Source organism: Paraburkholderia unamae (assembly GCF_003268775.1).
GTDB lineage: Bacteria > Pseudomonadota > Gammaproteobacteria > Burkholderiales > Burkholderiaceae > Paraburkholderia > Paraburkholderia unamae.
In genome coordinates, this window is the sequence record NZ_QLSU01000003.1 from 229665 (window position 1) to 287335 (window position 57671).

Genomic DNA, 57671 nt, shown 5'->3' on the forward strand with positions numbered 1-57671 from the left:
TCGTGCACAAGAGCGGCGACCCGCGCGCCATGCCGCTCGACGCCTTCATCGCCGAAACCATGACCGCGCTCGAAACCGCGAGCACCGAAGTGCTCGTGGACGCGGCGCGGCCATTGCGCGACAACGCGGGTCCGAACGAGCATGCCTTCGTGGCGCAATTCAACCAGATGCTCGAAGCCGCGCCCATTCCGGTGGCGTGAGCGGACGCAATGCAGGGTTCCTCCTGGTGGGCGGCGTTCGTGTGACCGCTAACATGCAACGCGGGATAATCCACGGCTTCGTGCGCGGCGCTCATGCGCCCGCCCGCAGCCGTTCAAGAACAACCCGGCGCCCCGCGCCGCGCCCTACCGGAGACTGCCATGCGTTCCCATCGAGTTACGTCCCACACTTTGCGCTGTACGCCGCGCGCCCTGTTGACGGCAAGCGCGGCCGCCGCGCTCGCCGTGGCCGCCACGGCGGCCCCCGCCGCGCAGGTCGAGGTGCTCCACTACTGGACCTCGGGCGGCGAAGCGAAGTCGGCGCAGGTGCTCAAGCAGATGCTGGAGAAAAAGGGCGATACGTGGGTCGATTTCGCGGTAGCGGGCGGCGGCGGCGGCAATGCCATGACGGCGCTGAAAACGCGCGTGGTGGCGGGCAACCCGCCCGCGGCCGCGCAGATCAAGGGCCCGGCGATTCAGCAATGGGGCGACGAAGGCGTGCTGCTGCCGATCGACGACGTCGCGAAGCAGGACAACTGGGATCACGTGCTGCCGCCCGAAATCGCGACGATCATGAAGTACAAAGGCGCGTTCGTGGGCGCACCGGTGAACGTGCACCGCGTGAACTGGCTGTGGATCAATGCGGACGCGCTCAAGAAGGTCAACGCGCAGCCACCCGCCACGTGGGACGACTTCTTCAAGGTCGCCGACGCGCTGAAGAAAGCCGGCATCACGCCGGTGGCGATCGGCGGCCAGCCGTGGCAGGAGGCCGAAACGTTCGAGACCGTCGCGCTCGGCGTGGGCGGCCCCGACTTCTACAAGAAGGCCTTCGTGCAACTCGACCCGGCCACGCTCAAGGGCCCGACGATGGTGAAGGCGCTCGAAACCTTCCGCCGCATCAAGCCCTATACCGACGACGCCCAGACCGGCCGCGACTGGAACCTCGCCACGGCGATGGTCATCAACGGCAAAGCCGCGATGCAATTCATGGGCGACTGGGCCAAGGGCGAGTTCACGGTGGCGGGCAAAGCGCCGGGCAAGGACTATCTGTGCGTGGCGGCGCCGGGCTCGGGCAAGGCGTACACGTTCAACGTGGACAGCTTTGTGTTCTTCAAGGTGAAGACGCCGGGCGTGGAGAAGGGGCAAAAAGACATGGCGAGCCTCCTGATGAGCCCGCAGTTCCAGGAGACCTTCAACCTCAACAAGGGCTCCATCCCCGTGCGCCAGGACCTCGATCTCTCGAAGTTCGACGCCTGCGCGAAGAAGTCGTCGGCTGACTTCAAGGCGGCGGGCGCGGAGGGCGCGCTCGTGCCTTCATGGGCGCATGACATGCTCGTCACGCCCGCCGTGGAAGGCGCGTTCTACGACGTGATCGGCAAGTTCTGGAGCGACCCTGCCATGTCGGCGCAGGAGGCCGCGAACAAGCTCGCCGCCGCGGCGAAAACCGACTGAGTGGACTGAGGCGCGCGCGTGATCGGCTGCGCGCGCCTCACGGACTGCCTCACGTACTTCAAGTAGTTCAGGCGGCCGCCGGCATGGCGTGCGCAGACAGCATGCCCTCATTGCGCGCCGCTTCCACACTCTGCTGCGCCACCGCTTGAGCCGCCAGCGCTTCGCTCACGCGGAACGTCGCGACGGCCTCGGCCATCTGGCTCGCCTGCTGCTCCAGCGACTCGGCCGCCGCCGCCGCCTCTTCCACGAGCGCCGCGTTCTGCTGCGTCACCTGATCCATCTGACTCACGGCGGTCTCGACCTGCTCGATGCCCGCGCTCTGCTCCTCGGTTGCCGAGGCGATCTCCTTCATGAGCGCCGACACCTTGTCCACGGAGGAAACGATCTCGGCCATCGTCGCGCCCGCATCGCCCACGAGCGCGCGGCCGTTGCGCACGTCGTGCACCGAGGCGTCGATGAGCGACTTGATCTCGCGTGCGGCCGCCGCGCTGCGTTGCGCGAGCATGCGCACCTCGCCCGCCACCACGGCGAAGCCGCGCCCCTGCTCGCCCGCGCGCGCGGCCTCGACCGAGGCGTTGAGCGCGAGAATGTTGGTCTGAAACGCGATGCCGTCGATGATGCCCGTGATGTCCGCGATCTTGCCCGAGCTGCGGCTGATCACCTCCATCGTTTCGATCACCTGCTCCACCACGCGGCCGCCGCGCTGGGCGACTTCGGCCGCGCCCGTCGCGAGCGCGCTTGCGTCGTTGGCGTGCTGCGCGTTCTGGCGCACGCTCGACGTGAGCTGCTCCATGCTCGACGCCGTCTGCTCAAGCGACGCCGACTGCTGCTCGGTGCGGCTCGACAGATCGAGATTGCCGGCCGCGATTTCTCGCGCACCCGTGTTGATCGCGTCGCAACTCGTGCGCACGCTGTGCACCGTGTGGCTCAGGCCGCCCTGCATGCGCCGCATCGCGCCGAGCAACTGGCCAATTTCGTTGCGCCCGCCACCTTCTATCGGTACCGAGAGGTCATTCGCCGCGATCTGGTTCAGCACGTTCACGGCCTGGGCAAGCGGCGCGCTCACGAGGCGGCGCAGCGCCAGATGCGTGGCGACGACGAGCGCCAGCGCGCCGAACAGCCCCACGGCCACCATCGCCATCACCCAGTCGTGCTCGCGTGCGCCCTGGTCGAGCGCGGCGCGCGTGGCCGCGTCGGCATTGGCGCGCAACGTAGACACGGCCGCCGAGAAGCGCGTGTTCGCCTGCGTCACGTCGCCGGCCGCGAGTGCGGCGTAGGCCGCCGTGTCGCCGCCCTGGAGCGCCGCGGCCGAGCGTTGCAGCGAGTCCGTGAGCGCGGCCCACGCGCCGAGCAACGCGTCGCGTTGCACGGCCGCCTGCGCATCGAACGGCGCGCTCTCGCGCAGCGCGGCGCCGTGCTTCGCGCCCTGCTCGAAGAGATCGTGCGCGTCCTGCTGCGCCGCCTCGCGCGCGCTCGCATCGCTGTTTTCCTTCGCGGCCTGATAGCCGCGCGCGAGCGCCGCTTGCGCGAGCGCCGCGTCTTCGCGCAACGCGAGCGCGAGCGCGTCCTGGCGCGCGACTTCATGAATGAAGCGCGCGGAGTCGTCGGCGCGGCCGATCATCAGCACGCCCACGGCGGCGCCCACCACCAGCATCGCCGCGAACGTGCACAGCACGAGCAGCAGCCCTTTTCGAATCGTCAGATTGCTCATCATCGCGTGTTCGCGCCTCGGCGCCTCAGTGTGATCCGGCGGGCTCGCCGCCAAGCCTCGCCAGCAGCACGTTCGCCTGTTCGATCAGCGTGGTGCGGTACTCGCCGGGCAGCCGCACATCGTCGGCCACGGCCATCGCCTCGCCCAGTTGCGCGCGAAACGCCTGGATCGTGCGCTCGATCTGCGGCGTGGACAGTTGCGGCAGCACCGCTTCGACGAACTTCGTCATCACGACCACGCTCGCGCCGAAGCGCGAGATGGCCTTGCCATGGGCGCTCACTAGCGCGGTCATCGAATGCAGCAGCATCTCGTCGTTGGTCGTCACGGGATTCTCCAGATACTTCGGCTAAAGGGGAAAAGTCAGGACGGCCTTCAGCCGGCCTCGCACAGATCGAACGCACGCGGCATCAACTCGGCCGGCGCGGGACGCGCGAGCAGGAAGCCTTGCGCGCGGTCGCAGCCGATCTCGCGCAGGAACGCCAGTTGCCGTGGCGTCTCGACACCCTCGGCCACGACGGTCACGCCGAGCGAGCGCGCCATCGCCACGATCGCGCGCACGATCGAGCGGTCGCGCGCCGCGCTTCGCTCGACGCTCGGCTGCGGCATGCCCGCCTGCGGCGCGGCCATCTCCGCGAGGAACGAGCGGTCCACCTTGAGCGTGTCGACCGGCAGGGACTGCAAATACTTGAACGACGAATAGCCGGTGCCGAAGTCGTCGATCGCGAGGCTGATGCCGCGCGTCGCCAGTTCGTGCAGCAGCGCTTCGATGCCGCCGCGACCGGTCATCATCGCCATGCTCTCCACGAGTTCGAGTTGCAAACGCGTGGCCGGCAGGCCCGTTTCGCTGAGGATGGTCGTGAGTTGATGCAGGAAGCCGTCGTGCAGGCACTGCCGCGCGGAAAGATTCACGCTCATGCGGCCGAAGTCGAAACCCTCGTCCAGCCACTCGCGCGCCTGGCGGCAGGCCTCGCGCAGCACCCACGCGCCCATCGGCACGATCAGTGAGGATTCCTCGGCAATCGGAATGAACTGGTCGGGCGGCACGAGGCCGCGGCGCGGATGCTGCCAGCGCACCAGCGCCTCGATATTGACGAGCGCCCCGCTCGACACGTCGAACTCGGGCTGGTAATGCAGCACGAGCTCGTCCGCTTCCAGCGCATGATGCAACTCGCTTTCGAGCACGATGCGCTCCATCGCCGATGACGTCATCGGCGCGGCGAAGAAGCGGAAATTGTTCTTGCCCGCGTCCTTGGCTTCGTACATCGCGCGGTCGGCCTGCATGAGCAACTGGCGCGGGTCGCGCGCGTCGTCCGGATACATGCTGATGCCGATGCTTGGCGTAACGAACAGCAACTGCTCGCCGATATGCATCGCCGCGCCCACGCGCACGAGCAACCCTTGCGCGATCTGGCCGACGTGGCGAATGTCCTCGATATCCTCGATGAGCAGCGTGAACTCGTCGCCGCCCAGACGCGCGACCGTATCGGTTTCGCGCACCGCCTCGCGCAAGCGCGTGGCGATCACGGTGAGCGCTTCGTCACCCACGCCGTGGCCCATCGTGTCGTTGATGAGCTTGAAGCGGTCGAGGTCGAGGAACATCACCGCCACGCGCTTGCCCGAGCGGCGCGCACGCGCGAGCGAGAGCGAGAGCCGTTCGGTGAAGAGCGTGCGGTTGGGCAGACCCGTCAAGGCGTCGTGGGTCGCGAGATAGCTCAGGCGCTCCTCGGTCTCGCGGCGCTGCGTGATGTCGGCGAAGATCGCCGCATAGTGCGTGCAGCGCCCGCCCGGGTCGCAGATGCTGGAAATCGTCAGGAATTCCAGGTAAAGCGTGCCGTCCTTGCGGCGATTCCAGATTTCGCCCTTCCAGTGGCCGTTTTGCTGGAGGCTGCGCCACAGCGCGCCATAGAAGCCGGGGCCCTGGCGGCCCGAACTGAGCAGGCGCGCGTTGCGCCCGACCGCCTCTTGCTGCGTATAGCCGGTCAAACGCGTGAAGGCGGGATTCACGCGCTCGATGGTGCCGTCGAGGTCGGTGATCATCACGCCGTCGAGCGTCGACTCCACCACCTGATCGGCAAGACGCAGATTCGCGCGCGAGGCAAGCAGCGCGTCGTCGCGCTCGCGCAGCGCGACCTGCAACTCGCGCACGAATTCGTCTTCGATGTCGTGCAGGATATGCGAGAGGTCGAGCAGGCCCGCAAGACGCCCGTCTTCGCCGATCACGCCCACATGGCGCATGCGGTGCTCGACGAGATACTGACGCGCGGCATAGAGGCTTTGCGAATGCGCGAGCGAGCGCAGCGGCCGGCTCGCGCGTGCGCCCACCGCGCCGTCGAGCGCGCCCGCGGCGGCGAAGCGCACCACGTCGCGCTCGGTCACGATGCCGTAGTCGCCTTCCGGATAGCTCACGACGAGCGCGCTCAACCGGCGCGCGCGCATGCGTTGCATGGCGTCGTGCATCGGCGTGCGTGCATCGACCACGAGCGGCATCGCCGCGTTCACGGAACCGACCGTCTTGAGCCGCAGGAAGCACTCGAGCCCCTGGTTCATCACGAGGTCGGTTTGCGTGACGATGCCGAGCGAGCGGCCCGCCGCATCCACGACGAGGCAATGACGGATGCCCTCGCGCTTGAAGCGCAGCGCGGCGTCGCGCAGACGCGTGCTGGCCGGCAGCGCACGCACGGGATGGCTCATCGCGAGACGGATGGGCCGCGCGAGCGCGGCGGCGTCGTCGCCCAGCGCGAGCGCGTCGTGCTCGGTCCAGATGCCGATCGGCCGGCCCATTTCAGTAATCACTATGGCGCTGTAGCGCCGCTCGGCCATCATGCGTGCCGCTTCGCGAATTGGCACGTCGGGTCCGCACGCGAGCGGCGGTCCCGAAAGAAGCTGACCGATTTCCAGGTCTAGCGTGTGGTGTTGCATGTTGCGCCCCGAACCGCACTGCTTGTCTTTATGAGATAGGCAGACGCTAACAGCCGGTGCAGGGCAATCACATGATTTAAATCAAGTTACTTGTAGGACATGGTTGTGCAAACGTTTGCAACACGGATAGCACGATCGGTCAAAAATGCACTACGCATGAAACGTCGCGTGGAACCGACAAAACTTTGTGCGCATAAAACTTGACAAAGATTTTGTCGAAATCTAGTTTACTGGATAATCAGATCCACTAAACTGGATAATATGGATATCCACACAAACATCGCCCGCCGCTTGCGCGAACTGCGCGACACGAAAGGCTGGTCGCTGGAGGCCCTCGCCGAGCGCAGCGCGGTGAGCCGCTCGAACATCTCGCTTATCGAGCGCGGCGAAAGCAGCCCCACGGCTGTCGTGCTCGACAAACTGGCCACGGCGCTGGGCGTTTCGCTGGCCTCGTTGTTCGAGGCGCCCGGCAACGAGGCGCAGCAGGCGCCCTCGCCTCACGTCGCCGAGCGCGATCAGACCGTCTGGACCGACCCGGAATCGGGCTATGTGCGGCGCAATCTCTCGCCGCCCGCGTGGTCGCCCATCCAGCTCGTGGAGGTGCGCTTTCCGCCGGGCCAGCGGGTGGCGTACGACACGAGCCTGCGCGACGCGGAAATTCATCAGCAGGTTTGGGTCATCGAAGGCGTCATGGAGATGCGCGTGGGCGAGCGGCTATGGCGGCTCGAAACCGGCGACTGTCTCGCCATGCGTCTTGATTGCCCTATTGTCTATCGCAATCCCACGAGCGAGCCCGCGCGTTATCTCGTCTCACTGTGCAGGATCACTAACTAAATGACCGATTCCAGATGACCGACGATATCAGGGTGCGCCGGCTGACCGGCGACGAAGCACAGGCTGGCACACAGGCCTTGGCCGACGTGCTGATCGATTGCGTGGAAGGCGGCGCCTCGGTGAGCTTCATGCTGCCCCTCTCGCTCGACACGGCGCTCGCGTTCTGGCGCGAGGTCGCGCAAGGCGTGGCGCGCGGGGAGCGCGTGCTGCTCGTGGCCGAGGACGCGCAGCGGCGCGTGGTGGGCACCGCGCAACTCGTGACAGCGCAGCCCGAGAACCAGCCGCATCGCGCCGATGTCGCGAAGGTGCTGGTGCACCGCGCCGCGCGTGGTCGCGGCGTGGGTCTGCGCTTGATGCAAGCCATTGACGGCGCGGCGCGCGCCAATGGCAAGTCCGTGCTCGTGCTCGACACGGTGACGGGCGGCGCGGCCGAGCGCCTCTACGTGCGCGCCGGTTGGCAGCGCGTGGGCGCCGTGCCCAATTACGCGCTGATGCCCGATGGCGCGTTTTGCGGCACGACGTTCTATCACAAGCAACTCGATTAATTCGTGCGCAGCGCTTCCGAAGGGCGCATGCCGAACATGCGCCGATAGTCGGCGGAAAACTGGCTCAAATGCCAGAAGCCCCATGCGGCGGCCACGTCCTGCACCGAACCGGCCGCCCGCCCGCACAGGTCGCGCCGCGCGCCGTTCAGGCGCAGCGCACGCAAATAGGTTGCGGGCGCCATGCCGAGCACGTCCTGAAAGCAGTATTGCAACGTGCGGCGGCTCACGTGCAGTTGCTCGCAAAGCTCGGGCACGCCAACGGGCCGCGCACGATGCGCGAGCACGTAGTCGCGCGCCTGCCCGACGATCCAGCGCCGCCGCGAAGCGGGCTCGGCAACGTCGCCGCCGTCGCCCGCGCACACGTCGAACAACGCGGCGAGCACCTCGGCCTGAACTTCATCGCGCTCGAAACCGGATAGCGGCACATTGGGCACGCCCGCTTGCGCGGAGCCATCTCCGCTGTCCAGATGCTTCGCGAGCAGTGCGCACAACCGCTCGACGCGTGCCGCGCCGGCCTGCACGATCGGCGTGCGCGGCAGGCGTTCGTCGAGCGACGTGTGCTCGACCGTAGCCGCATGGTGGCGCAGCACGTCGCCGCGCACGACCACACCGTAGATGGAGAATTGCGCCGGAGTGAGCAGTTCGAACTCGATGTTGCCGGGCCGCAGCGCGAAGGCGTCCGCCCCGATGGGCTGCGCGTCGATGCGCGCATGGCCTTCGCGCGCAACCGGAATGCCGAACCAGTATGCGTCGCCCCGCACCTCGCACGCCTGACGCAGCGTGTGGCTCGTGGTTTCGCGAAATACCTTCATCGTGTCGAGCGGCAATTCGGTCAGGCTGCCGACGAAGCGGCCCGCCGCCAACTGGTCGTAAGTCTGACGCCAGCCCACGAGGTTGCGCGCCTGTTCGTCGGCGTCGTGCGCGACGCTCACCACGGGGCGCCCGGCCGGAAACGCCGCGCCCTGCGCGTTGCGCTGCGTGTCCTCGGCCGTGGCTTCGGTACGCTCAACCGTTTCGTTCATGGGTGACTCCTTGCACGCGCCTGCATCAATCCAGTCACTCCATCATGCAAGAGTCGCGCCAACGCGAATACCTGGCCGAATGGCCAGATCGTGCGCGCGGCTGCTCCATCGCGGCGCAGCGTTCTGTCACGCGGGTGCTCACCAGTGGCGCAAACGCTGCGTAACGAGCGGCGCGCACCGGCACGGTGCATCCCGCTAAATGCACAGAGCGAACGCAGCGAGGCACACAACACGGGACACGACACGGTCCGCGATGAGACTCATTCGGATGTGATGCGCACAGCCTCGACGCCGCCAGGCAACGCGGCGTCACTATCGTCCTTCAGTCCAACGCCCGTCAGGCCAAGCCGCCGCGCATGGGTGAGGAGGTAATGCAGCTTGTGCGCGGCAGCCTCATACGGCAGCCCTTCGGGCCGCACGTTCGAAATGCAGTTGCGTTGCGCGTCGTGGCACCCTACCTTCGGCGCGTACGTGAGATAAACGCCCAGGCTGTCAGGCGAACTGAGTCCTGGCCGCTCGCCAATCAACATCGCAACGAGCGTTGCGCCAAGCAACTCGCCGATCTCGTCGCCAAGGGCCACGCGCGCCTGGCGCGCGACGACCACGGGCCCGATGCGCCAGCCCGCCAAACGCTCGCGCACGGCGAGCAGCAACGGCACGGCTTGCTTCGCGGCGGCAAACGCCGAGAGCCCGTCGCCAATCACGAACACCACCTCGGGCGCTTCGCCGCCTGGCGCAGCCGCGCCGGAGCCAGCGACCTCAGCCAGAGCGACCCGGCTCGCCTCCGACAAGCGCCGCCCGAGATCCGGCCTGCGCAAGTAATGCTGCCGGTCGGGCGCGGCGCTTTCCGCACCGAGCGTGGCAAAGCCCTCGGTTTCGAGCGTGCGGCGCAACGCATCGGCGTCGAGCGGCTGATGCACAGCGTCGCGCGCCTGTGCATGCGAAAGATTGAACGCCAGCAGCGGCGCGGTAGGCAGCCCGTTGCCCGCGCGCCCGAGCGCGATGCGCGCGTTCGTGAACGCCTTGAGCCCGCCCCAGGGGTTCTTTTCGACGGGGTCGCTCATGCGTCGATCCCCATCCACTCGTGTGCGCCCGCGAGCAGCGGCACGCGCGCGGAGCCGGGCAGGAGCGCGCCTTTCGCGTCGATGATCTCCATCGTCTCCAGCCACTCCTCGAACTCGGGCGCGCGGCGCAGGCCGAGCAGATCGCGCACGTAGAGCGCGTCGTGAAACGAGGTGCTCTGGTAGTTGAGCATCACGTCGTCGGCGCCCGGTATGCCCATGATGAAGTTGATGCCCGCCGCGCCCAGCAGCGTGAGCAGGGTGTCCATGTCGTCCTGGTCGGCTTCCGCGTGATTCGTGTAGCAGATGTCGCAACCCATCGGCACGCCGAGCAGCTTGCCGCAAAAGTGGTCTTCGAGGCCCGCGCGGATAATCTGCTTTCCGTCGTACAAATATTCGGGGCCGATAAAGCCCACCACCGTGTTGACGAGAAACGGTTCGAACTTGCGCGCGACGGCGTAGGCGCGCACCTCGCAGGTTTGCTGGTCCACGCCGTAGTGCGCATTGGCCGACAGCGCGCTGCCCTGCCCCGTCTCGAAGTACATGAGGTTATTGCCGACCGTGCCGCGCTTGAGCGAAAGCGCCGCCTCGCGCGCTTCCTGCAAGAGCGCGAGCGATATGCCGAAGCTCGCGTTGGCCTTCTCGGTGCCGGCAATCGACTGGAACACGAGATCGACGGGCGCGCCCTTTTCGATCGCCGCGATCGTGTTGGTCACGTGGGTGAGCACGCACGCTTGCGTGGGCACGCGGTAGCGCTCGCGAAAGCCGTCGATCATGGCGAGCAGCTTCACGATGGCCGCGAGGCTGTCCGTGGCGGGGTTGATGCCGATCATCGCGTCGCCGCAGCCGTACATGAGGCCGTCGAGCATCGAGGCGGCAATGCCCTTCACGTCGTCGGTGGGATGGTTGGGCTGAAGGCGCACCGACATGCGCCCCGGCAGCCCCACGGTATTGCGAAAGCGCGTGACCACGGGACGCTTCTTCGCCACGGCGATGAGGTCCTGATTGCGCATGAGCTTGGACACCGCCGCGACCATCTCCGGCGTGAGACCGGGCGCGAGGCGTTCGAGCGCTTCGGTGCTCGCCTCGCCCGAGAGCAGCCAGTCGCGGAAGTCGCCCACCGTGAGGTGCGAGACCGCGGCGAAGGCGCCCTGGTCGTGATCGTCGACGATCAGACGCGTGACCTCGTCGTCTTCGTAGGGCACGAGCGCCTCGGAAAGAAACGCCTTGAGCGGCACCGCCGCCAGCGCCATTTTGGCGGCCACGCGCTCCTCCTCGCTCGCCGCCGCCACGCCCGCTAGCTGGTCGCCCGAGCGCAGCGGACTCGCTTTCGCGAGCAGCGTCTTGAGGTCGGCGAAACGGTAGGTGCGCGCGCCGATCGTCTCCGTATGGTTCATGCGATGGACTCCTGCAAATCTTGCGGCTCACTCCTCGAGCAGCGCCTCGCCCGGCATGGCGTCGCGCTGTGTGCGCGTGGCGAGGAAATAACCGTACCCCAGCGCGAGAAACACGACGAACACTCCCGCCACGAGCGCGTTGAAATACACCATCGTGCCAAGGCAAACGAGCGCGGCCACGAGCGCGAACGCCGGGAAATACGGGTACAGCGGCGCGCGGAACGGCCGGTCCATCGCCGGCTGCGCGCGGCGCAGCTTGAAGAGCGCCGCCATGCTCACAATGTACATCACGATCGCGCCGAACACCGACATCGTGACGATGTTGGCCGTGAGCGTCTGGCCGCCGAACTGGATCAGCTCGTCGCTGTAGATCGCAGCGATGCCCACCACGCCGCCCGCGAGAATCGCGCGATAAGGCGTCTTGAAACGCGGGTGGATCTTCGCGAGCCACGCGGGCAGGTAGCCTTCCCGGGCAAGCGCGAAAATTTGCCGCGAGTAGCCGAGGATGATGCCGTGAAACGACGCCACGAGACCGAAGAGGCCGAGCCACACGAGCATATGCATCCAGCCGCTATGCTCGCCCACGATGAACTTCATGGCTTGCGGCAGCGGGTCGTTGATATTGGAGAGCTTGGTCCAGTCGCCCGCGCCGCCCGCGAACACCATCACGCCCACGGCGAGCGCCACGAGCGTGAGAATGCCGGCCACGTAGGCGATGGGGATCGAGCGGCGCGGGTTCTTCGCTTCTTCGGCGGCCATGGCCACGCCTTCGATCGCGAGGAAGAACCAGATGGCGAACGGGATCGCCGCGAACATGCCGTGAAACGAGCCGAGCGAGAAGTGATCGTTGCCCGACCAGCCGCCCTTGAGGAAATTGGACCAGGCAAAGCCCGGCGACACCACACCCATGAACACGAGCAATTCGAAAATGGCGAATAGCGTGACGATCAGTTCGAAGGTCGCGGCAATCTGCACGCCCACGATATTGAGCGCCATGAACACGAGATACGCGCCCATGGCCGCGTGCTTCGGTTCGAGGCCGGGGAACTGCACGTGCAGATAAGCGCCGATCGCCAGCGCGATGGCGGGCGGCGCGAACACGAACTCAACCAGCGTGGCCGCGCCCGCGAGATAGCCGCCCAGCGGGCCGAATGCCCGGCGCGCGTAGGCGAACGGGCCACCAGCGTGCGGGATGGAGGTGGTGAGTTCGGTGAAGCTGAAAATGAACGTGGTGTACATCGCCGCGACGAACAGCGCGGTGACGACGAAGCCGAGCGTGCCGGCCGTGGCCCAGCCGTAGCTCCAGCCGAAATATTCGCCTGAAATCACGAGGCCGACCGCGATGCCCCACAACTGCCACGTGCCGAGCGTTTGCTTGAGCGCGGGCTCGCCTGCCTTGCCGCCTGCCTTCCCCACTGCGGCGGGACTTGCGTTCGACTCGCTTTGCATGGTTTTTCCCCTCTGGATAGCCCGGGCCGCCGTCCCTGGCCGCCTCGGGTGAGTGGAACCATGCTATTGGGTCATTAATCGACGCGTTATCGAAAATCGGCAAACTTTGCACGCAGCGCAGCATGCGGCTGCGGCGAGCCTACAGCAGCGCGTCCATGCGCTCGACCTGCTGCGCGAAACGCTGCTTGTCCTCGCCCTGGAGCGGGTCGCGATGCGGCAGGTCCACGGTAAGCGGATCCTGCGCGACCTGGTCCACGTGCACCTCGTAGTGCAGGTGCGGACCGGTCGCCCAGCCCGTCGCGCCCACATAGCCGATCACCTCGCCTTTCTGCACCGACTGGCCGGGCCTCAGGTGCTTCGCGAAGCGCGAGAGGTGCGCGAAGGTCGTCGAGTAAGGACCGAAGTTATCGAGCTTCACGACCTTGCCGTAGCCCGTTTGCCAGCCCACGAAACTCACAGTGCCGCGCGCGGTGGCGTGAACCGGCGTGCCCGCCGGCGCGGCGAGATCGACGCCTTCGTGCGGCTGGATGCGGTGCGTGACCGGATCGAGGCGGCGCATGGAGAAGTGCGAGGAAATGCGCGTGAACTTCACCGGGTAGCGCAGGAACGACGGCATGGCCGCGTGGCCGTCCGCCGAATAGTAGAAGGCCTTGCCCGCCAGATTGCGGTAGAGGAAGAGATCGTGCGAGGCGTTGCCGGTGGAAATGCGGATCGCGACGGGCGTGTCGTCGGACGCGGGCGCGTCACCGGCGACGACCGGAACGCTTGCACCACTTGCAGCGCTTGCACCATTTGCAGCACTCGCGCCGTTCGCTTCGCTCGCATCATCTGCGTCCTTGCGGAACACGAAGCGGATTTCGCTGCCTCGTTGCAGATCGCGACGAAAATCGAGCCGTCCCGAGAACGCGCGCGCGAGCCGCGCGGTCGTCGCCGCATCGACGCCCAGCCGTTGCGCCGCCTCCGAAAAACTGTGCTGAACCACGGCGGACTCCACGCGAAACACCGGTTCGGGTTCGCTCGCCGCAGCGGCGCTGGCCGCGACGGGCTGCGAGGCCGACGGCGTGGCCGGGGCCGCGCTCACCGCTGCGGAGAGCGGATCATCGGGCGTTTCGGTGAGAGGCCGTTTGACGAGCACCACGGCGCTCGTCAAACCGATTGCGGACACAACGATAATTTTTCCCGCGAAGCCGGGAGACGCCGCGATTGCACGAAAAGCCATGAATGGAATGCCGGATTGCAGAGCAGGAAAGGCACGCGCAAATACGGCGCCTTTCGAGGTGACAGCGAAGATGACATCGACACGCGGTTCGTCCAGCACGCGAAAGCCGATGCGCGGAACGCCTGAAAGTAAATGGCCTTTCTTAAACGAAACTTAAGACAGGTCAAGAAGCGGAATAATTTTCCTCAAGCGATCGCGCAACACCGGGAACGTGAATTGCTACAGCGGCCACATGAGAAAAACGCGTACCTGTATGGCACTTTTTATCGTTTTCCAGAAACGGGAAATGCTACCGCCTTATTTTCATCTGCATACCTGATTAATTTCCCGAAATGACATACTCCATTGCATTCGACCCGTCATACGTCAAAGCGCGATCGTTCCCCAAGGTAGACGCACCTAATCGAATGATCTATACTGATCTCGTTTCGATCACAACGAAGACGTTCTCGTGCGCATTGAGATGCAAGGCCCGTATGCATGGCCACCGCATCGCAATCGCCATTCAAGCGGGCCTCCGGCCCCCGCGTAGCGGCTCTGGCCCTTGCGCATCCATGCCGTCGTGAGACGGTGCACTGCTTCAGCGCGTATCGATTTGCTCGGTACCGTTGGGCTGAACATGACAACCCGAAGAACGCCCACGCGCGTTCATGCGACTGCTGCCACGCACTGATCGTGCGCTGGCGGCCCAGTGTTTCCGTCAGTTCAAATCGCGGCCACGCCGGGATCACGAACTCCCTTCGCGGCGCCCTGTGCATGCGCACAGGCGTCCCCGCTGCGCGGCCCTGCGCCCGCGGCACCGAAACCAGGAGGCGCATCTTCATGACTCGACGCTCTGCCCTGCTCGCGGGCAGCCTTATCGCCCTTGCCGTGCTTGCGTGGGCGCTCTCACGCGCCATCGGCGCCGACACGTGGCACAACCACGCAGGCGATCTCGCGTACTACACCGGGCGGCACCTGCTGCTCGTCGGCTATTCGATGGTGCTCGCCATCGTGGTCGGCGTGCCTGCGGGCGTGCTGCTCAGCCGGCCGCGCTTCACGCGCCAGGCCGAACGCTTCATGCAGATTTTCAACATCGGCAACACGATTCCCTCGCTCGCGGTGCTCGCCATTGCGCTTGGCGTGTTCGGCATCGGGGACATTCCCGCCATCGTCGCGCTCTTTCTCGCCTCGCTTCTGCCGATCACGCGCAACACCTATGAAGGCGTGAAAAACGTGCCCGCGGCGCTGCGCGAAGCGGCGCGCGGCATCGGCATGACGGGGTGGCAGTCGCTCACGCGCGTGGAGTTGCCCAATGCCTTGCCCATTATCGTGGGCGGCGTGCGCACCGCGCTCGCCATCAACGTGGGCACGGCGCCGCTCGCTTATCTGATTGGCGCGGACAGTCTCGGCTCCCTCATTTTCCCCGGCATCTATCTGAACGATCAGCCCTTGCTGCTGCTCGGCGCCGCGTTTACGGCCGCGCTTGCGCTGGTGCTCGACGGCGTGGTCGCCACTGGCAGCCGCCATTGGCTCGCGCGCAACGGGGGACTCGCATGATGCTCACATCGCCATTCAAACGGCTGCGCCGCTTCGTGCAGGCGTGCGTGCTCGGCACCGCGCTCGTGGCCGCCGCTGCGCCCGCCACCGCGCTGGCGCAGCAAAAGCTCGTGCTCGGCGCGAAGAACTTCACCGAGCAATACGTGCTTGCCGAAGTCACGGCGCAATACCTGCGCTCGCGCGGCTACACGGTGGAAGTGCGCTCGGGGCTTGGCAGCACGCTCATGCGCAGCGCGCTCGAAAACGGCCAGTTCGACCTCGTGTGGGATTACACGGGCACCGCGGCGCTGGTCTATGACAAGCTCACGGAGAAGCTCTCGCCCGAGGCCATGTACGAACGCGTGAAGGCGCTCGACGCGCCGCGCGGCCTCGTCTGGCTCGACGCGTCTCCGCTCAACGACACCTATGCGTTAGGTCTGCCAAGCAAGTTCGCGCAGGAAACGGGCATCACCACGATCTCGCAACTGGCCGAGAGGCTGAAGACCGACCCCGACGCGAAACGCTACGTGTTCGGCATGGACGCCGAGTTCGCCAATCGCCCGGACGGCCTGAAGCCACTGCTCGCCACCTACGGCATGAGCTTTCGTCGCTCGCAGATGAAGCAGATGGACCCCGGCCTCGTCTACACGGCGCTGCACAACAACCAGCTCAAGATCGGCCTCGTCTACACGACGGACGGCCGCGTGAAGGGCTTCGGCATTGTGCCGCTCGAAGACGACAAGCACTTCTTCCCGCCGTACAACGCCACGCCCGTGGTGCGCAAGGAAGCGCTCGAACACAATCCGAAGCTGGCCGCGCAGCTCAATGCGCTTTCCGCCGCCCTCAACAACGACGTGATGCAGGACATGAACAAGGCCGTGGATCTCGACGGCAAGTCCGCCGAGGCAGTCGCCGCCGACTTCCTGCGCACGCATCCGCTGCCTTGAAGGAGGACGCATGAACGTATTCGACTACCTCGCGGCGAACTGGCCCGAACTGTTGCAGCTCACGCTGCAACACATCTACCTCGTGGGCATCGCGGTGGGCTGCGCGATCATCGCGGGCGTGCCGCTCGGCGTGCTCATCAGCCGCCATAACTGGCTCGCCGCGCCCCTGCTCGGCCTCGCCACCGTGGTCCTCACGCTGCCCTCCATCGCGCTTTTCGGCCTCATGATTCCGGTGTTCTCGCGCTTTGGCCAGGGCATCGGCGCCGTGCCCGCCATCACGGCCGTGTTCCTCTACTCGCTGCTGCCGATCATGCGCAACACCTATCTCGCGTTGAGCAACGTCGACGCGGGGATCAAGGAAGCGGGCACCGGCATCGGCATGACGTCGTGGCAACGGCTGCGGCTCGTGGATTTGCCGCTCGCCGTGCCCGTGATTCTCGCGGGCGTGCGCACCGCGGTCGTGATGAACATTGGCGTGATGACGATTGCCGCCGTGATCGGCGCAGGCGGCCTCGGCACCCTCATCATTCGCGCCATCGGCCAGAGCAGCTTGATGAAGCTGCTGGTGGGCGCCGTGCTCGTGAGCGTGCTCGCCATCGTCGCCGACCTCTTGTTGCAGATGTTGCAGCGTGCCTTGACACCGAAAGGAGTGCAGAAGACATGATCGAACTCGACCAACTCACGAAGACCTTCACGCAGAAAGACGGCCAGCCCGTGCGCGCCGTCGATTCGGTGAGCCTTTCGGTGGCCGAAGGCGAGATCTGCGTGTTCCTCGGCCCCTCGGGCTGCGGCAAGACCACCACGCTCAAGATGATCAACCGGTTGATCGAGCCCACCTCGGGCCGCGTGCTCATCAACGGCGAGGACACCACGGGCCTGAACGAAGTGGATCTGCGCCGCCATATCGGCTACGTGATCCAGCAGATCGGCCTCTTTCCGAACATGACGATCGCGGAGAACATCACGGTCGTGCCGCGCCTGCTCGGCTGGGACAAGAAGCGTTGCGCCGAGCGCGCGGCGGAACTCATGTCGATGGTCGCACTCGACCCGAAGCTGTATTTGAAGCGCTATCCGCGCGAGCTTTCGGGCGGGCAGCAGCAACGCATCGGCGTGATTCGCGCGCTGGCCGCCGACCCGCCCGTGCTGCTCATGGACGAGCCGTTCGGCGCGGTCGATCCGATCAATCGCGAAACCATCCAGAACGAGTTCTTCCAGATGCAGCGGCAACTGAAGAAGACCGTCATCATGGTGAGCCACGACATCGACGAGGCGATCAAGCTCGGCGACCGCATTGCCGTGTTCCGGCGCGGCAAGCTCGTGCAATACGACCATCCCGACACGCTGCTCGCGCGCCCGCACGACGACTTCGTCGCGCAGTTCGTGGGCCAGGACAGCACGCTCAAGCGCCTGTTGCTCGTGAAGGCCGGCGACGCCGCCACGCAGCCCGAAACCGCGCGCGTGGAAACCCCGCTCGCTCAAGCGTTCGCCGTGATGGACGAAGGCGACTCGCGCTACCTCACCGTGCTCGACGACGCGCGCCATGCGCTCGGCTTCGTCGGACGGCGCGCCGCGCGCGGGGCCGAGGGCGCGTGCGGCGAGCGCATCACACCGTTCCCGGCTACGGTTTCGGTGGACGACAACCTGCGCATCGTGCTCTCGAAGATGTACCAGTTCCGCGCTTCGTGGATGCCGGTGCTCGACGCCGACGGCGGCTATGTGGGCGAGATCACGCAGGACTCGATCGCCGACTATCTGAGCTCGGGCCGCTCGCGGCAGCAGACCGGCCAGCCGCCGAGCGCGGCGGCGCGGCCTGCAACCGCGACGGCGTGAGCCGGGAGCCGCGCTAGAACGTCGTGCGCAAGCCCACCATCACGCTGCGCCCGCCTTCGGGCGCAATATCGCGCACCACGGAGCTTGCATAGCGCACGTCCTGGTTGGTGAGATTGTCGCCCCGCAGGTACGCGAGCCAGTTCGTTGCGCCCACATGGAATTTGTAGGTGAGCGCAATTGCCAAGGTCGTATAGCCGGCGGTCGGAAAATCGTCCTCGGGCACGCGGTGTTGCGCCCAGGCATGCACGAGTTCGGCGTTCGCGCCGAACGGGCCATAGCCGTAGTCGGCGTCGAGCGTCACGCGCAACGGCGCGATGCGCGGCAGCGGCGCGCCCGTGTCGGCATTGCGCGCGTGCGTGTAATCGCCGGTCAAACCCAGGTCGAGCCGGTGCGCGCCCTTCTCCAGCACGCGCCAGCGCCCTTCCAGTTCCACGCCGTAAAACTCCGCGGGCACGCCGCGGTAGACGGCTTCGTTGAGCGCGTCCGCGGTGCCGGCGGGTACGGGCGTGTCGTCGTCATCCACGAGACGGCCCGTGTTGTACTCCGTGAGGTAGTTGCGAAAGCGGCTGTAGAACACGCCCGCGCTCGCCTTGTTCGGGCCGCTCGCGTAGCGCAACGAAAGATCGGTCGAGATGGCCTTTTCCTTCTGCGCGTCGGGGTTGCCGATCAGATACTGGCCGGTCGCGTCGTGCGGGCCGTTCGCATACAGCTCGTAGAAAGTGGGCGCGCGCTCCGTGTACGCCACGTTGCCGACCACCGACCACACCGGCGTGAGCTTGTAGAGCGCGCCCGCCGAAAGGCTGCCCGCGTTGAAGTCGCGCGAGGCCGCGCCCGCGAACTTCGTGCCCTCTTCCCCCGCCACCGGGTCGAGCTTCACATGCTCGATACGCCCGCCCACGCTCAGCTTGAGCGCCGGGGTCACGTTCCACTCTTCCAGCCCGAACAGCGCGACATTGGTCGTTTGCGTGGTGGGCACGAGCGCCTCGTCGCCCAGCGCTGAAAACGTGTTCTGGCTCACCTGCACGCCGAACGCGCCCTCCAGCGGCCCGATCTTCGCGTGGCGCGCCTCGATCCGCGCTTCATAACCGTGATTGCGGAACGTGGTGCTGGTTTCGCCGTTGTCGATCTCGCGATGTTCGTAGTCCGTATAACCGAAATCGAACTTGAGCTGGCTGATCGGCCCCTGCAAGTTGCGCACTTCCGATGCCACGGCCACGTGATCCTGATGCATGCGCAGGCGCACGTCGTCCTCGGCCACCGAGCCGTAGTTCGCGTCGAAGCCGTTGTACGAGATGCCCGCGTAGCCGTCCGCCCACGTGTACGAGGTGCCGACCGAGCCGCCGTGCCAGCGGCCGTCGCTGTTCGGGATGCTGCCGTAGGGCTGCTCGGCGTCCGGGCCGTCGAGCGCGCGTTGCTGCGCGGAATGCGCGTAGCCGGGAATGCGCTCGTTGCTCGTGTCGCGCGCGAAGGCGTCCACGTGAAACGCGAAACCACCGTTGCCGCCTTCCACCTGCGCCGCGCCCGCGCGCGCGTCGTTTGCGCCGCCGTAGCTTGCGTCAACGGTGCCCGTGACGCCCGAGATCGGCTCGCGGGGAATCCGGTTGTCGATGGTGTTCACGACGCCGCCTATGGCGTTGCCGCCATACAGCAGCGCGGCCGGCCCGCGCACGATCTCGACGCGCTCGATCGAAAGCGGGTCCTGCGGCACGGCGTGATCGTACGAGAGCGACGAAGCGTCGAACGCGGCCACGCCATTTTGCAGCAGGCGGATACGGTCGCCGTCCATGCCGCGAATGATGGGCCGCCCGACCATCGGGCCGTAAGTCGTCGTGGAAACGCCCGGCAGGCCGTTGAGCGTCTCGCCGAGCGAATTGGCGCTGCGCAGAACGAGTGCGTCGCCGGAGAGCGCCGTGGAAGGCGCGGTGAGATCGGTATTACCGAGCGGGTTCGCGGTGACGAAAACGGGCGCGAGCGTCGCGACGCTCTGCCGGGTTTCGCCGCTCGCCGCATCGCCAACGTTCGTTCCTGTCGATTGGGCATGCGCGAGAGCGCCGCAAAGCGCCAGCGGCAATGGGGCGAGCGGCAGGACGCGCGCGAAGCGCAGGCGTGCCAGCAGCGCGGGCAAAGACGTAAAAGGGATGGTCGCCACGATGGATTCTTGTTTGCGTCGTTGGAGTAATCGGCGGCGAACGTCCGGGGCCCAGGGTGGACGCCCGCCGCGCAGGTCGGTGCGGCTATAGCTCGACGCAAATGTTACGTTATAACATTACCAAATGTGAAGAAGATTTCAGGGAGGGTTTCGTGCACATCTGCGTGGCGCGCCGAAGAACGTCGCCAAAAATCGGCCAATAAACACTGAAATTACGCGAACTTGCGCGCTAATCGCAAATCACTTGCATGCGGAACGGCAGGCACGCTTATTCCCCATCCTGTCAGACGGACACAACGGGATGCGCCATCGACGATTCCATCCGGCTCAAGCGCCTCCCGATTGCCCTCAACCACTAACAAGAGACGCGAATTCTGTAGTCTCTTAAAAATATTCAGGGTTTCCCCTAAATCCCGGCCGCCAGCTGTCGATATGTAAGGTGACGCCCGACGGCGGCAGTCCGATGGCGGGCCAGCCCCGCTCGCGTCGCCCTTGGTCAAAACGGTACAGACGCATGACACTCACCATTCGAGCGCGCATCGCACTTACGTTCGCGCTTCTCGCCCTCCTGCTCGCGGTTTCCGGCGTGCTTGGCTTCATCAGCACGCAGAAGGCCAACAGCGCCAACCGCGATACCTATCGCAACAAACTCGCCGCCTCCACGGCCATCGACAACGCCGAGATCTACATCGCGCGCACGCGCCTCGTGCTCGACCGCGTGGCGCTGCACCCCGACGCGCCCACGGTGCCCGACCAGTTGCAGCGCGCCGCCGGCTTCTTCAAGGAGTCCGATGCCTGGTGGACGAAGTTCACGCAGATGCCGCACGAAAGCGACGAGCTGCCGCTCATCGCGGCGACCACCGAGCGCCGCACGGCCATGCGCAACGGGGTGGCGGACTTCACGAAAGCGCTTGAGTCGGGCGACCGGGCCAGCGCCGACAACATCGCGATGACGCAGCTCTCCGACCTCTACAGCGCCATGAGCGCCGCGAACAACGAGGTCAAGAAGCATCTCTACGACAACGCGAAAGTGCGTTATGAGGAGGCCGAAGCCAATTTCCACCTGTTCTCGGGCGTGAGCGCGGCGATGGTCGTGCTCGGCCTGCTGGGCGCGGGCATCGGCTGGGTGGTGCTGCGCCGCGCGATCATGGTGCCGCTCAATTACGCGCTCACGAGCCTCAATGACATCTCCTCGGGCAACCTGAGCCGCAGCGTGCGCGCGCAGCGCCGCGACGAGATGGGCCTGCTGCTGGAAAGCATCGAAAAAACCCGCATGGAGCTGGGCTCGGTGACGGGCGCGGTGCGCTCGGGCAGCGAATCGGTCTCGGTCGCCACGCGCCAGATCGCGGCAGGCATGATCGACCTCTCGGCGCGCACCGAGGAACAGGCCGCCTCGCTCCAGGAAACGGCCGCGAGCATGAACGAGCTCACCTCGGCCGTGAAGCAGAACACCGACAACGCGCGCCAGGGCAGCACGCTCGCCCAGACGGCGGCGAGCGTCGCCACGCGCGGCAGCGAGGTCGTGGAGAACGTCGTGAGCACGATGGGCGAGATCGAAGGCAGTTCGCACAAGATCTCCGAGATCACGGCGATCATCGAAGGCATTGCATTCCAGACCAATATCCTCGCGCTCAATGCCGCGGTGGAAGCGGCGCGCGCGGGCGAGCAAGGCCGCGGCTTCGCCGTGGTCGCGAGCGAGGTGCGCTCGCTCGCGCAACGCTCGGCGGCGGCGGCCAAGGAGATCAAGGATCTCATCGCGAGTTCGGTGGAAACCGTCGCGCACGGCACCGAGCTCGTTTCCACGGCGGGCTCGACGATGTCCGAATTGCACTCGGCCGTGCAGCGCGTGACAGCGATCATGAACGAGATCGCTTCCGCTTCGGAGCAGCAGCAAAGCGGCATCGAACAGGTCGACACGGCCGTCACACAGATGGACGAAGTCACGCAGCAAAACGCCGCGCTCGTGGAGCAGGTGACGGCAGCCGCCCAGGCGCTCGACACGCAGTCCACCAAACTTGCGGGCACCGTGCAGGTATTCCGCGTCGCCTGATCGCCCGCCTCGCGCAGACCCCGGCGCATGGTGGCGGGCGGCCTCTTATAATCGGGAACCGAAGCGGCGGCGCGCAGGATGACACGCCGCGCGCCGCCGCGCTTTTGAGGTTTTCGTCAGCGAAGAGGAACGCCGCATGTATATCGCCATGAACCGCTTCAAGGTCGCACCGGGCTCCGAGGCCGCATTCGAGGAAGTCTGGGCCACCCGCGACACGCACTTGAAGGAAGTGCCGGGCTTCATCGAATTTCATCTGCTCAAAGGGCCGCAGCGCGAAGATCATGTGCTCTATGCGAGCCACACGATCTGGGCGAGCCACGCACACTTCGAAGACTGGACGCGCTCCGACGCATTTCGCGCCGCGCATCGTAACGCGGGTAATGCGGGTAACGCCGGCGGCGCGAACCGTCCCGTCTACTTGAGCCATCCCGAGTTCGAAGGCTTCGAAGTCGTGCAGACGGTGAAGTAAGCACCGCACCGGGCCACCGTCGCCCAAAGCCCATCGGTAAAACTGCACACGCGCCGCGCCAAAGCTACACAGGCGCGGCGCGCTTCCTTGCCGCGCGCCGCGTCACACGGCGCCATCCACGCGCCGCTCAGGGCGACGTAAAACATGCCACCAGGCCCCGCGCATCGGGCCGCGCTCTTTCCCCGCCCCTTCCGCTCAGCCGCCACCACGCCCGGTTTCACGACATAGGCTCGAAGCTTGCTTCAATGTCACTCACGCCTTCGCGAGCAATCGAGCCCATGAAGAAGAAAACCACAACCCGCATCGTTGAAGGACAGCCGTATCCGCTTGGCGCCACCTGGAACGGGCGCGGCGTGAATTTCGCGCTCTTTTCGGCCAACGCCACGAAAGTCGAGTTGTGCCTCTTCGACAAGAACGGCGTGCGCGAGGTCGAACGCATCGACCTGCCCGAGTACACCGACGAGGTCTGGCACGTCTACCTGCCCGAACTCGAACCAGGCGCGATCTACGGCTATCGCGTGCATGGCCCCTACGATCCACAGGCCGGCCAGCGCTTCAACGCGAACAAGCTGCTGCTCGACCCCTATGCCAAAGCGCACGTAGGCGCGATGCGCTGGCATCCCGCCGTATTCGGCTACACGATCGGCAGCCCCGATGGCGACCTCTCTTTCGACACGCGTGACAGCGCACGCTACGTGCCGCGCTGCCGCGTGGTCGATCAGACCTTCGCCTGGCACCACCCGCTGCGCGAGCGCGTGGCGCGCGAGCGCACGATCGTCTACGAGACGCACGTGCGCGGCTACACGATCCGCCATCCGGACGTGCCGCCCGAAGAACGCGGCACTTTCGCGGGCCTCGCGCAGACGCCCGTGCTCGAACATATTCGCGGCTTGGGCGTGACGTCCGTCGAGTTGCTGCCCGTGCATACCTTCGTGAACGACTCGCACCTGCTCGAACGCGGCCTGTCGAACTACTGGGGCTACAACACGATCGGCTTCTTCGCGCCCGATCCGCGTTACTCGGTGGGCGCGCACGGTTCGATCGACGAATTCAAGAACATGGTGGACCGTTTCCACCAGGCCGGGCTCGAAGTGATTCTCGACGTGGTCTACAACCACACGGCCGAAGGCAGCGAACTGGGCCCCACGCTCTCGTTTCGCGGCATCGACAACGCGTCCTACTACCGGCTGCCCGACGACCGGCGCTACTACATCAACGACACCGGCACGGGCAACACGCTCAATCTCTCCCACCCGCGCGTGCTCCAGATGGTCACCGACAGCCTGCGCTACTGGGTGCTGGAAATGGGCGTGGACGGCTTTCGCTTCGACCTCGCGACGATCCTCGGGCGCGAGCCCTATGGCTTCGACGAAGGCGGTGGCTTTCTCGACAGTTGCCGCCAGGACCCGATTCTGTCGAGCGTGAAGCTGATTGCCGAGCCGTGGGATTGCGGGCCGGGCGGCTACCAGGTGGGCGGCTTCCCGCCCGGCTGGATGGAATGGAACGACCGCTTTCGCGACACCGTGCGCGCCTGGTGGAAAGGCGACGAAGGCAAGGCGCCCGATCTCGCCACGCGGCTGTGCGCCTCGGGCGACAGCTTCAACCGGCGCGGGCGGCGGCCGTGGTCGAGCGTGAATTTCGTGACCGCCCACGACGGCTTCACGCTGCACGATCTCGTTTCGTACAACGAGCGCCACAATGAAGCCAACGGCGAAGACAACCGCGACGGCCACGGCGACAACCTCTCATGGAACTGCGGCGTGGAAGGCCCCACGGACGACCCCGAAATCCACGCGCTGCGCGAGCGCCAGAAACGCAACTTCCTCGCCACGCTCCTGCTTTCGCAGGGCACGCCGATGCTGCTGGCCGGCGACGAATTCGGCCGCACGCAGCGTGGCAACAATAACGCGTATTGCCAGGACAACGAGGTGAGCTGGGTGGACTGGGAGGGCATCGACGATTCGGGCCGCGCCCTCGCCGAGTTCGTGCGCAAGCTGACCACGCTGCGCCATGCGCTGCCGGTGCTGCGGCGCAATCGTTTTCTGATCGGCGAGCACAATGCCACGCTCGACGTGACCGATGTCGAATGGCTCTCGCCCGCGGGCGTGCCGCTCGAAAGCGGGCAATGGGACGACACGGCCATGCGTTGCTTCGGCATGCTGATCGATGGCCGGTCACAGACGAGCGGCATCATGCGTCTCGCCTCCGACGCGACCATGCTCATCGTGCTCAACGCCTATCACGACGTGGTGGATTTCACGCTGCCCTCGGTGCCGGGCAACGATCAGTGGAGTTGCCTGATCGACACGAACATGCCCGTGCGCGACGAGTTGCCGGAGTTCGAAGCCGGCGACATCTATCAGGTGACGGGCCGCTCGTTGCTGCTGTTCGCGCTGCATGCGCGCGGCGCGACGCAGCGCGTGTTCCAGCGGCTGGAGGAAAATCTCACGGGCTGAAAGCGACGTGCCTTACGCGCCGCAGGGGCGGCTTTGACGCCACTGCGCTTGGCAGCGTTTGGCGGGACAGGCGGTTAGTTGCACTTACAGCGCAACGCTCGCGCCCCTCACCTCAACACGGCCGACATCGCCGACAAACTGTTGAGCGTGCGCACGAGGTGCTCGGCAGTCGGCGCGACGAAGCGGATCGCGCAACCCGCCACGCGCTCCACGCCCGGCCATTGGGCAAACAGATCGGCCAGCGCGCTAGTCTGCGTATGCAACTCGCACACGCGCTCTCGCGGCGGCGCGCACGCGCGGTCGCGCCACGCACCGTCGCGCGCGGCCTGCGCCACGGCCTCGCGCGCCGCCTCACGGATGCGCTCGCGGCTCGCCGCCGGCGTCAGCATGTCGCCGCTCGCCTGTCCGCCGGCGCGCTTCACGACCACGAACTTCGCCTCGGGAAAGGCGGGCTGCGTTTCGCGCTCGAACACGTCGTCGCCGCTCAGCAGCGCCACACTCGCTCCGTACTCCTGTGCAAGTGCGCCACACAGCCCGGCCTCGCCGGTCTCCACGCCGTCCACGAGCACGCGCGCAAACGCGAAGCTGTTGATCGTGTGCGCGAGCATGCCGCGGCTTTTCGCCATGGCGTGATAGCCGATCATGAACACGAGCGCGGGCGCCTGCTCCAGCCCCGCCATCATGCCCAGCGTGCGCGGCTTGCCGAGAATCACGCGGGTGCGCGCATCGAGTTCGTCGATCAGCAGATTGTTGTAGCCGCCATGCGAGTCGTTGACCCACACCTCGCTCGCGCCGCCATCGAATGCGCCCTCCACGGCCGCGTTCGCTTCCAGCGTCATCCAGCGGCGGGCCCGTTCGTACTCGGGATTGCCCGCGCGCGTTTGCTGCACGCTGAACACGCCGCCTATGCCTTCGATATCCACGGAGATCAGGACTTTCACGGCCGCGCGCCTCCCGCCAGCAGGTCGGCGAGGTCGGGCGCCGCTTCGCGCAGCGCGAGCCGCGCATGGCCGTCGCGCCCCGTCACGCTGCTCGCGCTCCACAAGGCGTCGAGGATCGCCTGTTCGACGCAATCCGCGGCCGCCTGAAACAGCGAGTCGAGTTGCGAGTCCGCGAGCAAGGGCGGCAATGCATGAACCGGTGCGTCGTGAGCCAGCGTGTAGGCGGTGCTGAAGGCCAGGGCGATATCGCCGCTGCCATGTCCGTACACCGAGCCCGTACGCGCCAGGCCCGCCGCCGCGCGCGTCGCCACGCGGCGCAACTGCCGCGCGTCGAGCGGCGCATCGACGGCAATCAGCATGATGATCGACCCCTTCTCGGGCTCCTGCGCCGCACGGCTGGACGCCGCGCGCGCCGCGAGCGTGCGGCCGACCGGCGCGCCGTCGATCGTGAGCATCGGCAAGCGGCCGAAGTTGGCCAGCACGAGCGCGCCCACCGTGTACGGCGCGAGCGCTGCCTGCACCACGCGCGAAGCCGTGCCGATGCCGCCCTTCAGATCGAAGCTCGACATGCCGCGCCCCGCGCCCACGCTGCCGCTCGCGAAATCCACGCTCGCGGCTTCGCATGCCGCGCGATAATGCGCCTCGGTGATCGAGAACGCCTGGATATCGTTCAGATAGCCGTCATTGCATTCGAACACGAGCGGGTTGACCGTGGGCAGCGCGCGCCCGATTGGCGGATTCGCCGCCACCGCCGCGCGAATCTGCGCCTGCGCGAGCACGCCCACGCCGAAGGTGCTGGTGAGCGCAATCGGCGTTTCAAGCACGCCGAGTTCTTCGAGCTGCATGAGCCCGATGCTCTTGCCGAAGCCGTTGATCACCACTGCGGCGGCCGGCACTTTCTCGCGAAAGAGATCGCCCGCATGCGGCACCAACACCGACACGCCCGTTTGCACGCTGCCCGCGTCGAGCGTGCAATGCCCCACGCGCACGCCGCCGACATCGGCAATCGTTCCTGTTGCGCCGCGCGGCAAGGTGCCGATGTGCGGCGCGCCATGTCCATGATTCACGTTCATGCGCGATCCAGTTTCGGGTCGAGTGCGTCGCGCAGGCCGTCGCCGAGCAGATTGAACGCGAGCACCGTGAGGAAGATGGCAAGGCTCGGGAACAGCGCGATATGCGGCGCGGTGACCATGTCCGCGCGCGCCTCGTTGAGCATGGCGCCCCACTCGGGCGTGGGCGGCTGCGCACCGAGGCCGATGAACGAGAGGCTCGCCGCCGTGATGATCGAGGTGCCGATACGCATGGTCAGATACACGATCACGGACGACACCGTGCCCGGCAGGATATGCCGCATGATGATGGTCCAGTCCGACGCGCCGATGCTGCGCGCCGCCTCCACATAGGTGAGATGCTTGAGCATGAGCGTGTTGCCGCGCACGAGGCGCGCGAAGGCCGGGATGCTGAACACCGCCACCGCGCAAATCACGTTGATCATGCCGTTGCCGAGTATCGCCACCACGCCGATGGCGAGCAGAATGCCTGGGAATGCGAACAGTACGTCGGCCACACGCATGGTGACGCGATCCCACCAGCCTTCGTAGTAGCCCGCGAGCAACCCGAAGAACGTGCCGACCACGGCGCCCAGCGCCACCGAAAGAAAGCCCGCCGCGAGCGAAATGCGCGTGCCCGCCAGAATGCGGCTGAAGATGTCGCGGCCGAGCGCGTCCACGCCGAACCAGTGCGCTGCCGATGGCCCCGCATTGAGGGCGTCGTAGTCGAAGTAATTTTCCGGATCGTAGGGCGTGAGGTGCGGGGCGAACACCGCGATCACCACGAGCAGCAGCACGAATGCGCCCGCGCCGAGCGCGACGTGCTGCTTGCGGAACTTGCGCCAGAATTCGCGCCACGGCGTGCGGATCGCCTCGTCCTGGGCGCGGGCGTCAACGTTTAGGGTCGTGCTCATGACGGGCTCACCTGAATCGAATGGTCGGATTGATGACCGCGTACAGCACGTCCACGATCAGATTGATGACGATGAACTCGAACGAGAACAGCAGCACTTCGGCCTGGATCACGGGGTAGTCGCGCATCGCCACCGAATCGACGAGCAGGCGTCCGAGCCCCGGCCAGTTGAACACGACTTCCACGACGATCGAGCCGCCCAGCAGAAAACCGAATTGCAGGCCCATCATCGTGACGACGGGAATCATCGCGTTGCGCAGGCAGTGCTTGATGACCACCCATTGCTCGGCCACGCCCTTGGCGCGCGCCGTGCGCACGAAGTCCTCGTGCAGCACTTCGACGAACGAAGCCCGCGTGAAGCGCGCCATCACCGCGGCCACCGCCGCGCCGAGCGTGATGGACGGCAGCACGTAACTGCGCCACGTGCCGTCGCTCACCACGGGCAGCCAGCCCAGGTACACCGAGAACAGTTCCATGAGCGCCATGCCGAGCGCGAAGGCCGGAAACGAAATACCCGACACGGCGAGCGCCATGCCGATGCGGTCGGGCCAGCGGTTGCGCCACACGGCCGAGACAATGCCGATCGCCATGCCGAACACCACGGCCCAGGCCATGCTGGTGAGGGTGAGCAGCAGCGTGGGCATGAAGCGCTCGCCGATTTCGGTGATCACGGGGCGCTTGCTGCGCATCGAGACGCCGAAGTCGCCGTGGGCGATGCGCACGAAGAAGTGGACGAACTGCTGCGGCAGCGACTGGTCGAGTCCCAGGTCGGCGCGCACGAGCGCGACCGTGGCGTCGTCCGCTTCGGGGCCGGCCGCGAGGCGCGCCGGGTCGCCCGGCAGCAGATGCACGAACAGGAACACCAGGATCGCGACGATGAAAAGCGTCGGCAGGAGACCCAGCGAGCGTTTGACAAGGAAATTCAGCATGAGCGCGTGACTGCATCGGGGCGTGCGTACCGCGCCGCGCCGCGTATAAACGGCGCGGCGCGGTACGTTACGCATTAGCGGATCGAGATGTCCTCGAAGTTGAACGAGCCGTCGGGCGCGACATACGCGCCGGCAAGGCGCTTGCTGCGTGCGTAGACGATCTTCTCCTTGACGAGGAAAACCCACGGCGCGTCGGCCCAGATGCGTTTTTGCGCGTCGGTGTAGAGCGCCGTCTTTTGCGCGCGGTCCGTGGTTTCGAGCGCCTTCGAGAGGTCCTCGTCCACGGCCGGGTTCTTGTAGTACGCCGTGTTCATCAGCTTGGGCGGCCACGAGGCGGTGGCGAGCAGCGGCGAGATGCCCCAATCCGCTTCGCCCGTCGACGACGACCAGCCGATGTAGTACATGCGCACGCCCGCCTTTTCCGGGTCCTGCGCGCTTTCCACGCGCGCCACGGCCTGGCCCGTTTCCAGCGCTTCGACGTTGGCCTTCACGCCCACCTGCGCGAGTTGCTGCTGCACGAACTGAATGGCCTTTTGCGCGGTCGAGTTGTTATACGCGGACCACAGCGTCGTTTCGAAGCCGTTCGGGTAGCCGGCCTGCTTGAGCAGGTCGCGCGCCTTGGCGGGATCGTAGGGCCACGGGCCGAGCTTGACCGAGTAGTCCACGCCCTGGGGCAGCACGCCGTCCGAAGGCAGCGCATAGCCCGAGAACGCCACCTTCGCGAGCGCCTCCTTGTTGATCGCGTAGTTGAGCGCCTGGCGCACCAGCGGATTGTCGAACGGCTTCTTCGTGGTGTTCAGGCTGATGTAGCGCTGAATGATCGAGGGTGTGGCAACCAGGTCGACCTTCGGGTTCGACTGGAAGGCGCTCGCCTGCTCGAACGGAATGCGGAACGCAAAGTCCGCTTCGCCGGTGCGCATGAGCGCGGCGCGCGTGTTGTTGTCGGCCACGGGCTTCCAGTCGATCTCGTCGATCTTCGGGTAGCCCTTCTTCCAGTAGCCGTCGAACTTGTGCACGACGAGGTCGCCCGCCGGGTCCCACTTCACGAACGCGAACGGGCCCGTGCCCACCGGATGGAAGCCGATATCCTTGCCCCACTTCTTCATGGCCGTGGGCGAGATCATCACGGCCGAAGGATGCGCGAGCACGTTCACGAAGGCCGAGAACGGCGCATTGAGCGTGACCTTCACCGTGTACGGATCGACCACATCCGTCTTCGCGATGCGGCGGAACATGTTGTAGCGCTTCAGGTGATTCGCCGGGTCCGTCACGCGGTCAAAGTTGGCCTTCACGGCCGCCGCGTTGAAGTCGGTGCCGTCCTGGAACTTCACGCCCTGCCGCAGCTTGAACGTGTAGACGAGGCCGTCCGCGCTCACGTCGTAGCTCGTGGCCAGCACGTTGATGAGCTTCAGGTCCTTGTCGAAGCCGAACAGGCCCTGGTAGAACGATTTCGACACGGCCTGCGAAAGCGTGTCGTTGGCGTCGTACGGGTCGAGCGTCGAGAAGGTCGAGTCGACCGCCATCACGGCGCGCTGCGGCGCCGCCTGCGCGACGGTCGCCCCACTCGCGGCGGCCAGCATGGCAAGCGCGAGCGCACTGCCTTTCATCCACGTTTTGACTTCTTTCATCAATCAGGTCTCCAAAGCAATGAATCTGCCGATTCGGCGAAATGGTTCAGCCAGTTAACAAGCGGTTGCGCGGCGTAGCCCGCCGCAAAGCGGTTTCAGTACGCGCCGCCCACCCGATGCTTCGCGACGAAGTGATCGGGGCCCACTGCCACCAACGGCAATACCTGGGGCTCGTCGCCGGGCGCGCGAATGGGGCTGGGCAGTTCGTCGGCGGCGAGCACGCGTTTTGCATGGCGGCGCGCCGGGTCGGCAATCGGCACCGCGCCCATGAGCTTTTTCGTGTACGCGTGCTGCGGGTTCTCGAACACGGCGCGGCGCGGCCCGATCTCGACGATCTGTCCCAGGTACATCACCGCGACGCGATGGCTCACGCGCTCCACCACGGCCATGTCGTGCGAGATGAAGAGGTAGGCCACGCCCAGCTCGCGTTGCAGGTCGAGCATGAGGTTGACGATCTGCGCCTGCACTGAAACGTCCAGCGCCGAAACCGATTCGTCGGCGATCACGACCTTCGGGTTCATCGACAGCGCGCGTGCAATGGCAATGCGCTGCCGCTGGCCACCCGAGAACTCGTGCGGATAGCGGCGCGCCGCCGACTTCGGCAGCCCCACGCGATCGAGCAGCCATTCCACTCGTGCCTGTGCCTCGGCCCCTTTGGCGATGCCGTGCACGAGCAGCGGCTCCATGATGGAAAAGCCCACCGTGAGGCGCGGATTGAGCGAGGCGAACGGGTCCTGGAAGATGAACTGGATATCGCGGCGCAGCGCCTGCAACGCGGGGCCCGTAAGCGCGCTGATGTTCGTGCCGCCGAACTCGATCGTGCCGCTCTGGCTTTCCACGAGGCGCAGCAGCGAGCGGCCCGTGGTGGATTTACCGCAGCCGGACTCGCCCACGAGCGCGAGCGTTTCCCCAGCGCGCAGGTCGAAGCTCACCTTTTCGACCGCATGCACGCGGCCCGTGAGTTTGCCGAACATTCCGCTGCGCACGGGAAAACGCGTGACGAGATCGCGCACGCTCAGGATGGGCGGCGCACTCGCGTCAGGCGCGTTGGTGGGTACCTTCGCTGCTAAATTCGCTGGTGCGCTGCGCACGGCGCTATCGTTCGCGTTCGCCCCTTCGCGCACCGACAACAGCGGGAACTTCTCGGGCAGATCGGTGCCCCGCATCGCACCGAGCTTCGGCACGGCCGCCAGCAACGCCTGCGTATAGCGATGCGAAGGCGCGGCGAACAGCGTGTCGGCTGCGCCCTCCTCGACCTTTTCGCCGTGGTACATCACGAGAATGCGGTCCGCCACTTCGGCCACCACACCCATGTCGTGCGTGATGAACACCACGCCCATGTCCATCTCTTCCTGGAGGCCGCGAATCAGTTGCAGGATCTGCGCCTGGATCGTCACGTCGAGCGCCGTGGTCGGTTCGTCGGCGATCAGCAGCGCGGGCTTGCACGACAGCGCCATGGCGATCATCACGCGCTGGCGCATGCCGCCCGACAGCTGATGCGGGAAGCGGTCCATCACGCGGCGCGCCTCGGGAATGCGCACGAGATCGAGCAGACGCAGCGTTTGCGCGCGCGCCTCGCTGCCGCCCATCTGCTGGTGCAGCGCAATCGCCTCGCTGATCTGGTTGCCCACGGTGAACACGGGGTTCAGCGAGGTCATCGGCTCCTGGAAGATCATGGCGATGTCCGCGCCACGCACCGAGCGCATGGCCGATGCGCTCGCCCGCGTGAGGTCGAGCACATTGCCGTTGCGGCGGCGCAGTTCGATGCTGCCGCCCGCGATACGCCCGCCGCCATGTTCGACGAGGCGCATGAGCGCAAGCGACGTCACCGATTTGCCCGAGCCCGACTCGCCGACGATGGCGAGCGTTTCGCCGCGATCGACATGGAACGACAGATTGCGCACGGCTTCGAACGTGCCCGAGCCGCGCTTGAACGACACGCACAGATCGCGTACGTCGATCACGCGGTTCGACGGCAATGCGACGGCCGCCTTGTGTGCCGACGTCGCGGCATGCGCGGTATCAAGAGAGTTCGACGACATCTGCACGATGAGGATTCCTTCGTTTAGAGCGCAAAATGAATGCGCCGCTCAGCGATAGATCGACGCAACGGGGGCTTCGCCCACGCGCGCGTAGCCGCGATACATGCCTTCGGTATTGAACGGCAGGACGACATTGCCTTGCGCATCCACGGCAACCAGGCCGCCACGGCCGTCGATGCGGGGCAATTGCTCCATCACGACATTCGTAGCCGCTTCGGAGAGCGAAACACCGCGATATTTCATTTGCGCGGCCACGTCGTAGGCCGCGACCATGCGCATGAACATCTCGCCCGAGCCGGTGGTGGACACAGCGCACGTCGCGTCGTCGGCATAGCAGCCCGCGCCGATCAGCGGCGCGTCGCCCACGCGGCCCACCTGCTTGTTCGTGATGCCGCCCGTGGAGGTCGCCGCCGCGAGATGCCCGTGAGCGTCGAGCGCCACCGCGCCCACCGTGCCGTACTTGCGGTTCGGATCGATCGGCTCGTGCGGCAGGCTGTCTTGCCCGGCGGCCTCGGGCGACTGTGCGGCCATGTTCGCTTCGAGCGTCGCGCCGTCGTGGTCGAGCATTGCGCGTGCTTCAGTGCGTGCGAGCTGCCACTGGCGGTAGCGTGCGTCGGTATGGAAATAGCCGGGTTCGACGAATTCGAGCCCCTGCGCCGCCGCGAAGGCTTCCGCGCCTTCGCCCGTGAACAGCACGTGTTCGCTCTTTTCAAGCACGCGGCGCGCCGCCACCACGGGATTGCGCACGCGCTTCACGCAGCACACCGCGCCCGCTTCGAGCGTGCGGCCGTCCATGATCGAGGCGTCCAGTTCGTGCGTGCCCGCGGCCGTGAAAACGGCACCGTGGCCCGCGTTGAAGAACGCGCAGTCTTCGAGCAGGCGCACGGCCTCCTCCACGGCGTCGAGCGCGCTGCCGCCTTGCGCCAGCACGCGCTGACCCGCCGCGAGGATGTCGTTCAGCGCTTCGAGATAGCGCGCTTCGATTTCGGGCGCCATCGAAGCGCGCACGATCGTGCCCGCGCCGCCGTGAATGGCAATGACTGCGTTGGATTTCATGACTTCTTTTTCGTTGAGGAAGACGGAGTCGAAGGCGTAACGCCCGCTTGCGCCGAAGTGGAGCTGAGCCAGGGCAGCACCGCTTCGGTAATGGCCGCCGCGGCCTCGACGGAATGCTTCGCGCGCAACGCCACGGCGTCGCAGAGCGCTTCGATTACGGCCAGCACGGCGGCCTCGGAGTTCGCGGCAAGACGGCGTTCGGCGCGAATCAGCAGCGTGAGGTCCGCAAAGCGCGCGAGCGGCGAGTCGATGCTGTCGGTCAGCGCGAGCACGCGCGCGCCCTGGTTCGCGGCGTGGCGCGAGAGCTTGATGGTGTCGTCCACGTAGCGCGGAAACGCAATGCCGATCACGAGGTCGTCCTGGTTCGCGCCAAAGAGCCGCCGCGCCGAGTGCGTCGCGCCGCCCATCGAGGGCAGCGCCTGGACGTTGTCCAGATACGGCAGCAGCGCGTTTTCCATCAGCCCGGCGAGAAACGCGCTCGTGCCGGAGCCGATCACGAACACGCGGCGCGCCGAGAGAATCGCGTCCACGGCCGCCGCGGCCGCAGTGCTGTCGATCGACTGGCGCGACAGGCGCAGATTCAGCTCGGCCTGCTCGAGCGACGCGCCGAACAGGTCCGCGCCGCTCGTGGGCGACTCCTGCGCCGTGCGCAAGCGCTCCACCGGTGCAAGCGTGGCCTCGAAGCCACGCACGAGCGCCTCGCGAAACTGCGGATAGCCGTCGAAGCCGAGCGCGCGCGCAAAGCGGTTGGCCGTGGCCACCGAAGCGCCCACCGCGTTGGCCAGTTCGTCGATACGCATGGTCGCCGCATGGAACAGGTTGGCGAGCACGTATTCGGCCATGCGCCGGTGGCCCGGCGTGAGTTCGGGCAGCGCGGCGTTGATGCGCGCGACGATCTCCGCTTCGGGAGTGTCGGGGGTTGACGGACGGGTTGTCATGCGGTGGGTTGCAGTGAGGTGAATGCGTAAATGAACTTACATGAACGGATCTTAGTGAAAATTAATTTTCATCGCGCCGGGGGTTTACCCTATTCGAGCGAAATTCGGACTTGGATTAGCCAGAACGCGCACAGGCACGCACGCGACGACGCATGATGCGCCGTCCCGCAGCTTTTACGTGATCCTGGAAGGAGAAGGCGGCAGAAGCCGCTGGAGAAGCATCGCCTCGGAGCGAGGCCATGCAACATGGATTCCCGGCAAGACAGAGCGAGCCGGGATTGCCGCCAGCATTGCGCTAGCGGTCTTTCGCGCGAACCATCAGGCCCCGGCCGACGCCACCGGCGCCAGTTCGTCCGCCCCCGGCGCCACGCGCCACGTGTTGCGACCGGCGCGCTTGGCCTCGTACATCGCGGCGTCGGCGAGACACAGCGGGTCGTCGGCGAGCGCCCGGCCCTCCGCCTCGAGCGAGAGCCCCGCGCTCGATGCGCTCGTTGCGCCCGCAACGCCCGCCGCTCCGGTCGCCCCGGCAAGCACGACGCCCACGCTCGCGCTCGTCTCCACCACGCGCCCCGCCACCTCGAACGGCTTCGACACCTCTCGGCAAATGGCCGCCGCAATACGCTCGCCGGTGCGCGCGTCGCTCACGCCCTGGCTCGCCACGACGAACTCGTCGCCGCCCAGCCGGCTCACCACGTCGCCCGCACGCACCGTGGCCGTGAGCCGGCTCGCGACCTCCTTGAGCAAGGCGTCGCCGGTGTCGTGGCCATAGCGGTCGTTGATGTCCTTGAAGCCGTCCATGTCGATGAAGAAAAGCGCGAACGGGTCCTCGCCCGAGCGCAGGTCCGTGAGCGCGTCCTGCAATGCGCGCCGGTTCGCAAGCCCGGTGAGCGGGTCGACGAGCGCGCTCTCGCGCAGGCGCTGCTCGGTGCGGCGCTGCTCGGTCACGTCGTGCGACATCACGTAGAAGCCGGTTACCTGGCCGTCGCGCTCGACCGGAATATAAGTGGCCTGCCACACGCGCTCGGCGTCCACCGCATAGCGCACGTCATCGCAGGTCACGCGCTCGCCGGCGAGCGCGCGCGCGAAGAGCGGCTGCAACTGCTCGAACACGTCCGGGCGCAGCGTTTCGCGCAGGCTGCGCCCGCGCAGCGTGGCGGGCGCGGCGGCGAACACGCGCTGGAACGCCTGGTTATTGAACTGGTAGCACAGGTTGCGATCGACCACGGCGATCAGCGCGGGCAAATTGTCGGTAATGGTCTGCAAGGCGTCGCGGCTGCGGCGCAGTTCCGCCGTGCGCTCGCGCACGCGCTCTTCGAGCTCCACGTGATAGTTGCGCAGCGCCTCCTCGCTCTTTTTGCGGCTGCTGATGTCCTGCACGGCCGCGATGAAATGCAGCGGCGCGCCCGACACATCGCGCACGAGCGAGACGGCGAGATTGACCCACACGGACGTGCCGTCCGGGCGCAGATAACGCTTTTCCATGGCGTACGACGCCTGGCGGCCCGCCAGCAGTTCCGCCACGTGGGTCAGGTCGGCCGCGACATCGGCCGGGTGCGTGACCGAGGCGAACGTGAGCTTGCGCAGCTCGCTTTCCTCGTAGCCGATGATCTGCGTGAACTTCTGGTTCACGTCGAGAAACCGGCCGTCGAGATCGACCACGGCCTTGCCGATCGGCGTTTGCTGGAACACGGTGCGAAAGCGCGCCTCGCTGATGGCGAGCGAGCGGCGGTCGCGCTCGTGCTCCGTGCGCGAGCGGATCAGTTGCCGGCGCAATTCCAGCTCGCGCTCCACGAGCAACGCGAACTCGGCCAGCATGGCCGCCTGGGCGTCGTCGAAGGCGCGCGGTTTCGCGTCGATCAGACAGAGCGTGCCGACCACCTGGCCGTCGGCGAGGCACAGCGGCGAGCCTGCATAAAAGCGGATATTCGGCGCGCCCGTCACGAGCGGATTGTCGAGAAAGCGCTCGTCGTCGAGCGCGTCTTCCACCACGAGCAAGCGCTTGCTGAGCACGGCGTGCGCGCAGAACGACACGCTGCGCGGCGTTTCGCAGGCCGCGAGCCCGTGGTGCGACTTGAACCACTGGCGCTCTTCGTCGACGAGCGAGACCAGCACGATCGGCATGGCGAATGCGAAGGCGGCGAGCCGCGCGATGCGGTCGAACGCCTCCTCGGGATCGGTGTCGAGTATGTCGAGTTGCCGCAACGCCCGAAGGCGGGCGTCCTCATCCAGAGGAAGCGGAGCAGTGATCATCGCGTGGGTCTCGCCAGAACGGAAAACGATTGCGCGGCGCTTCCCGCACCCGGCGCGCCTTGGCTGGTTAACGGCAGCGCACGGTGAAAACTGAAAGGCACGAACGTTCGGTGTGGATGCCGCGGCCACGCTCATTGGCCGCCGGCCTGCCCCCTGTGCGGGCAGCGCGCATCATACCCTGAATTACTTCGAATTCCCTTTCGTTCTTCTATTCTTTCGGTATCCGAAATATAGACTGTTTTTACCCGGCTGATTCACGCGCTTCCCAAGCCGTCGCGCACTCCGTGGCGCAATCGATCAAACCCTCAAAAAAAAGATGCCTGACGACTTCAGCAACACTTTTTCGCCGCCGTAAAGAGGGCAAAGCTCCACCCGTTCCAAGCCATCATGAGAACCCCTTCGCAAACCCTGGCACTGAAGCCGTCCACTCGTATCGCCACGGCGGCGCGCATTGCCGCGGGACGCGGCACCTGCGAACGCACGAGCGCCGCGCCGCGCGCCCGGCGCGCACCGGCACACCACACGCCCGCTGTCACGGCACGCCATTACGCGGTGCGCCGCCTTGCGGCGCAGTCGCGCACGCGCCGGCTTTGACGCCACACGGAACCTGCACCATGACTCCGGAAACCGCAGCGGCGCTCCCCTGGTATGGCCGCGTGCCCGCCGCATTGCGCGCCTCGATCCGTGCGCGCACGAAGCTTTACATCGGCCTGTTCTTCGCGCTGTTCGCCATGCAAACCACGCTGCTCGCGGGGCAGTTGATCGCGTTCGATCACGCCTTCGAGCGCGTGGAAGCCACGTTGGGCAAGACGTCTGACACCTTCGTCAACGAAGCGCCGCGCGCCCGTGCCACGCCGCCCGAACTCGCCGCCGGGCCATTGCATGCACGAGCCGGGCGCGCACGCCTGCGCATTCGCCACACGATCGAAGCCGCCTTCGCCATCGCCTTCGCGACGCTCGCCTTCGGGCTTGCGTTGCTGCGCCACCTGGAGCGCACGCTGCTGCGCCCGCTGCAAACGCTGACCGATTCGCTCGTGCGGCTCGCGCATGGCGAGGACATGCGCGCGTTGCCGAACATGCGGCGTACCGACGAGATCGGCGCGATGGCGCACGCTTTCGCTACGTTATGCGAAACGTCGCATGAACTGAAGATCGCCCACGAGGCCACGCGCGCCGCCGAGGCCCATGCGCAAGCGCTGGCGCGCCACGACCCGCTCACCGGCCTGCCCAACCGGCGCCTGCTCGCGGCCGAGATGAGCGCGGCGCTGGAGCGCACGCAGTTGCGCTCGCCCGACTACCTCGTGTTCGTGATCGACCTCGACCGCTTCAAGCCCGTGAACGACCTGCATGGCCACGCCGCGGGCGACACCGTGCTCTGCGAGATCGCGGTGCGTCTGCGCCGCGTGGTGCGCGACGGCGACACGGTAGCGCGCCTGGGCGGCGACGAGTTCGCCGTGCTCGCGCGCGTGCATCGCGACGACCACGTGGAAGCCGCGAGCGAGCTGGCGCAGCGCCTGCTGGCCGCCACCCGCGCGCCCATCGACATCGGCAAGGTGCGCATCAACGTGGACGCGAGCATTGGCATTGCATGCTGCCCGCGCGACGGCGGCGACCCCGACGCGCTGCTGCGCGCCGCCGACATCGCCATGTATCGCGCCAAGTGCGAGGGCAAGGGCACTTACCGCTTTTTCGAGCAGAAGATGGACGACGAGCTGCGCCTGCAAGCCACGCTCGAAACCGACCTGCGACGCGCGCTCGCGGGCGGCGAGATCCGGCCGTTCTACCAGCCGCTCGTGCGCCTCGCCGACGGTCAGACCACGGGCTTCGAGATTCTCGCGCGCTGGCACCACGACCAGCGCGGCTGGATCCCGCCCGACGTGTTCGTGCCGCTCATCGAGCAGATGGGCATCTCGCCCGCATTCACGGCGTCGATCCTGCGGCGCGCCTGTCGCGACGCACTGTGCTGGCCCGCGCGCTATCACCTGGCGCTCAATCTCTCGCCCGCGCAGTTCAAGGACACGCAACTCGCGGCGCTGCTCCTCACGATCCTCGCCGACGAAGGCATGCCGCCCGAGCGCCTGGAGATCGAGATCACGGAGTCGGCGCTCATGGGCGATTTCGACATCGCACGCGCGGTGCTGGAGGATTTCCGCAGCGCGGGCCTGCGCATGTCGCTGGACGACTTCGGCACCGGCTATTCGAGCTTGCAGCACCTGCGCGAGCTGAAAGTCGACAAGCTGAAGATCGACCGCTCGTTCGTGCTCTCCATGACATCGTGCAACGAAAGCGCCAAGATCGTCGACGCGATCATCGCGCTCTCCTCCAGCCTCGGCATGACCACGGTCGCCGAAGGCGTCGAAACGGCGGAACTCGCGCGCACGCTCGCCGCCAAGGGCTGCGACTACGCGCAGGGCTACTTCTTCGGCAAGGCGATGGCGGCGCGCGAAATCGACGCCTTGCTCGACGTCGACCGCGCCGCGAACGAGGCGCGCCTGCAATGCCTCGTGCGGCCGCGCTGAACCGATTGACCCGCAGGACTTTGAGAAAGAGAAGGTAGACATCATGTTTGTTGCAATTGGCTGGATCGTGGTACTCGGCTCGGTGATCGGGAGCTTCGTGGGCGTGGGCGGACATCTGCCCGCACTCGTTCAACCGTTCGAACTCCTGTGCATATTCGGAGCGGCGCTCGGTGCGTTCGTGGTGAGCAACCCCACGGCCACGCTCGGCAAGACGCTCAAGGCGCTGCCCACCTGCTTCAAGGGCGGGGGCTACACGAAGGCGCAGTACCTGGAGCTGATCGCGCTGCTCTACGAGCTGCTGCAAAAGGCCCGCAAGGAAGGCATGATGGCGCTCGAAGCCGACGTCGAAGCGCCGGAGAACAGCCCGATCTTCCAGAAGTACGCGCGCGTGCTCGGCGACCATCATCTGCTCGACTTTATCGTCGACTATCTGCGCATGATGTCGAGCGGCAACGTGAATCCCATGGAAATGCAGGACCTCATGGACGAGGAGCTCGACACGCACCACTCCGAAGTCTCGATCGCGCCCAACGCGATCCAGAAGATGGCCGACGGCCTGCCCGCCTTCGGCATCGTGGCCGCCGTGATGGGCGTGGTGCACACGATGGGTTCGGTCGGCAAGCCGCCCGCCGTGCTCGGCGAGATGATCGCGGGCGCGCTGGTCGGCACCTTCCTCGGCATTCTGCTCGCCTATGGCTTTGTCGGCCCGATCGCCGACCTGCTCAACGCCAAGGGCCGTGCGGCCGGCAAGCCGTTCCAGTGCGTGAAGGCGGTGCTGCTCGCCTCGCTCGCCGGCTACGCGCCGCCCGTGGCCGTGGAGTTCGGCCGCAAGGTGCTGTTCACCGCCGACCGGCCGAGCTTCCAGGAGCTCGACGAGGCCGTGCGCGCCACCAAAACGCCGAAAGCCGCTTAGGAGTCCCGACATGGCCGAGCGCATACCCGGCGGGCGCGCCGCGAGAGACAGCGAGAGCAGCAAGACCACGCTCGTGGTGCGCCGCGTGAAGAAAGGCGCCCACGACGCCCATCATGGCGGCGCGTGGAAGATCGCCTATGCCGACTTCGTCACGGCGATGATGGCGTTTTTTCTCCTGATGTGGCTGCTCGGCTCGACCTCGCAGTACGACCGCGACGGCATCGAGAAGTACTTCAACACGCCGCTTTCGAGCATGTTGGGCGGCCAGCCCGATTCAGCGAACCCGAGCCCGAGCGTGGTGCAAGGCGGCGGCCACGATCTTTCGAGCAAGACGCCCGCCGTGGGCGGATCGAACGTGCGGCCCACGCTCTCGCACGCGGTGCCGGTGGAGGCCGCCGACAAAACCCGCCTTTCGCAGCTCAAGGAAAGGCTCTCCACGCTCATCGAGCAAAAACCGCAGCTGCGCGCCTACAAGGACCAGATCCGCCTGTCGATCACGGACGAGGGCCTGCGCATCGAGCTCGTCGACTCGCTCAAGCGGCCGATGTTCGCCACCGGCAGCGCGAAGCTCGAAGACTACGCGTACGAGATCCTGGTGCAGATCGGCAGCGCGCTCAACGACGTGGACCGCGGCGTGTCGATCGCGGGGCACACCGACTCGGTGCCCTATTCGGGCGGTCTTGCGGGCTACTCGAACTGGGAGCTTTCGAGCGAGCGGGCCAACGCCGCGCGCCGCGCGCTCGTGGCGGGGCACCTGCGCGAAGACAAGCTGCTCCAGGTGCGCGGCCTCGCCGACGTGCTGCCGCTCGACCGCGACAGCACGGACAGCCCGCTCAACCGCCGCATCAGCATTCTGGTGATGAACGAGGCCACGGAGCGCGCATTCTTCGAGCAGGCGAAGCGTTATAACGTCGCGAGTCCGCAGAAGGGCACGGCGAGCGGGTCGTGAGCGGGTCGTGAGCGCCTGGTGAGCATGGTGTGAGCGGTTCGTGAACGTCAGGCGGCGCGCGGTACGCCGCTTGCTGTATGCCGGGCATGGCGGCCGGAACCGCCGCGGCATCGCCTGCCGCCTGACACGGGAATCGTCGGGAGTCCGGCCGACTCAACCTGGTTCGCAACGTAGTTCGCTCCATGAAGGAGACCATCATGCCCACCTTCCCTCCTCCCCCCATGCCAACGGGCCACGGCGCGCGCATCGTCGGCAAGGGCCGCGTGAGCGCCGCGGGGCCAGGCCCCGACGTCATGGCGGCCAGCACGCTCGACAGTGACCGCGTACTCAGCTCCGACGGCGCGGAAGTCGGCAAGATCAAGGAGATCATGCTCGACGTGCAAAGCGGGCGCGTGGCCTATGCGGTGATGTCGAGCGGCGGGTTTCTCGGCATCGGCGACAAGCTGCTCGCCATTCCCTGGAGCGCGCTCATGCTCGACACGAGCCGCAAGTGCTTTCTGCTCAATGTGTCGTCGGAGCGCGTGAAGGAAGCGCCGGGCTTCGACAAGGACAGCTGGCCCGCCATGGCCGACGCCACGTGGGGCAGCACGCTGCACGCGTACTACGGCGCCGAGCCGTACTGGGCCACGGTCGAGCCGGTTACGCCGCCGCGTGACGAGCGGGGTTGAGGGGCTTTGTCCGTGCCCGAGTGCACCCGATTCGGCCCGATTGCGCCACCGCCGCCGAAGCCGCGAACTGGACGCTTAATCGCGCCCTGCTCGCGGCATTGGCGGCGCTCCCCGCGCCGTAGACTGGTCTCGCAGTCGAACGAACAAGCGGGGATGGCAATGCGAGTCACGAACTGGATTCTGGTGCTGGAATGCGCGTATATGGAGTTTTCCAGCTGGCGCGGCAAAAACGTTTATCGACGCACGGTCGCGTACGACAACGTGGTGTGGTGCTGAGCCTCGCGCGCTGACGCTCGGGCCGGGACACCGCAGAAACAACGCGCAAACAACGCACAAACCGCGCGCGGGCATCGACGCCGAAGCGTTCCTCCACTACAGTCGAAGACTCTGGAGGATTTGAGGACTCGAACATGCTGTATCCCGCCGTCGCCACCGTCGCCCTGCTGATCGTGGTTTATGTGCACGCGAATATTCCGCGCTTCACCGTCCCCGGCCCGAAGCGCCTCCTCGCCCACACCATCCTGTTGCTGGCCGGTCTTTGCTTCGGCGTGATCGGCGCGATGCTCTCGGGGACGATCGCGCCACCCTGGGTGGTGATCGCGGGCGGCATGGGCGTCGTTCATCTGCCGACGCTGTGCGTGCTCATGATCAAGCGCTTCGGCCATTCGGGCCGAAGCTGAAGGCCGCCGTCAAACCCGCAGCCGTCAAACCCGGTTCAGCGCGGGCCGGCCATCGAGCACCGCCGCAACGTTATCCAGCGCCGTAAAGCCCATCTGGTCGCGGGTTTCCACCGTGGCGCTCGCCATGTGCGGCGTGAGGAAGACGTTGTCGAGGCCCGCGAAACGCGGGTCGACATTGGGCTCGTTGCGGTACACGTCGAGCCCGGCGCCGAACAGATGCCCCGAGGTCAAGGATTCGTATAGCGCGTCTTCGTCCACGAGACCGCCGCGCGCGGCGTTCACGAACACGGCGCCCTTCGGCAGGAGTCCAAACTCCTTTTTCGTCATCAGCGGCACGCCGCCGCCCGGCACGTGCAACGTGAGCACCTGGCAATGCGGCAGCATGTCCTCGAAGCTCGCGTAAAACGTCGCGCCGTTCTCCACCTCGGGCGCGGCGCGCTGAATGTCGGTGTAGATCACGCGCATGCCGAAGCCCTGCGCACGCCTCGCCACCGCGCGGCCGATGCGCCCAAACCCGACAATGCCGAGCGTCTTGCCGTTCACGCGCATGCCGAGCATTTCGGTCATGCCGAACGATTTACCCCAGCCCTGGCGCATGATCCGCTCGTACTCCGACGCACGGCGGCAAGCGGCCAGCACAAGCAGCATGGAAAAGTCGGCGGTGCATTCGGTCAGCGCGTCGGGCGCGTTCGTGACGACGATGCCACGCGCCTTCGCGAAGGCCACGTCCATGTGATCGACGCCCGCGCTCGCATTCGCGATGATCTTGACCGACGCAGGCAGCGCCGCGATGTGCTCCGCCTGCAAGCCCGACTTCTTGCCGATGAGCACCGCGGGCACGTCGTGCCGCTTGCAGAACTCGACCACGGACTGCGAGTCCATGTCGGCGTCGGTCACGAACGCGTGGAATTCGGTCTCGGCGCGCTTCGCCACGGCAGCGGGCACCTTCCGCGCGATCAGGAGCCTGGTGCGATTGTTTTCCGGCATGGTTTTTTCCTTTGGGTATCGACAGACGTCGAGAGACTACGAAAGCGCCCGCCGGCCGGTCAATATTGATTCGCCGAATCAACCTCTGGCGAATGGTGTGTCCCCGTAATGCATTTCGCGTGCGCGCGAGAGCGGGTGCGTTGCGCGCGAGCGCCGTCGCGAGCCTTTACCCGCCTTGACCCGCCTCGCTGCGCGCGACGGCCGGATCAGGAAAACCCTGATGCGACGCCCGGCCATCAAGGCCTCGGATATTGATTCAACGAATCAAGATTGCTGCCCGCCTTACACGAATGCAATTCTTTTTCCCGTGTTCAATGCCATTGCGAAAAGAACGGGAGAACGGGATATGCCTGCAACGAAAAAAATCGCCGCTGTGACGGGCGCCGGCTCCGGCATCGGCCGCGCCGCCGCCGTCGCGCTCGCCCAAGCCGGGTTCGCGCTCGCGCTCATCGGGCGCAGGATCGAACCGCTGCTCGAAACGCAGGAGATTATCCGCAGCGCCGGTGGCGAAGCTCAGGCGTTCCCCGCGGACGTGGGCGACGCCGCGTCGGTCGACCACGCGTTCTCGCAGATCGCGCACACCTTCGGCCGGCTCGACGTGCTGTTCAACAACGCGGGCCGCAACGCCGGGGCCGTGCCGCTGGAGGACTACGAAGTGGACTTCTGGAACGACGTGGTCGCGACCAACCTGACCGGCGTGTTTCTGTGCGCGCGCGCCGCGTATCGTCTGATGAAGGCGCAGTCGCCGCAAGGCGGGCGCATCATCAACAACGGCTCGATCTCGGCACACTCGCCGCGCCCGCACACGATCGCCTATTCGGCGACCAAGCACGCCGTCACGGGCATCACGAAATCGATCGCGCTAGACGGCCGCGCACACAACATCGCATGCAGCCAGATCGACATCGGCAACGCGGCCACGTCGATTACCGAACGCATGAACCAGGGCGTGTTGCAGGCCGACGGACGCATGGCGCCCGAGCCGCGCATGGACGTCTCGCACGTGGCCAATGCGGTCGCGCACATCGCGGGCCTGCCGCTCGACGCCAACGTGCTCAACATGACGATCATGGCGAGCGCCATGCCGTTCGTTGGGCGCGGGTAGCGTACGCAAGCACAACGCAGCCCCGCAGAACGCCGCCAATAAAAAAACAGGCAACAGACATGGAGACACCGATGAAAGCCGTAGAGGAACAAGCTTTGCCTGCGCAAGCCCCGGCCTATGCCGAAAGCGCCAAACGCACCCGCGTACGGTACGTCGTGCTCGGCATGCTGCTCGTGGCGACCGTGCTCAACTTCGTCGATCGCTCGGCGCTGGGCATCGTCGCGCCTGGACTCTCGAAAGACCTCGCGCTCAACAAGATGCAGATGGGCGAACTGTTCGCGGCGTTCGGCCTCGCCTATTCGATTGCGCTGTTGCCCGGCGGCATCCTCACCGACGTGCTCGGCTCGCGCCTCGCCTATGCGCTCTCGCTCGTCGGCTGGTCGATCGCCACGCTCACGCAGGGGCTCGCGAGCGGCTATCACATGCTGCTCGGCTCGCGGCTCACCATGGGCGCGCTCGAAGCGCCCGCGTTTCCGTCGAACACGCGCGCCGTGACGCTGTGGTTCCCGGCGCAGGAGCGCGGCTTCGCGACGAGCGTCTACGTGATGGGGCAATACATCGGCACGCCCTTGTTCACCGGCCTCCTGTTGTGGATCTCCAGCGCCTATGGCTGGCGCACGGTGTTCTTCGTGACGGGCGGCTTCGGCATTCTCTTCAGCATGATCTGGTATCGCGTGTATCGCGACCCGCATCAGCACCGCTCCGTGAACGCCGCCGAACTCAAGCACATCAACGAAGGCGTTGCGGCGTCGGCGCGCAAGCCGCGTGAAAAATTCGACTGGCGCATGGCGCTCAAGCTGCTCAGCTATCGCCAGATCCTCGCCATCTGCCTCGGCAAGTTCTGCAACAACACGCTGCTCGTGTTCTTCACCACCTGGTTCATGACCTATCTGATCGAAGCGCGCCACATGTCGATGATCAAGGTGGGTATTTTCCAGGCCATGCCGTTTATCGGCGCGACGGTGGGCATTCTCAGCGCGGTCTTTCTTTCGGACTTCTTCATTCGCCGCGGCGTGTCGATCTCGGCCGCGCGCAAGGCGCCGCTCATCATCGGCACCTTGCTCGGCGCCTCCATCGTGCTCGTGAATTTCGTCGAATCGAATGAAGTCGTGATCGCCATTCTCACCGTGGCGTTCTTCGCGCAGGGCATCGGCTCCATGTCGTGGGCCGCCGTGTCCGAAATCGCGCCCCGGCAGTACGTGGGCCTCACGAGCAGCATCACGAGCCTCGCGGCGAATATCGCGGGCGTGACCACGCCGCTCATGATCGGCTATATCACGCAGCACACCGGCCACTTCTACTGGGCGCTGAACCTCATGGGCGCGATGTGCCTGCTCGGCGCGCTCTCGTATTCGCTGCTGCTCGGCAAGCTCTCGCGCATCGAACTCTGACCCCTGCCCATACGTGGTGAAACAAGCATGATCGAATTCAAGTGGGACCATCTCCAGCTCTGCTCGGCCAACGCCGAAGCCACCGCCGCCTGGTTCGCGCGCTGTCTGAACGCCGAAATCGTGCGCAGGCCGGGCCGCGTGGATTTGCGCATCGGCGAAGTCAATCTCTTCATCACGCAACTGCCTGATGTGCGTGACGAACCCGATGCGCTCACCACGCCGCAATCGCGCGACGGCCGCGCGCAGGGCATCGATCATTTCGGCGTGCTCGTGGACGACCTCGACGCGGCCTTTGCCCACCTCACGCGCTGCGAGGCGGAAATCGTCGAAGCGGTGAAGCCGATTCGCGCGGGCGTGCGGGCCTGCTTCGTGCGCGCACCCGGCGACATCCTCATCGAAGTGCTCGAACGGCGGCCCGCCGAGATGACATTTCGTTGAAAAGGCGTCAATATTGACGCTGAGTTCCGTATCGCCTCGCCTGCCCCGCCATGCCAAACTGGATCACCCTGACTGAAGCCGCCCGACAACTCGGCGTGCAGGCGCAGACCGTCTATGCGTATGCAAGCCGCGGCAATATCGCGGTCATGCCCGATCCGCACGACCCGCGCAAGAGCCTGTACCGCGCCGAAGACGTCGCCAGCCTGTGCCGCAAGAAGCAGGTGGGCCGCAAGCGCGAGGCGCTCGCCGCGGGCACGATCTTCGGCGCGGAGCCCTGCATCTACAGCAGCATCACCACGTTCTCGAAGGGCCGCCCCTATTACCGGGGCCGGGACAGCATCCGCATGGCGCAAACGGCCACGCTCGAAGATGTGGCCACCCTGCTCTGGAACGCGCGCGCGGACGTGAGCTTCGAAGCCGCGGACATCCCGTTGCAGGGCGAGGCGCGCGGCCGCCAATGCGCGTTCATGTCGCTCGCGGCGATTGCGGCCAATGGCCACTCCACGATGGGGCGCACCGACCAGGCGCTGCATGTCGAGGCCGGCCGGCTCGTGGCCGTCATCGCGCATGCGTTCGGCGCGCGCTGCGACGAGCGCGCGCCATCCACCCCGCAGCCCGTGCACGAACGGCTCGCGCGCGGCTGGGGCCAGGACCACGCGGGCGCCGAATTGATTCGCCGCGCCATCGTGCTCGTGGCCGATCACGAGATCACGAGTTCGGCATTCGCCGCGCGCATTACGGCCTCCACCGGCGCGTCGTTGCCGGGCTGCCTGCTCACGGGCCTCTCCACGCTCTCCGGCCCGCTCCACGGCGACGCATCGGGCCGCGTGCGGGCCGTATTCGACGACGTGGGGCGGCTCGGCGCACAACACGTGGTCGCGCATCATTTGCAGTCGGCCATTCCCATCCCCGGATTCGGGCACCATCTCTACCCCGATGGCGATCCACGCGCCGACGCCTTGCTGGACGTGCTCGATCCGCCCGCCGAACTCGCCTCGTTCATCGAAAAGGTCGTGGCGCTCACCGGTCTGAAGCCCAATATCGACGTCGCGCTCGCCACGCTCGCCGCGCAACTGAAACTGCCGCGCGACGCCTCGTTCGCCCTCTTCGTCACCGCGCGCAGCGTGGGGCTGCTCGCGCACTGCATCGAGCAACTCCGGGTAGGCAAGGTTATCCGCCCGCGCGGCCGCTACACGGGGCCCGCGCTCGAAGACACGGGCGCCGCCGCCAACGCCGAGGAAGGCGCCAAAACGCCCGACGCGGCAACGCTCGACAAGAACCGCGTTTTCAAATCCGTCGCGCGCTGATGGCGCTGCCCGCGAACGAGCGCTCAAGAACCGCAGGGAGTCAATCGACAAACGCTCGATTAATCAGGTTTCCGAATCATTATCACGCGTTCATTGATGCGATCAACATACGCGACATTCATCGCGCCGTCATATTCGCGCAGTAGTCCGCCGCGCTCACGGGGAAAACCACGATTGCGCGAACATCTTCCCCTTCAGTTCGCCCGCCACGCGCCGTAAACGAGTTCAGTGCTTTGCCGCCATGCGCGCACGCAAAGCCTCCCCTGTTTTTTCCGCAATGTTGCCCCTGGCGTTTCTGGAGCCATCTTCGTGTTTGCACGACTTTCTATCTCTGCGCGCCTGCGCATCGCGGTCGGCGTGCTGGCCTTGCTGATCGTGGCGGCGGGCGTTGCCGGCCTGGCGGGCATGGCACGCACCAACACGGCGCTCGGCTATGCGTATTCGAACCAGCTTGCCGCCGCCATCGGCATCGGCAAGACGAACCTGAACCTCACCATCGCGCGCACGACGCTCGACCGCATTCTGCTGCACCCCGATGCGCCGGACACGCCGCAGTTGCTGGACAAGGCGCAAACTTATCTCGACACCTCCAGCAAGGCGTGGGATGGCTACCGCGCACTGCCGCACGCGCCTGAGGAACAGGCGCTTGCCGACGGCGTTCAGGCCGCCCTTTCCGGCATGCTGGAGCAAGGCATCGCGCCGCTGATGGCCGCCGTCAAGCGCAACGACCGCGAGGCCGAGGACGACATCGCCATGAAGCGCATTCCGCCGCTTTCGGTCGCGCTGACCAAGGCTTCCGCTGCGCTCGAAGCGTGGCAGAAGGCGCACGGCCAGCAGGCCTTCGAGCGCGCGCAGGATCGCTACGAATGGCAGCGCGCGGGCAGCATCGCGCTTATCGTGCTCGGGCTCGCCGTGGCGGGCGTGTGCGCCGTGGGCCTGCACCGCGCGATTGCCGCGCCGCTCGACAACGTTCAGCAGGCCTTGCAGCGCATTGCGGGCGGCGACCTGAGCGCGCCGCTCGAAGCACGATCGAGCGACGAAATGGGCCGCCTCGTGGCGGGCCTGAAAGGCATGCAGGACTCGCTCGCGCACACGGTGCGCAAGGTCAGCCATAGCTCGGAGTCGATTTCCACGGCGACGAGGCAGATCGCCGCCGGCAACGACGACCTTTCGCAGCGCACCGAAGAACAGGCCGCGTCGCTCGAGGAAACGGCCGCGAGCATGGAGCAGCTCACCGCCACGGTCAAGCAGAATGCCGAGAACGCGCGCACGGCGCAAACGCTCGCCAACAGCGCGCAGGAAGTCGCCGATCGCGGCGCACAGGTGGTGAACCACGCCGTGCAGACGATGGATCATATCGACGGCAGCTCGCAGAAGATTGCCGATATCACGGGCATCATCGAAGGCATTGCCTTCCAGACCAATATTCTCGCGCTCAACGCCGCGGTCGAGGCCGCGCGCGCGGGCGAGCAGGGTCGCGGCTTCGCCGTGGTGGCGAGCGAGGTGCGCTCGCTCGCGCAGCGTTCGGCGGCGGCCGCCAAGGAGATCAAGACGCTGATCGGCGAATCCGTGGGACACGTGGCCTCGGGCTCGCAGTATGTGCGCTCGGCGGGCGACACGATGGCCGAGATCGGCGAGTCGATCGCGCGCGTGACGACCATCGTCCGCGAGATCGCGAACGCCTCCGAGGAGCAGCGCGACGGCATCGAGCAGGTCAACCTCGCCGTTTCGCAGATGGATCAGGTCTCGCAGCAGAACGCCGCGCTCGTGGAGGAAGCCGCCGCCGCGGCCATGGCGTTGAGCGAACAAGCCGACGCGTTGCGTGATGCCGTGGGCGCGTTCAGGCTCGCGCCGTAATGTGAATGGTGGAAATGGCGGCAGCGGCTGACGTCACGAGTACGCGCCGCTTCAGCTCGACGCGTTCAACAGGATCATCGCGTGAACGCTCGTGAGCTTCTGTTGCCATTCGGCGGTGTCGCGCGCGGCGTCGCCATTGTCGATCAGCGGTTCGAGCAACGCGCGCAGATCCACCGAGCGCGATGCGGTTTTTGGCGTGGTCACGTCGGAAACAAGTTCGCCGCGTTCGTACTTCGAATCGCGAGTCTTCTGCTCCGACGACTGATTCAGCGTGGCGTTGAGCAGCACGCCGCGCTGCGTCGCCAATTGCACCGTGCTTTGGGCCGAATCGTCGATACGCATGTAATCGTAGTTCTGCGACGCCGTCGAATCCGTAAGCACCGGCTTGCCGCCGCCGGAGAGCGCCTGGTGGTAGCTCGCGCTCAAATGCGACTGCTGACGCTGCGAAATCGTGCCTTCCTGGTCCGTACCGGCGAGCTGCGTGGTTTGCGATACCTGGTAGGAGAACGAATCGACTTCGCCCGGGCGCATCGGGTTGGGTGAAGTCGATGCATCGGTAATCGATGCACTGAAGTCGCCGAGCCCCGTGAGCAGCGCCGCATCCGACTGCTGGAGCCAGGGCGCGTAGGCCGTGCCGGGCAAGCTCTGCCCCGAAGCCGTGCCGTAGTCGTCGTTCATCTGCGAGAAGCCGTCCTCGAACATCGACATCAGCGCCGCATTGCCGTGCCCGCGCGAATTGGCCTGATCGAACTGCTGAAGATAGCTCGCCACGGAAGCCGCGCGCTGCGCGCCCGTGCCCCAGAGCGCCGAGTTGCTCGTGTCGACCTTCATGCTCATCGTGCCCGCGGCGCTCGTGACGCTCAGGCTTCGCGACGCGCTGTCCTGCGCATAGCTCGCCGAAATGCTGGCGTCGCCGTCACCCGTGACGCTGTACTGGAAGTTCACGGAGGCAAGCGCCGAGGTGTCGAACTGCGTGAGGCCGCTCAAATCGAGTTTGGGCGGCACGGCGCCCAGACCGTCGATGGCCTGCTGGAAGCCGTCGGAGAGTTTGGCGAGCGCGTTGCGCTCGCTCTCGCTGAGCGCGGCACTGCTCTTGATGCTGACCGAGAGCCCACCATCCTCGCTCTCCAGCGCGATTTCCACCGTCGTGCCGCTCGCCGTGCGAACCGTCAAGCCGATTTTCCCGGCCGGTCCCGACGACGATTGCGTCAGGCCGCCAACGCCGCTCGCGGACGTGACGCTGACCGACTGCGCGTAGTCGCTGCCCGTGGTCTTGAAGCGATCGAGCAGCGCGCTGCCGAGCCCGGCGAAGTGGCCGGCCATGGTCTGCGCGGCGTAATCGCCTTTCATGCGCAGCGTGACGGCGTCGTTGCTGTCGCTGGCCCAGCTTACGGTGGGCGTGGCGCCGCTCAGGACGCCTTCTGGCGTATAGGTTTCGAGCACCGATATGCCGATACCCGATGGAATCGTGACGATACTCGAAGGCGAAGCCGTAGCGGAAAGCGCCGCTTCGCGCGAGAGATTCGTGGCGTCGGCCGCCACAGAGGGATTCACGGAATCCGCAAGCGTAAGGTCCGCCGCGAGATTCGTGGCAACGTTCAGAGACGATAGCGTGGTCATGGCCCGATGCGTTCTTGTTGTTCGCGAGTGAGCGCGGGCGCGCCGTGGTGTCGGCGCGGCCTACTACTTTATCGTCAGCCATTACGAATACTTTAGCCCGACCTTACGTCCGCCAATCACGGCGCCCTGCTCATCCCACGCCAACGAGTTCGTGCGCGAGGCAGGCCACGCCCAGGTCGCGGGCCTTGTGCGCTGCAACGGCGCAGCCGCGCCGCTCCAGCCGCTCGGCGAGCAGCCAGCCAAACGCCTCCTGGTCAACCTGTCCGTGCGTCGCAACGAACTCCTGCATCACTTCGTACACGGCAGCCACCTGCGTCGCCGCCGAGAGCATGCTCGCGATGTGCGACGCGCCGCGCGCGAGGTCGACCGAATAGGCCGCCTCGTGATGGTACAAACCGCTTTGGCGCGGCTTTCTCAAGTTCTTTTTCATGATTCCCCCGTCTGCCTGGATCTCGCAGGCGCCAGCATCTTTGCAGGTGGCGGCACACGGGGCAATGCATGCGAGCGGACTCGCGGCGAAATCTGTCCGTGCGTCTCAAATACTTGTATTTCTGTCTCACGTGCGAAATGCCCACAGCACAGGAACCGCGAAAACATGCTCAACGCATCAAGGCCATCCAGAAGCGCCAGTCCTGCGCAACCGCGCTTTCCGATTGCCCCGCCTCGCCGCTGAGCGCGAGCATGCGCACGGCGCGCGGCGACAGGCCGATCGAGCGGCGAAACGCACGCGTGAAGTTGGCGGCGTCGGCAAAACCGTGAGCGGCGGCGATGTCGGCGATCGGCAAGGCGCGGCGCGCTGGGTCGGCTAGCCATTCGCGGCAGCGGCGCAAACGGCGCTCGCGCACATACGTCGCGAAGCCGCCCTCCGGCTCGAACAGCCGGTACAGCGTGGCGCGCGACATGCCGAAGGTCTGGGCAACCTGCTCCGCGTTCAAATGCGGATCGGTAAGGCGCTTTTCCACGTGACGGCAAATCGACACGAACACGCACTGCTGCACGGCCGGCATATGTTCCGGGCTCACGCTCGCGTTGAGCGCGGAAGCGGCGAGCTGGAGCGTGGCGGGCATGACAGCCTGGGCGTTTGCCAACGTCATGTCGGGCGCATGCCGGTACAGCGCGCCCAGATGCTCGCGAAGCAGCGCGACCGTGGGGTCGGTGCCGCGCAGCACGCGCATGCTCTGCTGGTCGGGCGCGCTCAGCAGCGGCGCGAGAAGCCGCCGCGGCACGGCGAGGTTGAGGAATTCGCTGCGCGTGGCCTCGGTTGCGAGGGGCTGGGCCGCATCCACGATGAACAGGTCGCCCGGCTGCGTGCACGCTTGCGAGCCGCTGCCGTCGCGCACACGGCAGTTGCCGCCCAGGTAGAACTGAAGGACATACTGGTCGTGGCCGTCGCGCCCGATCTTCGCGTTCGAGCGATCGTAGCGCTGCGCGCCCGTGCGTATCGAGCCCAGCACCACGTCGCCAAACAGGTAACCGCTCACGCGGGTGCCGAACCCCGCGTCGCGCGATTCGGCGGTTTGCGTGTCGAAAATGACGCCGACCGCCTCGCGCCACGCGGAAAACTGCTGGGCGCGCGGCAGGACGCTCGTATCGAATTCGGAATGCGGCAGAGAGTTCGGCGTTTGGCTCATGGGCGACCCTGGCTGGTGAAGGGACTTCACTCCATGACTGCGATAACGGCCGGTTCACGCCAGGTCTTTAGGGCACGGACGGATTACCTGGATGGATGTTTGCAGACGAGTTTGCGGACGAGGCGCGCCTGCCAGTGAACGGCCGCTCGAAACGCGCCCGCTTGAATCGTTGACAATGCATGAACCCTGATCGAGCAAGATCGGCTAGGCGCAGGTTCGCACCGTCAGCCACCATATTGCAGATCGCACGACCCAAACCCAGACCGAAACCATGCTAGTTCATGCTGACGCCGCAACCGCCTACACGAAGCGCTTCGACGCCATTCTTGCCTACATCGACGTGAACCTCGAGGGCGACCTGTCGGTGGATGCGCTCAGCCGGATCGCGCATTTCTCGAAGTTCCATTTTCACCGGCAGTTCGCGGCGTATGTGGGGGTGCCGGTCGCGCGCTACGTGCAACTCATGCGCTTACGTCGCGCCGCGCACCGTTTGGCTTCACACGAAGCCTACCCGGTGCTCGACGCCGCGTTCGATGCGGGCTTCGACAGCCCCGAAGCGTTCAGTCGCGCGTTCAAGCGCTCGTTCGGCATGACGCCCAGCGCATTCCGGCAGCAACCGAACTGGCAGGTCTGGGGTGCGACTTTTGTCGTCCCTTATCTTTCAAGGAAAATGAACATGCAGGTACAAATTGTCGATTTCGTCGAAACCCGGGTCGCCGCACTCGGCCATCACGGGCCGATCGGGCTCATCAATGAAAGCGTGCGCAAATTTATCGATTGGCGCAAACAAAGCGGGCAGTCGCCGCTGCCCGCGAGCCGGACCTTCGGCATCCCGCGCAGCAATCCCGACACGACGCCAGGCGACGAATTCCGCTTCGACATTTGCGGCGAGATCGACGAGCCGGTCAGGCCCAATGCGTGGAACGTGCACGAACTCGTCATTCCCGGCGGCCGCTGCGCGGTGGTCCGCCATACAGGATCGACCGACCATGTCGGCGAGACGATCTACCCGATCTATCGCGACTGGCTTCCCGGCAGCGGCGAAGAACTGAGGGATCACCCGCTGTTTTTCCACTACCTGAGCATCTCTCCTGAGACGCCGCAGGAGCAATGGCAGACCGACATCTACATTCCATTGGCGTGACGGGGAACGGCTGACGGACCGCGCAGGCCGCGGCGAATCCCTGCTTCCGCAATGGCTCAACTGAACTGAACGCTGGAGACGCTTGTGACACTATTGTCTGGAGCAGGGATTCTTGTTTCAATAGTTATCCTGATTATTCTCGCCGCCATTGCGATGGTGGCGAGCACGCCGCGCAGCGCGCCGGTGGACGAAGACGTATTCGGATTTGCGACGCTGCAAGTGCCGCCCGATGCCGAATTGCCGCCGCTCCTGCGATACCCCGCGCGGGACGGCGAGCCACTCGCCTATCGCTTCTACGATTCGTCAGCCGATCAGATTTTGATCTTCATACACGGATCGTCCTATCACGGGCGCTCCTACCATGCGCTGGCCCGCGCGGTGAGCGCATCCGGCGCGGCGAAAGTCATCCTGCCGAATCTCCGGGGGCACTACCAGTCCGGCCGCCATCGGGGCGATGTCGAGTACATCGGCCAGTTCGAGGACGACATTGCCGACCTGATCGCCGAACTGCGCCGGCAGAACCGCCGTGGACCGATCGTCCTCGGCGGCCACTCCAGCGGCGGCGGATTCGTGGTTCGTTTTGCGGGCGGAGCGCACGGCCACCTCGTTTCGCGGTTCCTGGCGTCGAGCCCCGTCATTCCCGCTTCGCCGACCCTCAGGACAGGGTCGTCCGGAGGTTGGGCGCAACTTCATATGCGGCGCCTGATCGGCCTCGTCATCCTGAATGCATTCGGCATTCGCGGATTCAATGCGCTTCCCGTCATCGACTTCAACAAGCCCGCGCGATTCTGGGACGGCACCGAGACGCTCTCCTATTCATACCGCCTCACGACGTCTTATCACCCTCGTCAGCGGTACGTTGCCGATTTGCGCAAACTGGCAGACAAAGCGATCGTCCTTATCGGCGAACATGACGAGGCCGTCGATGCCGAACGCCTGCAAACGCTGTTCGCTCGGGAATCTCCTGCGAGCCTCTTCAAAGTTCTCCCCGACACGAACCACTTCGGGATCTTCACGAGCGCCGCCGTGCTGGACATGCTGATCGAATGGCTGGCGCAACCTGCGCAATCCCATTCATCGCGCACCACATCCGATGTCGCTGATATGGCGTAGTTGCCGCTTCAAGCGCGCACCACCGTCACCCCCGCCGCTTCGATCGGCTCGATCAGCTTCGCATCTGCCGTACGCTCGACCACGATCGTCTGCGCCATGCCGACGGGCCCGATGCAATATGACGAAGCGGCATTGAGCTTGGCGGCCGAGGCAAGCACGACCGTTTCCGCCGCGCGCGCGGCGAGTGCGCGCTTGACGTACGACTCCTCGAAGTCGCCGGTGCTCAGTCCGGCCTCCGCATGCACGCCGGTTACGCCCATGAAATACAGGTCCGCGCGAATGTGCGAGATGGCCTCCACGGCCGCCGCGCCCACCGTCACCACTGAATGCTTGTAGAGCTTCCCACCGATCAGCACGACCTCGATGCACGGATGCTCCGCGAGCGCCACCGCAACGCCTGGGCTATGCGTGACGATAGTCGCCTGGAGGTCGGCGGGCAGACTCTCCACGAGCAGCGCCGAAGTCGTCCCGCCGTCGACGATCGCGACCTGCCCCGGCGCGATCATGGCCGCCGCCTTTTGAGCGATGCGGCGCTTCGCCGCCACCTCCATGCCGCGGCGCTGCGCAATGGGCGCCACGGCCGGCGAAGCCGGCAGCGCGCCGCCATGCACACGCTGTAGCAGCCCTTCGGCGGCCAGTTCGCGCAGGTCGCGCCGCACCGTGTCCTCGGAAACGCCGAACCTCGCGCTCAATTCGCCCGCGAGCACCTGACCCTCGCGCCGGAGCGCTTCGAGTATCGCTTTCTTTCTTTGATCTGTGAGCATGGCTATTGCACGAATTTTCTTGATTTTGCACGAATCTGCACGATACCATGAACAGGGAAAGCTGACCAAGGAGGAATACATGATTGCAACCCAAGACCGCGTGAAGATGATCGAAACCACCGTGCTGTCCGACGACTGGTACGTGCTGAGAAAAGTGACCTTCGACTTCCTGCGCAGCAACGGCACATGGCAGCGCCAGAGCCGCGAAACCTACGACCGCGGCAACGGCGCGACCATCCTGCTGCGCGATCCGAAGAGCGGCAACGTCGTGCTCACGCGGCAATTCCGCATGCCGACGTTCGTGAACGGACATGACGGCATGATGATCGAGGCGCCCGCCGGCCTGCTCGACGACGCCGCGCCGGACGAGCGCATCCGCGCCGAGGTCGAGGAGGAAACGGGCTACCGTGTGAGGAATCTGCGCAAGGTGTTCGAGGCATACATGAGCCCCGGTTCGGTGACGGAGAAGCTTTACTTCTACATGGGCGAATACGATCCGGCCGAGCGCCCCGGCGCGGGCGGCGGCGTGGCGGAAGAAGGCGAGGACCTGGACGTGGTCGAGGTGCCGTTGAACGAAGCGCTCGCCATGATCGAGCGTGGCGAGATCGTGGATGGCAAGACGATTATGCTATTGCAGCACGCCGCGCTCCTTCAACGTCCGCAAGGACACACAAGGTGAAGCCGCAACGGATTGGCCGCCGCATCATGCATTGGGGGCCTTGACGCATCGCACCGCGCCCCCAAACTTGCTCATTTGGAATAGGGGTCTATACTTCCTTGGCCTTCGGCAGTCCCGTTGTCAACCATTACCCACGTCGACGGAGGGAATATGAATCTGCAACGCGGCATCAAGATCGCTGGCCTAGGTGTGCTGTTCGCTAGCTCCGCAGCCTTTGCGCAATCGTCGCCCAACTACCTGGACGGCCCCCAACCTCTGACCCGCGCCGAAGTCCGGCAGCAGGTGATTGATCTAAAGGCTGTCGGGTATCGCCCCGAGATCACCACCAATATCCTGTACCCCGACGATGTTCTCGAAGCGCAACGACGATCGGCCTGCAAGCAAGCCGTGCAGGCCAACGGTGGAGGCCAGGCCGAATGGAGCCAGCGTTGCAACATCAGAAGCACCATCACCATCGTCAATCCGTAACGCCATCAGACAACAATAAGTTCAGACAGCAAAGAACGTCGGCAATGTTCTTTGCTGTCTTCCCATGCCGTTTCGCCCCCCCGCCTCGCCACTGACACTCCCCAACTTTCGGCAACGGCGTTCGGACATCTCAAGTCCACGCCTATATCGAAACTGCTTCGTAGCCCGTAAAATATCAACCTGAACATCAAAACCCCAGTCGAAATTATATCGACCAGGCATATTTTTAAAGCTACAAGGAGCCAGGCAGTGCAACTTCCCGTTCTCTATTCCGTTTCCAATGGTGTTGCCGAAATCGAAATCAATCGACGCGAGCGCAAGAACGCCCTGGACGACAATGCCTATGCCAGGCTGAGCGAAGCGTTTACCCAAGCCGAGAACGATCCTGAAGTCCGAGTGCTTCTCATTCGTGGCCAAGCCGATATATTTACGGCTGGAAAAGACCTGAAGTCCGAATCCGCAACCCA

General features: G+C 65.9%; 50 protein-coding genes (2 of these 50 cut by a window edge). 27 read left to right on the forward strand and 23 right to left on the reverse strand.

What is annotated here, in order from left to right; translation table 11 throughout:
• Positions 1–200, forward strand: the 3' portion of a protein-coding gene (locus tag C7401_RS06220; RefSeq protein ID WP_112170481.1) for an SDR family oxidoreductase. It extends 562 nt beyond the left edge of the window; only the last 200 of its 762 coding nucleotides appear in the window; the start codon falls outside the window, past its left edge; the stop codon is at positions 198–200.
• Between the two features lie 159 nt (positions 201–359).
• Positions 360–1649, forward strand: coding sequence for an ABC transporter substrate-binding protein (locus C7401_RS06225; protein WP_112170482.1), 1290 nt, complete (start codon positions 360–362; stop codon positions 1647–1649).
• A gap of 67 nt (positions 1650–1716) precedes the next feature.
• Here the strand turns inward: C7401_RS06225 and C7401_RS06230 are convergent, their stop codons facing one another.
• Genes C7401_RS06230 through C7401_RS06240 form a run of 3 tightly spaced genes read right to left on the reverse strand, consistent with a single transcriptional unit; the run spans position 1717 to position 6279 of the window.
• On the reverse strand, positions 1717–3363 hold the full coding sequence (locus tag C7401_RS06230) for a methyl-accepting chemotaxis protein (protein WP_309251986.1): 1647 nt from the start codon (positions 3361–3363) through the stop codon (positions 1717–1719).
• A gap of 22 nt (positions 3364–3385) precedes the next feature.
• Positions 3386–3685, reverse strand: coding sequence for a hypothetical protein (locus C7401_RS06235; RefSeq protein ID WP_112170483.1), 300 nt, complete (start codon positions 3683–3685; stop codon positions 3386–3388).
• Positions 3686–3732: 47 nt separating this feature from the next.
• Entirely contained in the window at positions 3733–6279 is a 2547-nt protein-coding gene (locus C7401_RS06240; protein WP_112170484.1) for an EAL domain-containing protein, read from the reverse strand.
• A 261-nt stretch (positions 6280–6540) separates the two neighbouring features.
• On the opposite strand from C7401_RS06240, the gene C7401_RS06245 reads away from it, so the two are divergent.
• Complete coding sequence (locus tag C7401_RS06245) at positions 6541–7113, forward strand: helix-turn-helix domain-containing protein (RefSeq protein ID WP_112170485.1); 573 nt, start codon at positions 6541–6543, stop codon at positions 7111–7113.
• 14 nt (positions 7114–7127) lie between these two features.
• Positions 7128–7658: a GNAT family N-acetyltransferase gene (locus C7401_RS06250; RefSeq protein WP_112170486.1), complete on the forward strand. Its 531-nt coding sequence runs from the start codon at positions 7128–7130 to the stop codon at positions 7656–7658.
• On the opposite strand, the gene C7401_RS06255 is transcribed toward C7401_RS06250, so the two are convergent.
• The 5 genes from C7401_RS06255 to C7401_RS06275 form a co-directional block, all read right to left on the reverse strand.
• A complete protein-coding gene (locus C7401_RS06255) occupies positions 7655–8680 on the reverse strand; it encodes a helix-turn-helix domain-containing protein (RefSeq protein WP_112170487.1) in 1026 nt (341 codons plus the stop codon). The two genes, C7401_RS06250 and C7401_RS06255, sit on opposite strands and share 4 nt — an antisense overlap.
• 260 nt (positions 8681–8940) lie before the next feature.
• Complete coding sequence (gene eutC, locus C7401_RS06260) at positions 8941–9744, reverse strand: ethanolamine ammonia-lyase subunit EutC (RefSeq protein WP_112170488.1); 804 nt, start codon at positions 9742–9744, stop codon at positions 8941–8943.
• On the reverse strand, positions 9741–11138 hold the full coding sequence (locus C7401_RS06265) for an ethanolamine ammonia-lyase subunit EutB (RefSeq protein WP_112170489.1): 1398 nt from the start codon (positions 11136–11138) through the stop codon (positions 9741–9743). Before C7401_RS06265 ends, eutC begins: the two co-directional genes overlap by 4 nt.
• 27 nt (positions 11139–11165) lie before the next feature.
• A complete protein-coding gene (gene eat, locus C7401_RS06270; protein WP_112170490.1) occupies positions 11166–12587 on the reverse strand; it encodes an ethanolamine permease in 1422 nt (473 codons plus the stop codon).
• Between the two features lie 139 nt (positions 12588–12726).
• Positions 12727–13806, reverse strand: a complete 1080-nt coding sequence (locus C7401_RS06275; RefSeq protein ID WP_112170710.1) for a M23 family metallopeptidase — start codon at positions 13804–13806, stop codon at positions 12727–12729.
• Between the two features lie 822 nt (positions 13807–14628).
• On the opposite strand from C7401_RS06275, the gene C7401_RS06280 reads away from it, so the two are divergent.
• The 4 genes from C7401_RS06280 to C7401_RS06295 are packed head-to-tail and all read left to right on the forward strand — an operon-like array spanning position 14629 to position 18101.
• Positions 14629–15345, forward strand: a complete 717-nt coding sequence (locus C7401_RS06280; RefSeq protein ID WP_112170491.1) for an ABC transporter permease — start codon at positions 14629–14631, stop codon at positions 15343–15345.
• Entirely contained in the window at positions 15345–16271 is a 927-nt protein-coding gene (locus C7401_RS06285) for a glycine betaine ABC transporter substrate-binding protein (protein ID WP_112170711.1), read from the forward strand. Before C7401_RS06280 ends, C7401_RS06285 begins: the two co-directional genes overlap by 1 nt.
• A 10-nt stretch (positions 16272–16281) precedes the next feature.
• The gene (locus tag C7401_RS06290; protein WP_112170492.1) at positions 16282–16935 is read left to right on the forward strand and encodes an ABC transporter permease; all 654 of its coding nucleotides are present in this window, start codon (positions 16282–16284) and stop codon (positions 16933–16935) included.
• Positions 16932–18101, forward strand: coding sequence for an osmoprotectant ABC transporter ATP-binding protein OsmV (locus C7401_RS06295; protein ID WP_112170493.1), 1170 nt, complete (start codon positions 16932–16934; stop codon positions 18099–18101). Before C7401_RS06290 ends, C7401_RS06295 begins: the two co-directional genes overlap by 4 nt.
• A gap of 13 nt (positions 18102–18114) precedes the next feature.
• On the opposite strand, the gene C7401_RS06300 is transcribed toward C7401_RS06295, so the two are convergent.
• Positions 18115–20214, reverse strand: a complete 2100-nt coding sequence (locus C7401_RS06300) for a TonB-dependent receptor (RefSeq protein ID WP_112170712.1) — start codon at positions 20212–20214, stop codon at positions 18115–18117.
• 550 nt (positions 20215–20764) lie between these two features.
• On the opposite strand from C7401_RS06300, the gene C7401_RS45925 reads away from it, so the two are divergent.
• The 3 genes from C7401_RS45925 (at position 20765) to glgX (ending at position 25225) form a co-directional block, all read left to right on the forward strand.
• Positions 20765–22300: a methyl-accepting chemotaxis protein gene (locus tag C7401_RS45925; protein WP_181565504.1), complete on the forward strand. Its 1536-nt coding sequence runs from the start codon at positions 20765–20767 to the stop codon at positions 22298–22300.
• Positions 22301–22436: 136 nt separating this feature from the next.
• The gene (gene hmuQ / locus C7401_RS06310) at positions 22437–22769 is read left to right on the forward strand and encodes a heme-degrading protein HmuQ (protein WP_112170495.1); all 333 of its coding nucleotides are present in this window, start codon (positions 22437–22439) and stop codon (positions 22767–22769) included.
• Positions 22770–23047: 278 nt separating this feature from the next.
• Entirely contained in the window at positions 23048–25225 is a 2178-nt protein-coding gene (gene glgX / locus C7401_RS06315; protein WP_112170496.1) for a glycogen debranching protein GlgX, read from the forward strand.
• Positions 25226–25332: 107 nt separating this feature from the next.
• Here the strand turns inward: glgX and C7401_RS06320 are convergent, their stop codons facing one another.
• The 9 genes from C7401_RS06320 to C7401_RS06360 form a co-directional block, all read right to left on the reverse strand.
• Positions 25333–26166 (reverse strand): M55 family metallopeptidase, encoded by an 834-nt coding sequence (locus tag C7401_RS06320; RefSeq protein WP_112170497.1) that lies wholly within the window; start codon positions 26164–26166, stop codon positions 25333–25335.
• Complete coding sequence (locus C7401_RS06325) at positions 26163–27239, reverse strand: DmpA family aminopeptidase (protein WP_112170498.1); 1077 nt, start codon at positions 27237–27239, stop codon at positions 26163–26165. Before C7401_RS06325 ends, C7401_RS06320 begins: the two co-directional genes overlap by 4 nt.
• On the reverse strand, positions 27236–28129 hold the full coding sequence (gene gsiD, locus C7401_RS06330; RefSeq protein WP_112170499.1) for a glutathione ABC transporter permease GsiD: 894 nt from the start codon (positions 28127–28129) through the stop codon (positions 27236–27238). Before gsiD ends, C7401_RS06325 begins: the two co-directional genes overlap by 4 nt.
• Positions 28130–28136: 7 nt before the next feature.
• Entirely contained in the window at positions 28137–29057 is a 921-nt protein-coding gene (gene gsiC, locus C7401_RS06335) for a glutathione ABC transporter permease GsiC (protein WP_112170713.1), read from the reverse strand.
• Between the two features lie 74 nt (positions 29058–29131).
• Positions 29132–30685 carry a glutathione ABC transporter substrate-binding protein GsiB gene (gene gsiB, locus C7401_RS06340; protein ID WP_112170500.1) on the reverse strand — a complete coding sequence of 518 codons (1554 nt, stop codon included), beginning with the start codon at positions 30683–30685 and terminating at the stop codon, positions 29132–29134.
• A 95-nt stretch (positions 30686–30780) separates the two neighbouring features.
• Positions 30781–32727: a dipeptide ABC transporter ATP-binding protein gene (locus C7401_RS06345; protein WP_112170501.1), complete on the reverse strand. Its 1947-nt coding sequence runs from the start codon at positions 32725–32727 to the stop codon at positions 30781–30783.
• A gap of 48 nt (positions 32728–32775) precedes the next feature.
• The gene (locus tag C7401_RS06350) at positions 32776–33783 is read right to left on the reverse strand and encodes an isoaspartyl peptidase/L-asparaginase family protein (protein WP_112170502.1); all 1008 of its coding nucleotides are present in this window, start codon (positions 33781–33783) and stop codon (positions 32776–32778) included.
• Positions 33780–34721, reverse strand: coding sequence for a MurR/RpiR family transcriptional regulator (locus C7401_RS06355; protein ID WP_112170503.1), 942 nt, complete (start codon positions 34719–34721; stop codon positions 33780–33782). The genes C7401_RS06350 and C7401_RS06355 overlap by 4 nt, the downstream gene beginning before the upstream one ends.
• A gap of 318 nt (positions 34722–35039) precedes the next feature.
• On the reverse strand, positions 35040–36971 hold the full coding sequence (locus C7401_RS06360) for a PAS domain S-box protein (RefSeq protein WP_112170504.1): 1932 nt from the start codon (positions 36969–36971) through the stop codon (positions 35040–35042).
• A gap of 387 nt (positions 36972–37358) precedes the next feature.
• On the opposite strand from C7401_RS06360, the gene C7401_RS44265 reads away from it, so the two are divergent.
• From C7401_RS44265 to C7401_RS06390, 6 genes are all read left to right on the forward strand, one after another.
• Complete coding sequence (locus tag C7401_RS44265) at positions 37359–37565, forward strand: hypothetical protein (RefSeq protein ID WP_146757886.1); 207 nt, start codon at positions 37359–37361, stop codon at positions 37563–37565.
• A gap of 20 nt (positions 37566–37585) precedes the next feature.
• Positions 37586–39490, forward strand: coding sequence for a putative bifunctional diguanylate cyclase/phosphodiesterase (locus C7401_RS06370; protein ID WP_112170505.1), 1905 nt, complete (start codon positions 37586–37588; stop codon positions 39488–39490).
• Between the two features lie 43 nt (positions 39491–39533).
• Positions 39534–40403, forward strand: coding sequence for a flagellar motor stator protein MotA (gene motA / locus C7401_RS06375; RefSeq protein ID WP_112170506.1), 870 nt, complete (start codon positions 39534–39536; stop codon positions 40401–40403).
• A gap of 10 nt (positions 40404–40413) precedes the next feature.
• On the forward strand, positions 40414–41352 hold the full coding sequence (motB, locus tag C7401_RS06380; RefSeq protein WP_112170507.1) for a flagellar motor protein MotB: 939 nt from the start codon (positions 40414–40416) through the stop codon (positions 41350–41352).
• Positions 41353–41549: 197 nt separating this feature from the next.
• Positions 41550–42020, forward strand: a complete 471-nt coding sequence (locus C7401_RS06385; protein ID WP_373864423.1) for a PRC-barrel domain-containing protein — start codon at positions 41550–41552, stop codon at positions 42018–42020.
• Between the two features lie 410 nt (positions 42021–42430).
• Positions 42431–42700 (forward strand): hypothetical protein, encoded by a 270-nt coding sequence (locus C7401_RS06390; RefSeq protein ID WP_112170509.1) that lies wholly within the window; start codon positions 42431–42433, stop codon positions 42698–42700.
• Positions 42701–42724: 24 nt separating this feature from the next.
• Here the strand turns inward: C7401_RS06390 and C7401_RS06395 are convergent, their stop codons facing one another.
• Positions 42725–43687 carry a 2-hydroxyacid dehydrogenase gene (locus C7401_RS06395; RefSeq protein WP_112170510.1) on the reverse strand — a complete coding sequence of 321 codons (963 nt, stop codon included), beginning with the start codon at positions 43685–43687 and terminating at the stop codon, positions 42725–42727.
• 346 nt (positions 43688–44033) lie between these two features.
• Between C7401_RS06395 and C7401_RS06400 the strand changes: the two genes are divergently transcribed.
• From C7401_RS06400 to C7401_RS06420, 5 genes are all read left to right on the forward strand, one after another.
• The gene (locus tag C7401_RS06400) at positions 44034–44792 is read left to right on the forward strand and encodes an SDR family oxidoreductase (RefSeq protein ID WP_112170715.1); all 759 of its coding nucleotides are present in this window, start codon (positions 44034–44036) and stop codon (positions 44790–44792) included.
• A gap of 71 nt (positions 44793–44863) precedes the next feature.
• Positions 44864–46183 carry an MFS transporter gene (locus tag C7401_RS06405; protein ID WP_112170511.1) on the forward strand — a complete coding sequence of 440 codons (1320 nt, stop codon included), beginning with the start codon at positions 44864–44866 and terminating at the stop codon, positions 46181–46183.
• Between the two features lie 27 nt (positions 46184–46210).
• Entirely contained in the window at positions 46211–46621 is a 411-nt protein-coding gene (locus tag C7401_RS06410; protein ID WP_112170512.1) for a VOC family protein, read from the forward strand.
• A 50-nt stretch (positions 46622–46671) separates the two neighbouring features.
• Positions 46672–47928, forward strand: coding sequence for a citrate synthase (locus C7401_RS06415; protein ID WP_112170513.1), 1257 nt, complete (start codon positions 46672–46674; stop codon positions 47926–47928).
• A gap of 309 nt (positions 47929–48237) precedes the next feature.
• Positions 48238–49785 (forward strand): methyl-accepting chemotaxis protein, encoded by a 1548-nt coding sequence (locus C7401_RS06420; RefSeq protein ID WP_112170514.1) that lies wholly within the window; start codon positions 48238–48240, stop codon positions 49783–49785.
• Between the two features lie 51 nt (positions 49786–49836).
• On the opposite strand, the gene C7401_RS06425 is transcribed toward C7401_RS06420, so the two are convergent.
• The 3 genes from C7401_RS06425 to C7401_RS06435 all read right to left on the reverse strand — a co-directional run bounded on the left by C7401_RS06425 (position 49837) and on the right by C7401_RS06435 (position 53036).
• Positions 49837–51405 carry a hypothetical protein gene (locus C7401_RS06425; RefSeq protein WP_112170515.1) on the reverse strand — a complete coding sequence of 523 codons (1569 nt, stop codon included), beginning with the start codon at positions 51403–51405 and terminating at the stop codon, positions 49837–49839.
• A gap of 130 nt (positions 51406–51535) precedes the next feature.
• Positions 51536–51835, reverse strand: coding sequence for a hypothetical protein (locus C7401_RS06430; protein ID WP_112170516.1), 300 nt, complete (start codon positions 51833–51835; stop codon positions 51536–51538).
• A 169-nt stretch (positions 51836–52004) separates the two neighbouring features.
• Positions 52005–53036: a helix-turn-helix domain-containing protein gene (locus C7401_RS06435; RefSeq protein WP_112170517.1), complete on the reverse strand. Its 1032-nt coding sequence runs from the start codon at positions 53034–53036 to the stop codon at positions 52005–52007.
• Between the two features lie 271 nt (positions 53037–53307).
• Between C7401_RS06435 and C7401_RS06440 the strand changes: the two genes are divergently transcribed.
• Positions 53308–54180, forward strand: a complete 873-nt coding sequence (locus C7401_RS06440; RefSeq protein ID WP_112170518.1) for an AraC family transcriptional regulator — start codon at positions 53308–53310, stop codon at positions 54178–54180.
• Positions 54181–54264: 84 nt separating this feature from the next.
• Positions 54265–55293: an alpha/beta hydrolase gene (locus C7401_RS06445; protein WP_146757887.1), complete on the forward strand. Its 1029-nt coding sequence runs from the start codon at positions 54265–54267 to the stop codon at positions 55291–55293.
• Positions 55294–55301: 8 nt separating this feature from the next.
• Here C7401_RS06445 and C7401_RS06450 read toward each other — a convergent pair whose 3' ends face one another.
• Positions 55302–56057, reverse strand: coding sequence for a DeoR/GlpR family DNA-binding transcription regulator (locus tag C7401_RS06450; protein WP_112170520.1), 756 nt, complete (start codon positions 56055–56057; stop codon positions 55302–55304).
• A gap of 79 nt (positions 56058–56136) precedes the next feature.
• Between C7401_RS06450 and C7401_RS06455 the strand changes: the two genes are divergently transcribed.
• The 3 genes from C7401_RS06455 to C7401_RS06465 all read left to right on the forward strand — a co-directional run.
• A complete protein-coding gene (locus tag C7401_RS06455; protein WP_112170521.1) occupies positions 56137–56736 on the forward strand; it encodes an NUDIX domain-containing protein in 600 nt (199 codons plus the stop codon).
• 150 nt (positions 56737–56886) lie between these two features.
• A complete protein-coding gene (locus tag C7401_RS06460; protein WP_112170522.1) occupies positions 56887–57204 on the forward strand; it encodes a DUF4148 domain-containing protein in 318 nt (105 codons plus the stop codon).
• 249 nt (positions 57205–57453) lie between these two features.
• Positions 57454–57671 carry the beginning of an enoyl-CoA hydratase-related protein gene (locus C7401_RS06465; RefSeq protein ID WP_181565505.1) on the forward strand. 520 nt of this gene lie beyond the right edge of the window, so only the first 218 of its 738 coding nucleotides appear in the window; it begins with the start codon at positions 57454–57456; its stop codon lies off the right edge, out of view.

What these genes read in the sequence shown, in the direction of transcription:
- C7401_RS06225 (WP_112170482.1), top strand. Translation starts at nt 360, where the DNA reads ATGCGTTCCCATCGAGTTACGTCCCACACTTTGCGCTGTACGCCGCGC.
- C7401_RS06285 (WP_112170711.1), top strand. Translation starts at nt 15,345, where the DNA reads ATGCTCACATCGCCATTCAAACGGCTGCGCCGCTTCGTGCAGGCGTGC.
- motB (WP_112170507.1), top strand. Translation starts at nt 40,414, where the DNA reads ATGGCCGAGCGCATACCCGGCGGGCGCGCCGCGAGAGACAGCGAGAGC.
- C7401_RS06435 (WP_112170517.1), bottom strand. Translation starts at nt 53,036, where the DNA reads ATGAGCCAAACGCCGAACTCTCTGCCGCATTCCGAATTCGATACGAGC.
- C7401_RS06460 (WP_112170522.1), top strand. Translation starts at nt 56,887, where the DNA reads ATGAATCTGCAACGCGGCATCAAGATCGCTGGCCTAGGTGTGCTGTTC.
- C7401_RS06455 (WP_112170521.1), top strand. Translation starts at nt 56,137, where the DNA reads ATGATTGCAACCCAAGACCGCGTGAAGATGATCGAAACCACCGTGCTG.
- gsiC (WP_112170713.1), bottom strand. Translation starts at nt 29,057, where the DNA reads ATGCTGAATTTCCTTGTCAAACGCTCGCTGGGTCTCCTGCCGACGCTT.
- C7401_RS06355 (WP_112170503.1), bottom strand. Translation starts at nt 34,721, where the DNA reads ATGACAACCCGTCCGTCAACCCCCGACACTCCCGAAGCGGAGATCGTC.
- C7401_RS06370 (WP_112170505.1), top strand. Translation starts at nt 37,586, where the DNA reads ATGACTCCGGAAACCGCAGCGGCGCTCCCCTGGTATGGCCGCGTGCCC.
- C7401_RS06255 (WP_112170487.1), bottom strand. Translation starts at nt 8,680, where the DNA reads ATGAACGAAACGGTTGAGCGTACCGAAGCCACGGCCGAGGACACGCAG.
- gsiB (WP_112170500.1), bottom strand. Translation starts at nt 30,685, where the DNA reads ATGAAAGAAGTCAAAACGTGGATGAAAGGCAGTGCGCTCGCGCTTGCC.
- C7401_RS06385 (WP_373864423.1), top strand. Translation starts at nt 41,550, where the DNA reads ATGCCCACCTTCCCTCCTCCCCCCATGCCAACGGGCCACGGCGCGCGC.
- eutC (WP_112170488.1), bottom strand. Translation starts at nt 9,744, where the DNA reads ATGAGCGACCCCGTCGAAAAGAACCCCTGGGGCGGGCTCAAGGCGTTC.
- C7401_RS06250 (WP_112170486.1), top strand. Translation starts at nt 7,128, where the DNA reads ATGACCGACGATATCAGGGTGCGCCGGCTGACCGGCGACGAAGCACAG.
- C7401_RS06350 (WP_112170502.1), bottom strand. Translation starts at nt 33,783, where the DNA reads ATGAAATCCAACGCAGTCATTGCCATTCACGGCGGCGCGGGCACGATC.
- C7401_RS06290 (WP_112170492.1), top strand. Translation starts at nt 16,282, where the DNA reads ATGAACGTATTCGACTACCTCGCGGCGAACTGGCCCGAACTGTTGCAG.
- C7401_RS06230 (WP_309251986.1), bottom strand. Translation starts at nt 3,363, where the DNA reads ATGATGAGCAATCTGACGATTCGAAAAGGGCTGCTGCTCGTGCTGTGC.
- C7401_RS06405 (WP_112170511.1), top strand. Translation starts at nt 44,864, where the DNA reads ATGAAAGCCGTAGAGGAACAAGCTTTGCCTGCGCAAGCCCCGGCCTAT.
- C7401_RS06280 (WP_112170491.1), top strand. Translation starts at nt 14,629, where the DNA reads ATGACTCGACGCTCTGCCCTGCTCGCGGGCAGCCTTATCGCCCTTGCC.
- C7401_RS06400 (WP_112170715.1), top strand. Translation starts at nt 44,034, where the DNA reads ATGCCTGCAACGAAAAAAATCGCCGCTGTGACGGGCGCCGGCTCCGGC.
- C7401_RS06345 (WP_112170501.1), bottom strand. Translation starts at nt 32,727, where the DNA reads ATGTCGTCGAACTCTCTTGATACCGCGCATGCCGCGACGTCGGCACAC.
- C7401_RS06360 (WP_112170504.1), bottom strand. Translation starts at nt 36,971, where the DNA reads ATGATCACTGCTCCGCTTCCTCTGGATGAGGACGCCCGCCTTCGGGCG.
- C7401_RS06240 (WP_112170484.1), bottom strand. Translation starts at nt 6,279, where the DNA reads ATGCAACACCACACGCTAGACCTGGAAATCGGTCAGCTTCTTTCGGGA.
- C7401_RS06415 (WP_112170513.1), top strand. Translation starts at nt 46,672, where the DNA reads ATGCCAAACTGGATCACCCTGACTGAAGCCGCCCGACAACTCGGCGTG.
- gsiD (WP_112170499.1), bottom strand. Translation starts at nt 28,129, where the DNA reads ATGAGCACGACCCTAAACGTTGACGCCCGCGCCCAGGACGAGGCGATC.
- hmuQ (WP_112170495.1), top strand. Translation starts at nt 22,437, where the DNA reads ATGTATATCGCCATGAACCGCTTCAAGGTCGCACCGGGCTCCGAGGCC.
- motA (WP_112170506.1), top strand. Translation starts at nt 39,534, where the DNA reads ATGTTTGTTGCAATTGGCTGGATCGTGGTACTCGGCTCGGTGATCGGG.
- C7401_RS44265 (WP_146757886.1), top strand. Translation starts at nt 37,359, where the DNA reads ATGAGAACCCCTTCGCAAACCCTGGCACTGAAGCCGTCCACTCGTATC.
- C7401_RS45925 (WP_181565504.1), top strand. Translation starts at nt 20,765, where the DNA reads ATGACACTCACCATTCGAGCGCGCATCGCACTTACGTTCGCGCTTCTC.
- C7401_RS06275 (WP_112170710.1), bottom strand. Translation starts at nt 13,806, where the DNA reads ATGGCTTTTCGTGCAATCGCGGCGTCTCCCGGCTTCGCGGGAAAAATT.
- C7401_RS06410 (WP_112170512.1), top strand. Translation starts at nt 46,211, where the DNA reads ATGATCGAATTCAAGTGGGACCATCTCCAGCTCTGCTCGGCCAACGCC.
- C7401_RS06245 (WP_112170485.1), top strand. Translation starts at nt 6,541, where the DNA reads ATGGATATCCACACAAACATCGCCCGCCGCTTGCGCGAACTGCGCGAC.
- C7401_RS06440 (WP_112170518.1), top strand. Translation starts at nt 53,308, where the DNA reads ATGCTAGTTCATGCTGACGCCGCAACCGCCTACACGAAGCGCTTCGAC.
- C7401_RS06265 (WP_112170489.1), bottom strand. Translation starts at nt 11,138, where the DNA reads ATGAACCATACGGAGACGATCGGCGCGCGCACCTACCGTTTCGCCGAC.
- C7401_RS06395 (WP_112170510.1), bottom strand. Translation starts at nt 43,687, where the DNA reads ATGCCGGAAAACAATCGCACCAGGCTCCTGATCGCGCGGAAGGTGCCC.
- C7401_RS06450 (WP_112170520.1), bottom strand. Translation starts at nt 56,057, where the DNA reads ATGCTCACAGATCAAAGAAAGAAAGCGATACTCGAAGCGCTCCGGCGC.
- eat (WP_112170490.1), bottom strand. Translation starts at nt 12,587, where the DNA reads ATGCAAAGCGAGTCGAACGCAAGTCCCGCCGCAGTGGGGAAGGCAGGC.
- C7401_RS06295 (WP_112170493.1), top strand. Translation starts at nt 16,932, where the DNA reads ATGATCGAACTCGACCAACTCACGAAGACCTTCACGCAGAAAGACGGC.
- glgX (WP_112170496.1), top strand. Translation starts at nt 23,048, where the DNA reads ATGAAGAAGAAAACCACAACCCGCATCGTTGAAGGACAGCCGTATCCG.
- C7401_RS06430 (WP_112170516.1), bottom strand. Translation starts at nt 51,835, where the DNA reads ATGAAAAAGAACTTGAGAAAGCCGCGCCAAAGCGGTTTGTACCATCAC.
- C7401_RS06390 (WP_112170509.1), top strand. Translation starts at nt 42,431, where the DNA reads ATGCTGTATCCCGCCGTCGCCACCGTCGCCCTGCTGATCGTGGTTTAT.
- C7401_RS06425 (WP_112170515.1), bottom strand. Translation starts at nt 51,405, where the DNA reads ATGACCACGCTATCGTCTCTGAACGTTGCCACGAATCTCGCGGCGGAC.
- C7401_RS06325 (WP_112170498.1), bottom strand. Translation starts at nt 27,239, where the DNA reads ATGAACGTGAATCATGGACATGGCGCGCCGCACATCGGCACCTTGCCG.